Below are 54,592 nucleotides of genomic sequence, written 5' to 3'. Positions count from 1 at the left end.
CATCGGCGTCCTGTTCGGATGGCTCTTCGTGCGCCGGCAGCTGCGGATGGCGCAGCCGATGCTCGACATGTCGCTGTTCGCGCGGGCCGGGTTCAGCGGCTCGATGCTCGTGAACCTCTTCAGCGTCATCGCGATGGTGGGCTTCCTCTACTTCGTGTCGCAGCACCTGCAGATGATCGTCGGCCTGAGCCCGATGATCGCGGGCCTCGCGCTCCTGCCCGGCGCCCTCACCTCGATCGCCGGCGGCTTCATCGTCACGCCGATCGCGCGGCGTGTGCGCGCGTCGATCGTCATCCCGTCGGCGCTCCTGCTCTCGCTCGTGGCGTACCTCATCGTGGCGCTCGTCGGCGCACACGACGTCGGGATGCTCGTGCTCGGGTTCGCGCTCCTCGGCGCGGGGATCGGCGCGGCCGAGACCGTGTCGGGGGAGCTCATCCTCGCGAACGCTCCCGCGGAGAAGGCGGGCGCCGCGAGCGCCGTCTCGGAGACCGCGTACGAGCTCGGCGCCGTGCTCGGCACATCCATCCTCGGCGGCATCCTCACGTGGTGGTACCGCGCGACGCTCGTCGTGCCGGACGGGATCCCCGCGGAGCTCGCGCTGCATGCCGAGGAGACGCTCGCCGGAGCGATGAACGCCGCGGACTCGGTCGGGGGAGCGGCGGGAGAGGCGCTCCGGTCCGCGGCGGCGACCGCGTTCGACGGCGGCGTGACGATCACGTCGCTCATCGGCGCGGGGCTCGTCGTGCTCGCGATGGCGATCGCGGCGACTACCCTGGGAGGACGCCGGGAGCACGCGTCGCACTGACCGGAGCCCCGGCGGATGCCGAGACATCCGAAGGAGAGCAATGCCCCGCGTCGTGAAACTGGCCGTCATCCCCGGTGACGGGATCGGCCCCGAGGTCATCGCCGAGGCCGAGAAGGTGCTCGACGCCGTCACCGCGGGCGGCGACGTCGTCTTCGAGAAGACCCGCTTCTCGCTCGGAGCGGGCCGCTACCTCGAGACCGGCGACACGCTCACCGACGACGACCTCGACGCCATCAAGGCGCACGACGCGATCCTCCTCGGCGCGGTGGGCGGCACGCCCGGCGACCCGCGGCTCGCGGGCGCGAACATCGAGCGCGGGCTGCTCCTGAAGCTCCGCTTCGCGCTGGACCACTACGTGAACCTCCGCCCGTCCAAGCTCTACCCCGGGCAGGACGGCCCGCTCGCCGAGCCCGGCGACATCGACTTCGTCGTCGTGCGCGAGGGCACAGAGGGTCCGTACGTCGGCAACGGCGGCTCGATCCGCCAGGGGACCCCGCACGAGGTCGCGAACGAGACGAGCGTGAACACCGCGTTCGGCGTCGAGCGCGTCGTGCGCTACGCGTTCGCGCTCGCCGAGCGCCGCAGCCGTCGCCTCACGCTCGTGCACAAGACGAACGTGCTCGTCAACGCGGGCCGCCTGTGGCAGCGCATCGTCGACGAGGTCGCGCGGGAGCACCCGGACGTGGCCGTAGACTATCTGCACGTCGACGCCGCGACGATCTTCCTGGTCACGAACCCGGGTCGCTTCGACGTCATCGTCACCGACAACCTCTTCGGCGACATCCTCACAGACCTGGCCGGCGCCGTCACCGGTGGCATCGGACTCGCAGCCTCGGGCAACATCAACCCCGACGGCGACTTCCCCTCGATGTTCGAGCCCGTGCACGGCTCGGCCCCCGACATCGCGGGCACCCAGCAGGCCGACCCCACAGCGGCGATCGGCTCCATCGCCCTCCTGCTCGACCACCTCGGCCTGCAGGACGCGGCCGATCGCGTGTCGCGCGCGATCGAGGACGACATCGCCGCCCGCACGGGCGAGAAGCGCTCGACCGCCGAGATCGGCGACGCGATCGCGTCTCGCCTGAAGGCCTGACACCCACCGACGCGCAGACAGGAATCCGCACATGACGACCACCGACACCACGCTCCCGTCTCTCGACTTCGCGGTCACGAAGAACCTCGCCGCCGTCTCGCCCGCCCAGCGCGCCGAGCTGCTCGAGAACCCGGGCTTCGGCACGATCTTCACCGACCACATGGTCGACATCTGCTGGTCGGTCAAGGGCGGCTGGCACCGTCCGCGCGTGCAGCCCTTCGGTCCGATCAGCCTGTCGCCCGCCGCCGCCGTGCTCCACTACGCGCAGGAGATCTTCGAGGGCCTCAAGGCCTACCGCCACGCCGACGGCGGGATCTACACGTTCCGGCCCGATCAGAACGCGCGCCGCATGCAGCGCAGCGCGCGCCGCCTCGCGATGCCCGAGCTTCCGGAGGAGTACTTCCTCCAGTCTCTGCGCGAGCTCATCGCGGTCGACGGCGCCTGGGTGCCCGAGAAGGCCGACCAGACGCTCTACCTGCGCCCGTTCATGTTCGCGAAGGAGGCGTTCCTCGGCGTCCGCCCCGCGCACAAGTACACGTACTGCCTCATCGCGAGCCCCGCCGGCTCGTACTTCACGGGCGGTGTGAAGCCGGTCAGCATCTGGCTGAGCGAGAACTACGCGCGCGCCGCGAAGGGCGGCACGGGCGCCGCGAAGACCGGCGGCAACTACGCCTCGAGCCTCCTTCCTCAGGCCGAGGCGTACGAGAAGGGGTGCGACCAGGTGGTCTTCCTCGACGCCGACGGGAACGTCGAGGAGCTCGGCGGCATGAACATCGTCTTCGTGAAGAAGGACGGCACGCTCGTCACGCCGGCGTCGGACAGCATCCTCGACGGCATCACCCGCAACTCGCTCCTCGAGCTCGCGGCCGATCGCGGCCTCGCGGTCGAGCGCCGCGCGGTCTCGCTCGCGGAGTGGCGCGACGGCGTCGCGTCGGGCGACATCACCGAGGTGTTCGCGTGCGGCACGGCAGCGGTGGTCACGCCGATCGGCGCGCTCAAGGGCGAGGGCTTCGAGGACGCCCAGCCGCTCGGCGAGCTCGGCCTCTCGCTGCGCGAGGAGCTCACCGACATCCAGTACGGGCGCCGCGAGGACACGAAGGGGTGGCTGTACCGCCTCGACGCCTGAGCGCCCGCTCGCCGCGACGCCCGCCCGGGATGCCCGGGCGGGCGTCGCGCATCACCGTCCGTTCACCTGCGGACGGCACCCTGTCGGGATGATGCGCCGCGCCGGGTTCCGTCGAGACATCCAGGGGCTCAGGGCCATCGCCGTGCTGGCCGTCGTGGCGCAGCACGCGGGCGCGACCTGGGCGCCGGGCGGGTTCATCGGCGTCGACGTGTTCTTCGTCGTGTCGGGCTTCCTCATCACCGGCCTCCTCGTGCGCGAGCTGGCGGAGACCGGCCGCATCGACCTGCCGGCGTTCACGGCGCGCCGGGCGCGCCGCATCCTCCCCGCGGCGCTCGTCGTGGTCGTGCTCACGGTCGTCGGCGCGTACGGGATCGTCTCGCCCCTCCGGCGGGAGACGCTCCTCGCCGACGCGGTCGCCTCGGCCCTGTTCGTGCCGAACTACGCGTTCGCCGTGCGCGACGCGGACTACTTCGACGACGAGACGCCGTCGCTCTTCCAGCACTACTGGTCGCTCGGCGTCGAGGAGCAGTGGTATCTCGTCTGCCCGGCTCTGCTGCTCGCCGCGTGGGCCGTCGGCCGCCGAATCGGGGGCCGACGCGGTGCGCGCGGGGCGGTCGCCGTCGCGCTCGCGATCGTCCTCGCGGGATCCCTCGCCGCGGTCGTCGCCCTCACGCCCGTGTCGCAGCCGTGGGCGTTCTTCGCGCTCTGGACGCGCATGTGGGAGTTCGCCGTCGGCGCGCTCATCGCGCTCGTGCCCGCCGCCGCTGTCGCGCGCATCCCCGGACTCGCGCGCGCCGCGATCGGCTGGGCGGGCCTCGCCGGCATCGTCGCCGCGATCGCGCTCATCGGCGAGTCCTCCGCGTTCCCGGGCGTGCTCGTGCTGCTGCCTGTCCTCTCGACCGGCGCGGTCATCCTCGCGGGGATCGGGCAGGACGCGCCCCCGCCGTGGACCGCGGGTGCCGTGATCGGCAACCGGCCGTTCGTCTTCGTCGGCGAGATCTCGTTCTCGCTCTATCTCGTGCACTGGCCGCTGATCGTGGCCGGCGCGCTGCTGGCCCCCGGCCTTCCCTGGCTTCCCGCGGCGCTCGGCGTCGCGAGCATCCCCGTCGCGTGGGCCCTGTTCCGGCTCGTGGAGCAGCCGACGCGCCGCGCGCGGGTGCTCGTCGATGCACGGCCGCGCCGGACGCTCCTCTCGGCGGCGGGCGCGACGGCGGCCGTCGCGCTGGCCGCAGGGACCGCGCTGGCCGTGGCGCCCGAGCCCGCGCTCGCGACGCAGACGCGGGTCGCCCACGCCGAGCCGGCCGTCCCTCCGGAGGTCACGCCCGTCGTCCCGGCCAACCTCGAGCCGGGGCTCGCGGACGCTCCCGACGACGAGTCGGAGGTGTACGACGACGGATGCAACCTCGGCTATCAGGAGGAGCGCCCGCGCCCGTGCTCCTTCGGCGAAGGGGACGAGCGGATGGTCCTCTGGGGCGACTCGCACGCCGCGCACTGGGTCCCGGGGGTGCTCCGCGCCGCGGAGGAGCGGGGGATGGCGCTCACGACGCACACCAAGAGCCGCTGCTCGTCGGCGCTGGCGCGCCACGTGCTCGACGGCAGCGCGTTCGGTGCATGCGACCGCTGGCGCAGCGCGGTGCTCGACGAGCTCAGGGAGGACCCGCCGGAGGTCCTCGTGCTCGCCAACTACGCCGACGAGGAGGTGCCGGACGGCGTCGACGCGGGGCAGGCGTGGCGAGACGGGCTCCGCGAGGTCGTGGACGCGCTGCCCGAGACGCGCGTGCTCCTCCTCGCCGACACGCCGGATCTCGGCACGAGCCCGCTCGACTGCCTCGCGATGAACCTCGAGCACGCGGCCGTGTGCGCGGTTCCCGAGTCGGAGGCCGTCCGCGGGGCAGGTCGCGACGCGGTGAGGGAGGTCGCCCGCGAGACGCGCGCGGAGGAGATCGACCTCCTGCCGTACTTCTGCGCGCCCATCGACGGCGCCCCCTCCGAGGAGCCCTCCTGCGCGCCCATCCTCGGCGGGCTGCTCGTCTACCGCGACTCGCACCACCTCACCGCGACCTTCGCGGGGGCGATGGGCGGCGCCCTGGCCGAGGCGATCGACTCCGCGGTGGACGGTCGTGGATAGGCTGGCAGGGTGAAGATCGCGCGGTTCAGCCACAACGACGCCATCACCTACGGGATCGTCGACGGGTCGGAGCTCGTCGTGCTCGCGGGAGACCCGCTGTTCGCGGGGTTCGAGACCACGGGAGCGCGCGTTCCGGTCACGGACGTCGCGCTGCTCGCGCCGGTTATCCCGCGCTCGAAGGTCGTCGCGGTCGGGCGCAACTACCGCGATCACGCCGCGGAGCTCGGCAACGACGTCCCCGCCGAGCCGCTGCTGTTCCTCAAGCCGAACACCTCGGTGATCGGGCCCGGCGACGCGATCGTCCGGCCGCCGCAGAGCTCCGACACGCAGTACGAGGGCGAGCTCGCGATCGTGATCGGGCGCATCGCGAAGAACGTGCGAGCGGAGGACGCCCTCGATGTCGTGTTCGGATACACCATCGCGAACGACGTCACGGCGCGCGACCTGCAGCGCAGCGACGGGCAGTGGGCGCGCGCCAAGGGCTTCGACACGTTCTGCCCGATCGGGCCCGCGATCGAGACCGAGTTCGACCTCGCGCAGGGCTCCCTCACGACCCGCCTCAACGGCGAGGTCGTGCAGGAGGCCCCGCTGTCGGACATGATCTTCGACGTGCCGACGATCATCGCGCACGTGTCGGCGGCGTTCACGCTCCTCCCGGGCGACGTCATCCTCACCGGCACGCCGGCGGGAGTCGGCCCCTTCCAGGCCGGCGACACGGTCGAGGTCGAGATCCCGGGCATCGGGCTGCTGCGCAACACCGTGCGCGACGCGTGACATGACCGCCGTCACGGCTCCCGAGGAGGTCGCGCGGATCCAGGGCCGCGTCGTCCGCGTGCTGGCGCTCGGCCAGGTCCTCGGCGGCGTCGCCTTCGGCGCCACCGTCTCGCTCGGGGCCCTCCTCGCCGCCGACATCTCCGGTCAGGAGTCCCTGTCGGGGTTCGCGACCGCGTCCGTCACCCTCGGGGCCGCGCTCTGCGCCATCCCGCTCGCTCGACTCGCCGCCGCGCGCGGCCGCCGCACGGCGCTGACCCTGGGCAACCTCTTCGCCCTCGTCGGCATCGCGATCGTCGTGACGGCGGCGGCCCTGCGCGTCTTCCCGCTCCTCCTCGCGGGGGTCGTGCTCATCGGCGCGGGCAACGCGGGCAATCTGCAGTCGCGGTTCGCGGCGACCGACCTCGCCGCGGGCGAGCGCCGTGGACGCGACCTCGGCACGGTCGTCTGGGCGACGACGGTCGGCGGCGTGCTCGGGCCGCTGCTGCTGACGCCGGGAGAGGCGCTCGGCCGGCTCGTCGGCATGCCGCCGCTCACCGGCGCGTACCTCTTCTCCATCGTCGCGCAGGCGGCCGCGCTCATCCTCTACCTCGTCGCGCTGCGCCCCGATCCGCTTCTGCTCGCCCAGCGGATCTCGCGCGACGCCGCGGGAGGCGCGGCGCCGCCGTTCGACGCGGACCGCCCCCTCGCGGCGCGCTATGCGATGTTCGCCGTGGCCGCGTCGCATGTCGTCATGGCGTCGGTCATGGCGATGACGCCCGTGCACCTCAAGCATCTCGCGCACGCCGGGCATGGCGGGGTCGCGGGCGCGAACGAGGCCGTGACCCTCCTCGTCGGCACGACGATCGCGCTCCACGTCCTCGGCATGTACGGGCTGTCGCCCGTGTTCGGCTGGCTGGCCGACCGCTGGGGCCGCGTCGCCGTCGTCCTGCTGGGGCAGGGGGTCCTCGCGTGCGCGCTGCTGCTGGCGACCTTCGGGTCCGACGTGCAGGGCATCGTGATCGTCGCGCTGTTCCTGCTCGGGCTCGGCTGGAGCGCGGCCACGGTGGCGGGCGCGGCGCTCCTCACCGAGAGCACGCCGGTCGACCTCCGCCCGCGGCGGCAGGGGATCGGCGACACGCTGATGACCTCGTCCGCGGCGGTCGGCGCCGTTCTCGCGGGCGTCGTCCTCGGGCAGTGGGGCTACGGGGCGCTCGCGCTCGTCGCCCTCGTGCTCGTCGCGCTCACGACCGTGCTGTCGCCCCTCGCGCGGCGCTGAGCGCTGACGGGCCACCGGGCGCCGCGAACTAGACTGGACGGGATGTCTGCTCCCGATCCCCGCACCACGACCGCCACCGGCGCCGACGTGCGCGTGCGCTTCTGCCCGTCGCCCACCGGCCTCCCTCACGTCGGCCTCGTCCGCACGGCCCTGTTCAACTGGGCCTACGCCCGTCACCACGGCGGCAAGCTCGTCTTCCGCATCGAGGACACCGACGCGGCCCGCGACAGCGAGGAGAGCTACCAGCAGCTCCTCGACGCGCTGCGCTGGCTGCGCATCGACTGGGACGAGGGCGTCGAGACCGGCGGGCCGCACGCGCCGTACCGGCAGTCGCAGCGGCATGACATCTACCGCGAGGTGCTCGACAAGCTCATCGCCGCGGGGCTCGTCTACGAGAGCTTCTCGACCGCCGAGGAGATCGACGCCCGCAACGAGGCTGCCGGCCGCGCCAAGCAGCTCGGCTACGACAACCACGACCGCGACCTCACGGACGAGCAGAAGGCCGCCTTCCGCGCCGAGGGGCGCCAGCCCGCGCTGCGGCTGCGCGTTCCCGACGAGGACCTCACGTACGTCGACCTCATCCGCGGCGAGGTGACCTTCCCGGCCGGCTCGTTCCCCGACTTCGTCATCGTGCGCCCGAACGGCGTCCCGCTGTACACGTTCGTGAACCCCGTCGACGACGCGCTGATGGGGATCACCCACGTGCTGCGCGGCGAGGACCTCATGCCGTCGACGGCCCGTCAGCTCTCGCTCTACCGCGCGCTCATCGACGCGGGCGTCACGACCTTCATCCCGCGCTTCGGGCACATGCCGCTCGTCCTGGGCGACGGCACGAAGAAGCTCTCGAAGCGCGACCCCCGCGCCGACCTGTTCCTGCAGCGCGAGAAGGGCATGATCCCGGAGGGGCTGCTCAACTACCTCGCGCTGCTCGGCTGGTCCATCGGCCCCGACCGCGACGTGTTCTCGCTCGAGGAGTTCGTCGCCGCGTTCGACATCGAGGACGTCAACCCGAACCCCGCGCGCTTCGACCAGAAGAAGGCCGAGTCGATCAACGGCGACCACATCCGGATGCTCGCGCCCGACGACTTCGCCGAGCGGATCGTGCCGTATCTCGCGCAGGCGGGCCTCGTCGACGCGACCCCGACCGACGACCAGCGCGCGCTGCTCGCGAAGGCCGCACCGCTCATCCAGGAGCGCCTTCCGCTTCTGGGCGACGCCCCCGGCCTCCTCGGCTTCCTCTTCTCGGACGAGGTCGCGTACGACGACGATGCGCTCGCGGGGCTTCCCGAGAACGCGGGCGTCGTGCTCACGGCGTGCGTCGGGGCCCTCGAGGTCGTGCCGGAGGCGGAGTTCACGGCGCAGGGCATCCAGGACGCGCTGAGCGGCGCGCTCGTCGAGAATCTCGGACTCAAGCCGCGCGTGGCGTACGGCCCGCCGCGCGTCGCGATCACCGGGCGCCGGGTCTCGCCGCCGCTGTTCGAGTCGATGGAGCTGCTCGGCAAGGCCGAGTCGATCCGGCGCCTGAGCGCCCTCGTCCAGAAGCTCGGCTGAGCGGACGCGCGCCGCGTCACCCGGTGACGCGGCGCGCGAAGGCGAGCGCGGGGGACAGGACGAGGTCGGGGTCGTCGAGCCCCTGCCACAGGTGGCCCGCCCCCGGCACGAGCTGCAGCGTCGCGTCGGCGCCCGCGGCCACGAGCGCGGCGTGCAGCGCCTCGCTCTGCGCGGCGGGCACCGCCGTGTCGGCGAGTCCGTGCGCGATGTGGAACGGCGGCGCGCCGGCCGCGACCTGACGCGCCGGGCTCGCGGCACGCGCGCGCTCGGGGAGGTCGGCCACGGCGCCGCCCAGCAGCGCCTCCTCGCGCGTGGGGCGCTCATCCGACGCCGCAGGTGCGGGGAAGGAGAAGAGGTCGCTCGGGCCGTACCAGTCCACGACCCCGCGCACCGCGCCATCCGAGAGCCCCGCGAGCGCCGCGAGGTGCGCGCCCGCCGACTCGCCCCACAGGACGATGCGCGTCGCGTCGACCGCGAGCGCGCCCTGGTGCTCGCGAAGCCACGCGAGCGCTGCCGCGACGTCGTCGAGCGGCGCGGGGAACACCGCCTCGCCGCTCAGACGGTAGTCGACCGAGGCGACGGCGAACCCCTCGGCGACGAGTCGAGGGAATCCGTGCTCGGGGGCCAACGTCGGGCACATGACCCGGCGGCTCCCGACGCGCCAGCCGCCGCCGTGCACGAACACGATCAGCGGGGCGCCGTCGGCCTCCGGCCGATGCAGGTCGAGGGAGAGCGGCCGGAATCCGGGGCGCGTCGCGTAGACGACGTCGCGCAGCGTCCGCTCAGTCGAAGAGCTCATAGCCCTCGACGAAGTTGACGTCGTGCTCGGCGCCCGCGGCCGCCATCCGCTCGAACGGCGGGATGTGGAAGCGGTCGGGCTCGGGGATCCCGGGGATGTCGGTGGGGGCGCCGACCGCGCGGAAGAAGTCGGTGAAGGGCGCGCTCGTGACGCCGAAGATCCTGCCCGTGCGCTCGATGCGATACGAGTGGACCGTGCCCTTCGGAACGAACCCGAAGCCGCCCGCCTCGAGGATGCGGGTCTCGCGGAAGCCGTTGCGGTCATCCATCCAGAGGCGGATGGCGCCCTCGAGCACGAAGAAGGTCTCGTGCGTGAGCGCGTGGTAGTGCGCGGGCACCGGACGACCGGGCCGTCCCTCCGTCACGAACGCGTCGAACTGCCCCTCGTTCTGCGTTCCCGTTGTGAGGAGCGTGAAGAGCTGGTCGAACATGACGAGCTTGTCGCCCTGCACCTCGTCGAGGAAGTACGGGGCGGGCGCGCCGGGCAGGGCGCTCGGGATGGCGGGGGCGGTGTCGGACACGGACGACCTCCTTGTCGAGGGGGAAGGAACGGGTTCAGCCTCGCGCGGAGCCCGGGCGTGCGTCCACGTGGAAGAGGCGCACGCGCATTAGCCGCGGGCTAACATCGACCCATGAACGTGTCGGCGACGCAGCTGCGCTACTTCGTGACGGTCGCCGAGCACCTGCACTTCGGCCGTGCCGCGGCGGCCCTCCACATCTCGGGCCCCACGCTCAGTCAGCAGATCGCGCGCCTCGAGTCCGTGGTCGGCGCGCGGCTGTTCGACCGGACGCCGCGGTCCGTCGCGCTGACCGAGCGCGGTCGGGCGTTCCTCCCGCTCGCGGTGGAGGCGGATCGCGCGCATCGGGCGGTGGAGGCGTGGGCGTCGGAGTCGGCAGGGGGCGGCACGCTGCGCGTCGGCGTCGTCGCGGCCGGCGCGGGCCCGATCGTGAGCCGTGCGCTCGCCGAGCTCGTGGCAGCGGACGCCGACCTCGACGTCGAGCTCGTGCGTCTGGGCTTCTTCGCGGGGGCGCAGGCCCTGCGCGACGGCGTCGTCGACGTCGTGATCGCTCCACCGTCCGGCGCGAGGGAAGACGGGGTCTCGTCCGAGCAGATCGCGACCGAGCCGCGCGTGCTCGTGCTGCGCGACGACCATCCGCTCGCGGCACGCGACAGCGTGCGCATCGCGGAGACCGACGACCTCCCGTTCGTCGTGGTCGGAGCGGCAGAGGGGCCGGTGCGCTCGTGGTGGCTGGTCGACCCGCGGCCGAGCGGCGTGCGCCCGCGCGTCACCGCTGTCGCCGACGACGTCGAGGGTCTGCTGGAGCTCTGCGCCGCGGGGATCGGCGTGAACATCGCGGCGGCGTCCGTCGCGACGCACTATCGGCGCCCGGGGATCGTGTGCGTGCCGATCGTCGACATCGATCCCGTGCCCATCCTCGCGAGCCGGCGGGCCACCTGCGTCTCGGCCTCGGTCGACGCGTTCCTCGAGGTCGCGCGCCGCGTCGCGTGAGCGACACGCCATGGGGAGCGCCCCGGTTTGGACGCCCTCGCCGGTTCGGGTAGAGTAGACCCTCGGTACGGCCCAGGCCGGAAACCTCTTGGGGTATGGTGTAATTGGCAACACGGCTGATTCTGGTTCAGTTGTTCTTGGTTCGAGTCCAGGTACCCCAGCTCTGAAGAACCCCCGCTCCGGCGGGGGTTTTCTCGTACGCGGCGGTGTCGATCTGAGCCGCAGGCCGCGCAGGAACTCACTCCCTCGCGCCCCGCTCAGACCACGGGGAAGCCGTCCGGCTCTCCCACGCATCCGCCGAGCCAGGACGACATCGCGTAGTCGCATCCGACGTCGGTCGCGGTCACAGGCGTCCAGACCGTGTAGACGAGATAGGAGCTTGCGGTCAGCGGCTCGTCGACGTCGACGGTGGTGTGCGCCGTGCGCGGCCCGCCAGGAGCGGCGAGCATGCAGCGATCCGGCTCATCCTCGGGCGGTGTGCCGTCTGGGTCAATCCACCACAAGTCCGGGGTGTACGCGTCGGGGCCCACGGCACCGGCGTCAGGGGTGAGGACGTCGAAGATGAGCTCGCTGCACGTCGGGTCGCCCGCGGTGTGGCCTCCGAGCCATGCGGCGACGGATGCGCCGTCTGTGAGCTCATCCGGCACAGGGTAGAGCTCGATGCTCCGCAGCGAGCATTGCTGCGAATAGAACATCACGATGTCCTGTTCGCCGTCGCCGTCGCTGTATTGCGGTGCGAGCGAGCAGGACACCTCGGTCCAGGAGCGCACGGGAGCGCCGAGCTGTTCGAGCGGGGCACGGAACTCTTCCCGCTTCGCGAGCAGCGTGTCGCGCTCGGCGGGAAGGCTGTCGACGAGCTGGTGGGCATTATTCGTGTGGATGATCCGCAGAATCGGCCCCGGAGCGAAGGCGACGAGCCCGACGAGGATCAGGACGAGGAGGGTTCCCGTGAGCCGGCGACGCCGCGGCGACCACGGCTCCGTCTCCGGCGTGTCTGGTTCCGTCGGCTCCTCCATGCCCTTCACGATATCGAGGCGCTCAGCCGGCGGGCTCGGACGTGTCTCGCAACCGAGTGTCCATGCGCGGAGTTCGGCGGGCTACGGCAGACGCAGGTCGAGGACGACTTCGAAGGGCGGTCTCGCGCCGACCGCGGACCGCATGACCTCGCGATGCTCCGCATCGATGGCGTGCTCGGACCGCTCGGCGACCGCCTTGGCGCGGTCGGCGTCCTCGCTTTCCATCGCAAAGACGAGAATTGGCCCATCTGAGGTGTCCAGTATCACGGCCTTCTCATGGGTGATGCCTTCGGCAGCGAGGGTCGCCAGCGCTTCTGCGCGACGGGGACCGTCGACCTCTCGGAGCCAGTCCGCGAGACGCTCCCGCTGACCGGGCTCGATCTGGCGGATCACGAGGGAGATCATCTGTGCATCGTACGGTGGAGCGATGAGCACCGTGATCGAGGTCGAGGGAGAGACGTTCCGGGTCGACACGCGAGAGCAGCCGGGCGGACTGCGCTGCGTCGATTTCACCTGGCTCACTGGCCCCGCCGACGGCACCTACGGCTTCACGGTCTCCGGATTGCCGCTGGATCGGATCGAGGAGGAGGCCGCCCTCTTCGTGCGCGCGTTCTTCGCGGAAGACGGCATCGGACCCGCCGACTTCCCGGACTTCGTCGCCGGTCGTGCCTAGACTCCGTGCATGCCGATGTCGGACTACGTCGCGTCCATCCGCTCCCGCATCGGGACCGACCTCCTGCTGCTTCCCGGCGTCACGGCGGTGATCCGCGACGATGACCGCTTCCTGCTGGCACGGCATCGTCACTCGGGGCTCTGGAGCCTGATCGGAGGCGGTGTCGAGCCGGGGGAGGAGCCGGCCACGGCGCTGCTGCGCGAGGTCCTCGAGGAGACCGGTGCGCGAGTCCGCGTCCGCGGCATCGTCGGCGTCTACGGCGGCGAGCCCATGATGGTCACCTATCCGAACGGCGACCAGGTCGGCTATGTGACGACCGCGTTCGACTGCGAGCTGCTCTCCGACGCGACCCCCGACCTCGAGGAGCTCCTCGACCTGGGCTGGTTCCCGCGGGACGCGATCCCATCGCTCCCGCGTCGCGACTGGATCGACCGCGTCATCGCGGACGCGCCCGGCGGCTCCTCTTCCTCCTGAGGCCGTCTCCGCCCGGTCAGGCGCCGAGCCGGTCGTCGAGCTGCGGCACGGGGCCCGTGCGCGGTTCCGCCAGGATCTCCGCCGTCGCGACGGGCAGTGCGCTGACCCGTGCGGACGCACCCGGCGCCCCGCGCCTGCGGGCACGGCGTTCGCGGGCCTCGGGTGAGAACAGCAGCGCGATGAACCCCGAAAGGGCCAGCGCGAGCAGACTGAGCGTCATCGCGCCGGCCTGTCCCGGGGCGAGCCGCCCCATCGCGCCGAGGAACGCGATCGAGATGAGCCCGGCGGCGAGCGTGCCGACGACGATCAGCGCCCACCCCTCCGGTTTCATGCCTCCATTCTGTGGCTGCCCGGGCACAACAGCCCGCATTGAACCCGGGTCGCGCGGGACGGTGCGTCAGGCGCCGTCGCGCGCGACGATGTGCGCGTCGGCTCCCGGGAAGACGAGCCCCTCGTGCCCGTCCTTCCAGCGCACGAGGAACGGCGGGCCGCCGTCCGGTCCGCGCACCTCCAGGACCTCCGCCTCGCGGCGCGGCTCGCTGTCTGTGTGGCCCTCCACGACGAGGCGATCGCCGGGCTTCACCTGCATCGTCCTCACCTCCGGTTCCGCCGAAGCCGATGTGTCTTCCAGCGTGCTCCGCCGAGGCGTTCGCGGCAAGAGGGGGCACGTTGCGGGAATACCCCCGGGGGGTATACGGTTGGCGTAGGTGACACCCTTCCGAACCTGACGAGAGGACCGAAGATGACGGAGATCGAATACCGGGTGACGGGCATGACCTGCGGGCACTGCGAGATGTCGGTGCGCGAGGAGGTCGGCGAGGTGCCGGGCGTCGAGGGCATCGACGTGAGCGCGCAGACGGGCCGCCTCGTCGTGAGCGGCACGGCCGAGATCGACGACGCGAAGATCCTCGCGGCCGTCGAGGAGGCCGGCTACTCGGCGGAGCGCGTCTGATGAACGCGGGGGCGCGGCTCGCCCTGTACGGCGCCGGACTGGTGGCGGCGTTCGGCGCGGCCTTCGGGGTCGCGGCGGCCGTCGCCCCCGACGCGGTCGTCACCGCATGGAACGAGGAGGACAAGGTGGATGGTCACGGAGGCGGTCACACGACCGCGCCGACGGATGGCACGGCATCGGATGGCGCGCAGAGCGAGAGCGCGCACGGCGCGCCTGGCGATGGCGCGCACGGCGCGCACGCCCCGCAGGGCGTCACGCTCAGCGCCGACGGCTACACGCTCACCGCGGTCGCCGCTCCGAGCGGGGCGGGGGAGCAGGGGGAGCTGAGCTTCCAGATCCTCGACAGCGCGGGTGAGCCGCTCACGTCGTACGCGATCGAGCACGAGAAGGAGCTGCACCTCATCGTGGTGCGCTCCGATGGCGCGCACTTCCGCCACGTCCATCCCGAGCTCGACGCGCACACCGGAGCCTGGAGCATCCCGTGGTCGTGGGAGGCCGCCGGCACGTACCGCGTGTACGCCGACTTCACACCGGCAGGCGACGGCGCGCAGGGGCTCACCCTCGCGCGCTCGGTCGAGGTCGCGGGCGACTACACCCCCGTCAGCGCCGAGCCGTCGCGCGTGGACGAGGTGGGCGGGTACACCGTCGAGCTCGCGGGCGACCTCGCTCCCGGTGCTGCGCAGGAGCTCACGCTCTCGATCACCCGCGACGGCGAGCCGGTCACCGCGCTCGAGCCGTACCTCGGGGCATTCGGGCACCTCGTCGCGCTGCGTCAGGGCGACCTCGCGTATCTCCATGTGCATCCCGAGGGGGCGGAGCCCGGCGCGGACGACCTCGGCGGCCCGGAGATCGCGTTCGCGGCGGAGGCGCCGACCGCCGGGCGCTACCTGCTCTACCTGGACTTCCAGGTCGACGGGCAGGTCCACACCGCGGAGTTCGTGCTCGACGCCGGCGAGGCCGCACCCGGGCACGGGCATGCGCATTCGGGAGGCCACTGATGAGCACGTCCGTCGGGGGAGCCGACATCGAGCTCGAGATCGGAGGCATGACCTGCGCGTCGTGCGCGAACCGGATCGAGCGGAAGCTCAACAAGCTCGAGGGCGTGTCGGCGACCGTGAACTACGCGACCGAGAAGGCCCGCGTCACCGTGCCCGAGGGGTACGACCCGGCGCTGCTCGTCGCCGAGGTGGAGAAGACCGGGTACACGGCCGCCCTTCCGAAGCCGCCCGTCGACGAGCCGTCGGATGACGGCGAGCCGGATGATCCGGAGCTGCGCTCGCTGCGGCAGCGGCTGATCGGGTCGGTCGTGCTCACGCTCCCCGTCATCGCGATGTCGATGATCCCCGCGCTGCAGTTCCCGTACTGGCAGTGGGCGTCGCTCGCCCTCGCCGCACCCGTCATCGTGTGGGCGGCGTGGCCGTTCCACCGCGCCGCGTGGCTCAACCTGCGGCACGGGGCGGCGACCATGGACACGCTCATCTCGATGGGCACCTCGGCGGCGTTCCTGTGGTCGCTCTACGCGCTCTTCCTGGGCACAGCGGGCGAGCCGGGCATGACGCATGCCTTCGAGCTCTCCATCGCGCCCTCGGACGGCGCGGCGAACATCTACCTCGAGGTCGGCGCGGGCGTGACGATGTTCATCCTCGCGGGCCGCTACTTCGAGAAGCGCTCGAAGCGCCAGGCCGGCGCCGCTCTGCGGGCGCTCCTCGAGCTCGGCGCCAAGGAGGTCTCGGTGCTGCGCGGCGGCGTCGAGACCCGGATCCCCGCGTCGCAGCTCGCCGTCGGCGACGAGTTCGTCGTCCGCCCGGGGGAGAAGATCGCGACCGACGGCGTCGTGGTCTCCGGCACCTCGGCGGTCGACGCCTCGATGCTCACGGGCGAGTCCGTGCCGGTCGAGGTCGGCGAGGGCGACGCGGTGACGGGCGCGACGGTCAACGAGGGCGGGCGGCTCGTCGTGCGCGCGACGCGCGTCGGGGCCGACACGCAGCTCGCCCAGATGGCGCGGATGGTCGAGGACGCCCAGAGCGGGAAGGCCGAGGTGCAGCGGCTCGCGGACCGCATCTCGGGGGTCTTCGTGCCGATCGTCATCGCGATCGCGGTGGTCGCGCTCGGCGCGTGGCTCGGCGCGGGCTTCCCGGCGTCGGCGGCCTTCACGGCAGCCGTGGCGGTCCTCGTGATCGCCTGCCCGTGCGCGCTGGGACTCGCCACGCCGACGGCGCTTCTCGTCGGAACCGGCCGCGGAGCGCAGATGGGCATCCTCATCAAGGGGCCCGAGGTGCTCGAGTCGACGCGCCGGGTCGACACGGTCGTGCTCGACAAGACGGGCACGGTGACCAGCGGACGCATGACGCTCGTCGACGTCGTGACCGAGCCGGGTGTCGAGCGGGCCGATGTGCTGCGGCTCGCGGGCGCGCTCGAGAGCGCGTCCGAGCACCCGATCGCCCAGGCGATCGCGCGCGCGGCGACGGCGGAGCTCGGCGCGCTGCCCGTCGTGGAGGGGTTCCAGAACCTCGAGGGAAGGGGCGTCCAAGGCGTCGTCGACGGCGCGGCCGTCGTCGTCGGCCGGGCGTCTCTCCTGTCCGACTGGGCTCTGCACCTCTCCGCCGACGTCGCGGAGGCGCAGCGGCGCGAGGAGGCGGACGGCCGCACCGTCGTCGCGGTCGGATGGGACGGACGCGCACGAGGGCTCCTCGTCGTGGCCGACACCGTCAAGCCGACCAGCGCCCAGGCGGTCGCCGAGCTGAAGGAGCTGGGTCTCACCCCCGTCCTGCTGACCGGCGACAACCGCGCGGTGGCCGAGCGGATCGCCGCCGAGGTCGGCATCGAGGTCGTCCACGCCGAGGTCCTGCCGCAGGACAAGGTCGAGGTCGTCGCGCGACTGCAGCGCGAGGGCCGCGTCGTCGCGATGGTGGGCGACGGCGTGAACGACGCCCCCGCGCTCGCTCAGGCCGATCTCGGGCTCGCGATGGGCACGGGAACCGACGTGGCCATCGAGGCGTCCGACATCACGCTCGTCCGGGGCGACCTGCGAGCCGCCGTCGACGCCATCCGCCTCTCCCGGCGCACGCTCTCGACGATCAAGTCCAACCTGTTCTGGGCGTTCGCGTACAACGTCGCGGCCATCCCGATCGCCGCGCTCGGCATGCTGAACCCCATGCTCGCGGGCGCCGCGATGGCCTTCTCGAGCGTGTTCGTCGTCGGCAACAGCCTGCGCCTGCGCGGCTTCCGCGGCGTCGCGCAGCGGTGACGCGGCGCCGCCCGACGGGGAGGGCCATCCCCGTCGGGTAGCGTTGCGTTGCCCGTCTCGTGCTCGGACCCGTGGGAGAACACATGTCTGTCGGCCTGCTCGCCGTCGTGGACGACATCCTGACCGCCGCTCTGAAGGCCTCGTCGAAGGCCGCCGGCGTGGTCATCGACGATGCCGCCGTGACCCCGCAGTACGTGCAGGGCATCACGCCCGCGCGCGAGCTGCCGGTCGTGGGCCGCATCGCGCTCGGCTCGCTCGCGAACAAGTTCCTCATCATCATCCCCGTGGCGATGCTGCTCACGACCTTCGCGCCGTGGGTGCTCCCGTTCCTGCTCATCCTGGGCGGTTCGTACCTCTGCTTCGAGGGCGCCGAGAAGGTGCTCGAGTGGTTCGGATTCGGGCACGGCCATGCGGAGGAGGGCGCACGCGACGAGAAGCGCCTCGTGTGGGGCGCGATCCGCACCGACCTCATCCTCTCGACCGAGATCATGCTCATCTCGCTCGCGAGCCTCGATGCGGGAATGGGGTTCTGGCAGACACTCGCGGTGCTCGCCGTGATCGCGCTGCTCATGACGCTGCTCGTCTACGGGGCGGTCGCGCTGCTCGTGAAGATCGACGACATCGGGATGCGGATGGCCGAGAGCCCGGTCGGCAGCGTGCGGCTCACGGGCGCCCGCATCGTGACGTCCATGCCCGCCGTGTTCCGCGTCATCAGCGTGATCGGCACCGTCGCGATGCTGTGGGTCGGCGGACACCTCGTGATCGTGAACCTCGGCGAGGTCGGCCTGCACGTCTTCGCGGATGCGCTCCATGCGGTCGAGCACGCGCTCGAGCCGCTCGGCGGCGTGGTGGTCTGGGTCGTCGACACGGCGATCTCCGCGGTGTTCGGCTTCATCGAGGGGCTCGTCATCGTGGGGGCCGTGCTCCTCATCGCGCGCCTGTTCGGCCGCCGTCCGACGTTCGACGAGGCGCACTCCACCTCGTCGCACTGAGCGCGGCCGCCCGAGGGCTGCGCTCGGGCCGATTTTGCATTGAGAATGATTATCACTAACGTTAGCGTCCATGATGACGCTCGGCGCCGACCGCAGGCGCACTCCGGCGTACGCGCCGCATGACGCCGGCGCGCGCGCACGGCTCGCGCGCCGCACGACGCTCCTCTGTCTCGCGCTCGGCGCTGCCGCCGTCGCCCTGGTCATCGTCTCCGGTTCCGTCGGGTCCGTTCCGGTGACTGTCGCAGAAGCCGCGAAGATCGTCCTCGGTCACGTGCTGCCCGGTATGCCGTGGATGACGGATGGCACGCTCACCCCGTTGCAGGACCAGGCGGTGTGGCAGTTCCGACTGCCGCGCGCGCTCCTCTCGGCGCTCGCCGGCGGCGGCCTCGCGCTCGCAGGGGCGCTCATGCAGGTGACCGTGCGGAATCCGCTGGCGGAGCCCTACATCCTCGGCGTGTCCTCCGGAGCCAGCGTGGGCGCGGTGCTCGTGATCGTCACGGGCTCGGCGGCGCTGGGGGGAGTGTCCATGAACGCTGCGGCCTTCGTCGGCGCGCTCGACGCATGCGTGTGCGTGTGGGCGCTCGCCCGGAGGGACGGCATGCTGTCGCCCACCCGCATGATCCTCGCCGGAGTGGCGCTCGGCACCCTGCTCAGCGCGGTGACGAGCTACCTCACCATCTCCACAGACGCGCAGAACGTCGTCAGCGTGCTCTTCTTCCTCCTCGGCAGTGTGTCCGCGGCGACGATGTCCAGCCTCACCGCCCCCGCGCTGGCGCTTCTCGTCGCAGTGTTCGCGTCGTTCTTCCTCGCTCGCTCGCTCAACGCGCTCATGACCGGCGACGAGTCGGCGACCGCGCTCGGCGTGGACGTCGCGCGGCTCCGCGGTCTCCTCCTCCTCATCGCCTCTCTGCTGACGGGCGTCGTCGTGTCGGTCGCCGGAGGCATCGGGTTCGTGGGCCTCGTCGTCCCCCATCTGGTGCGGATCGCTGTGGGCGCGGATCACCGCAGGGTGCTTCCGGTGACGGTCCTCGGGGGCGCCGTGTTCCTCATGGGCGCCGATCTGCTCGCACGCACCGTCGCTGCGCCGATCGAGATCCCTCTCGGGATCCTCACCGCATTCGTCGGGGCGCCCTTCTTCCTCTGGCTCATGCGCCGCGGTGGCGCCGATCGAGCGGGCTTCGCGCGGTGAGAGTGGTCTTCGAACGTGTCACCGTCGCCCTGGGTGGACGGGAGGTCGTGCACGCCGCATCGTTCACTGCCGAGGAGGGCGAGGTCGTGGGGCTCCTCGGGCCCAACGGAAGCGGCAAGTCGTCGCTGCTGCGGACGCTCTACCGGGCCGTGCGACCCGTGAGCGGGAGCGTGCGCATCGGAGATCGCGATGTGCGGGCTCTGCACGGTCGCGAGGCCGCGAGGGCGGTGGCCGTCATGCTGCAGGACCCGGCGACGGACTTCGATCTCACGGTGGAGGAGACCGTCCTGCTCGGCCGTGCTCCACACCGCGCGTCATTCGGACGGGACAGCGCCGCGGATCTGCAAATCGCAGAGGATGCGATGCGCAGGACCGAGACCGAGCGCCTGCGCGATCGGATGGTCGCCACGCTCTCAGGCGGCCAGCGGCAGCGCGTCATGCTCGCCCGCGCGCTCGCGCAGCAGAGCCCGGTCCTCGTTCTCGACGAGCCGAGCAATCACCTCGATATCGCCCACCAGCACGAGCTCATGGGCACGGCGCGCGAGCTCGGTCAGACGGTTCTCGCCGCGCTGCACGACCTCAACCTCGCGGCGCAGTACTGCGACCGCGTCGTCCTGCTCGATCAGGGCCGGGTTGTCGCGTCGGGAACGCCGGTCGACGTGCTCGAGCCGGCGGTCATCCGCTCCGTCATCGGCGTCGAGGCACGTGTCCTCGGCGAGCCGTCCGCTCCCGTCTTCGCCTTCCGGCGTCTCGCCCGTGCGGACGCCTCATCCTCCCTTCCCGCCGATCCAGAGAGCACGCTCATCGCATGACCGTCAGACTCCGCCCCGCTTATGCCCTTCTCGTCGCCAGCACCGTCGTCCTCGCCGGGTGCGGGACATCCGTCGCGGTCGACGCGGACCCCGAGGATGCCGTCGGGGAGGTGAGGATCGAGAACTGCGGCCGGGAGATGGTCGTCGAGCAGGCTCCGGAGGCGGTGGTGGGCATGCACCCCGCCCAGACCGAGCTGCTCCTTCGACTCGGTCTGGCCGATCGCCTCGTCGGCCAGGCCCAGGCAGCAGCGCAGGCGCTTCCGGCGGACATCGCGGATCTCGCCGCGGACGTTCCCGCGATCGGGGACGTGATGCCCCCGAGCCGGGAGGACCTCCTCTCCGTGCAGCCGGACTTCGTCTACGCGCCGACGACCTACGAGTTCACCGCCGAACAGGGCTTCGCGAGCATCGAGCAGCTCGAGCAGGCGGGGGCCGACGTGTATGTCGCGGCGGGAGGCTGCCCTGAGCGGCGAATGACCGGCGAGGTCGCCGACCTGCTGATCGATCTCGAGAACCTCGGGAAGATCTTCGGCGTCGAGGAGCAAGCCGCGGCACTCATCCGAAGCAGCGAGCGCGACCTCGAGGAGGTCGCAGCGGCCGTCGCCGACGTCGACCGCCTGAGGGTCGCCCAGGTGTTCGTCGACGGCACGACCCTTCAGGGCATCGGTGCCGGCGTCGAGTACGACATCCTCCAGCGCGCGGGTGCGCAGAGCGTCTTCACGCCCGAACAGCCGGCGTTCTCCGACTTCTTCGCCGCCGCCATCACCCCGGAGGCGCTCGCCGCGGAAGCACCCGACGCCCTGGTGTTCTCCGTCTTCGACGAGGCGCACGAGGTCGCGACGCGCGAGTACCTGTCCGAGACCTTCCCTGAGATGCCCGCGGTCGCCGAGGGGCGCCTGATCGCCGTGTCGAGCGCCGATGTCTTCCCCGGCACCCTCGGGAACGTCGCGCTCGTGCGTGAGATCGCCGAGCAGCTCTACCCCGAAGCCTTCTGAGCCGATGATCCATCGGCGGCTTCTCGAGCTCGCCGGCGCGGTCTCGGGTGCGATCGCGGGCCTGGCCGCGCTCGGCCTTCTCCTCTCCGGGCTCCATATCGCCTTCGCGATGGCGATCGCTGCGGCCGTGGCCGCGATCGTGTCGGGCGGGCCAGGCGTGGTGGGCTCGGTCGCTGTGCTCGGGGCGGTCGCTGCGGCGCGCGCGCTCGTGGTCTGGGTGAGGGACACGACGGCAGCTCGCCTCGGCGCCTCGGTCCGGGTCAGACTGCGTGCGCGTCTTCTCACTCGTGCCGTCGGGATCTCCGCGACGGACCGGGACTCTGGTCGGATCGCCGCGATCGCGATCGACGGCGTCGATGGGCTCGAGGCCTACTTCACGCGCTACCTCCCTCAGCTGCTGGTCGTGCTCGTGGTACCGGCGACGGTCGTGGCGCTGACGATCGGACGTGCTCCGACCGCGGGCGTCGCTCTCGGCATCGCCGCGGCGGTTGCGGTTATCGCGCCGCGCGCATGGGATGCCCGCCTGCTGCGCACGGGACGGGAGCGCTGGGAGCGGTTCACCCGTCTTTCGTCGGACTTCGTCGAGAGCCTCGAGCACATCCCGCTCCTGAGGATCTTCGGCGCGACGGCGCGCACGGCGGACCGGCTCTCGGCTGAGGGCGATGCTCTGAGGCGCGACACGATGGGTCAGCTGCGACTGTCGCTGGTCGAGACGGCCGTCAGCGCGCTCGCGATGCACCTCGGAGCGGCGGCAGCCGTGATCTCCGCGACCCTGGCGGTGTCCAGCGGAGACGGCGATGGCGCAGCCGCGGTCGCGGTCCTGCTGCTGGCGCGGGAGTGCTTCCGTCCTGTCCAGGATCTCGGGGCGTGCTGGCACGCCGGGTATCTGGGCCTGAACGCGGTCGACGGCCTCGATGCGCTGCAGCGGTCCTCCTCGACAGCGCCCCGCATGGGGATACGGCCCCGGCCGGCGCCGACCGGGCTCCTCGAGTTCGACGGCGTGTCCTTCACCTCTCCGGCGACCGGTCGCGGCGTCCGCGATGTCCGTCTCCGCGTCGAAGCGGCGGAGACGCTGGCCGTGATCGGCCCGTCCGGCGCCGGCAAGAGCACGCTCGCTCGGCTCGTGGAGCGCGACATCGACTCCGATGCCGGCATCATCAGGATCGGCGGCGTCGATATCCGGGACTTCGACCGCGTCGCACTCAGCGCGAGCGTCGCCGTCGTGCCGCAGGACCCCGTGCTCTTCGCATGGTCGGTGCGGGACAATCTGCGGCTCTGCCGGCCGTCGGCCGCCGACGCCGAGGTGGAGCAGGCCGCGCGGGTCGCCGATGTGCACGACGTGATCGCCGGACTGCCGGAGGGCTACGACACCGTCCTCTCCGAGAACGGCGGACAGCTGTCGGGCGGCCAGCGGCAGCGGCTCGCGATCGCGCGTGCGCTCCTGTCGCCGGCGCCCGTGCTCATCCTCGACGAGGCGACCTCGGCGCTCGACGCGGAGTCGGAGCGGCGGATCGTCGACGCCGTGGCGACCGCGGCAGCGGGTTGGCGCACGGTGGTCGTCATCACCCACCGGGCGAGCACGGGAGCACGTGCAGACCACTGGGTCGCCATCGAGGACGGGCGCGTCGCCGCCCGCGGCCGCGGTCCCGTGCCGGCCTCGCGCGGAGCAGTGCTCCGATGAGGCCGCTGCTGCGCCTTCTCCCGGTGGTGGCTGTTCGGCGAGGGCGATTCGTCGAGGCGATCCTGTGGAGCGTCGTCTGTCAAGCGGCGGTGCTCGGGATCGCGATCCTTCTCGCACGCATGGCCGGGCTCGCGGCGGTCGGTTCGCCGCTGTCGTCGTCTGCCCCCGTGATCGCCGTGCTGCTGGCGGTGCTGGCGGCGGCCGCGGCCTGGCGCGAATCCTGGGTGTCTCACGATCTCGCGTACCGCGTGATCGGGGAGCTCCGCTCCCGCGTCTTCGGGGCGCTCCGTCGCGCCCTGCCGTCCCGCAGCCGCCCGCGTCGCACGGGCGACCTCGCGACCACGGTGGTCGCGGACATCGAGACGCTCGAGTGGCTCTTCGCGCACACGATCGCACAGGCGCTCGGGGCCGTCCTCGTGCTCTCGACTGCCGTTGCCGTCTCGATCACGGTGAGCCCTCAGCTCTTGCTGGCCTGGACGCCGCCGCTCCTCATCGGCGTCGTCGTGCCGATGGCGACCCGCCGCCGGGCCGGGCAGGACGGTGCCGCTCTGGCCGCAGATGCGGGTGCACTGCGCGCCGAGCTCGTAGACACGCTCCGAGGCCTGCGCGAACTCGCAGGGGCCGCGGCACTCGAGCGTCAGCTCGATCGTCTCGCGGAGCGGACGCTCCGGCACACCCGCACGCAGGTTCGCGAGGCGTCTCGCATCGGGGCGGAGCGCGCGATCTCGGACCTCGCCATCGCCATCGCCGTCGTCGCTGCGGTGCTCGTCGTGGTCGCCGACACGGGAATCCCGCGCGCGGACATCCCGCTCGCGATCACGCTCGCCGCGGCGGGCGTCGCACCGGCCGCGCAGATAGCTGACCTCCTGCGCGGGGCGGGGACCTTGACCGCCGCAGCGGCGCGCATCGACTCCCTGCTCGCGGAACCGCCTGCGGTGACCGACGAGCTCTCGTCGACGCCGAGGCTCCGAGACGCGAGAGGACTGTGCTTCGACGGCGTCGGCTTCGCGTATCGTGCCGGAGCTCCGGTCCTGCACGACCTCCACCTTCACGTCCGACCCGGCGAGATCGTCGCGCTGACCGGAGCATCCGGCTCAGGCAAGTCGACGGCGGCGGCGCTCGCCTCGCGGCAGTGGGATCCGGACGCGGGAGCGGTGCGGATCGACGGCGTGGACCTGCGCGCTCTGACGGACGACGCACTTCGCGCGCGGATCGCCGTGGTCCCGCAGGGGTCGCCGCTTCTGCGCGGAACGGTTCGCTCGAATATCCTCCTCGGCGATCCTCAAGCGCCCGAGGAGCGGATCACGGAGGCCGCGCGCTCGGCGGGGCTCCTCGATGTGCGGTCGGGGCTGCCGCGCGGCCTCGACACCGACGTCGGCGAGCACGGGGCCGGTCTCTCCGGCGGTCAGCGCGCCCGTGTCGCCATCGCTCGCGCGCTCCTGCGGGGCCCTCGCGTCCTCGTTCTCGACGAGGCGACGGCCTCGCTTGACGCCGAGGCCGACGCGGCGATCATGGAGCTCCTGGCCCGTCAGAGCGAACGCGCGGTTCTTCTCATCTCGCATCGGCCGGCGACGATCGCCGCAGCGCATCGCGTCGTCGCACTGAGCGCGGCCGCTAGGCCCCCTCTCGGAGGGTGACGCAGCAGCGGCCGTCCTCCGGCTCGAGGGCGACCGCGGGCGAGTGCGGCGCGAGCGCGTCGCCCACTCCGTCGATGAGCGCGCAGTTCATGCCGCACACCAGGTCGCGGTGATCCTGGGCGAGTCGATGGAACGGGCAGTTCCGCAGCACCGTGGTGGGCCCGTCGCGCTCGGGCTCGTATCCCTCGCCGCGCAGGATGTCCTCGGCCGCCTCCCGCGCGGCGGACGCGGAGACGGGCGGCTCGGCGCCCCGCGCCGCGGCGATCGCGCGGCCCCTGGCTCGCGCGACGTCGGCGACCGCCTCCGACACAGGGATGCCGTCGGCCGCGCTGCGCGTGATCGCGCGGGCGAGCAGATCACCAGCGACGTCGTAGCCACGCGGCGGCACCGAGACGGCGATCTCGCTCTCGGCAGGGCGGTACCGCTTGGCGGGTCGCCCCGCGCCCGGGCCGGTGCGCCCGGGCGGGCGGGCGTAGTCGACTGTCACGAGGCCGTCCTGCTCGAGGCGGTCGAGGTGGAACTTCGCCTGGTGATGCGGGATGTCGAGCGCGCTCGCCGCCTCGTCACGCGTGACCGCGTGGCGCTGGCGGCTGAGGAACGCGTAGATGGCGCGGCGGAGCGGATCGGCGAGCCCGCGGATCCGGCGGGCCTCGGAATCGGCATCGGTCATCTCGTCCGCCTTCTTTCGGAGAATCCTCTTGACGAAAGACTACCCCCGTTCTAACGTTCGGAGTAACTTCCGATAGAAAGGACGACGCTCATGTCGACACTCCGCAGTTCCCGAGCAGAGACGCTCACCGGGGTCGGCGATCTCCGCTCACCGACGCACCAGGCGTTCCTGCTGCTCCGCACCGTGTTCACCGTCGCGCCGATCCTCTTCGGGCTCGACAAGTTCACGAATCTCCTCGTCGACTGGACGATCTATCTCGCGCCCTGGATCGACGCGATCCTCCCCGGCGACGACGTGTTCGCCATGCGCGTCGTCGGGGTCGTCGAGATCGCCGCCGGCGTGCTCGTCGCGATTCTCCCGCGCTGGGGCGCGTGGGTCGTGGCGGCGTGGCTGCTCGGGATCATCGTGAATCTGCTGACCCTGCCCGGCTACTTCGACGTGGCGCTGCGTGACTTCGGCCTCCTCGTCGGCGCGGTCGCGCTCGCGCGGCTCGCCGAGGGAGAGCGCAGGGCCCGCGGCGGGCGCTGAGCCGGATGTCAGCGCCAGGCGGGTGCGGCCGCGCCGTACCCGCCGACGTCGCGCTCGATCGAGCGGCGGTCGAGGAGGACCGGGGGAGGGGGCAGGAAGAGCGTGCCGTGCGGGGAGCTGACGTTCACCATCGTCGTCCCCATCGACACCTCGTCGTCGGCCTCGGGCGGCGGCGCAGACGCGAGGAGCGCCCGCGCCGCGCCGAGGAGGCTCGCCCGCACGAGACCGCCGCGCCCCGAGGCGAGGAGCTCGAGCACGCGCGCGGCCAGCACGTATCCGGTCGCGAAGTCGAGCGCCTGCACGGGCAGCGCGCCCGGTCGTCCGTCGGCGTCGGCGCACCGGTCTGCGATCCCCGTCGCCGCCTGGACGACCGAGTCGAATCCCGCACGGGCACCCCAGGGGCCGTCCTCGCCCCACGCCGAGAGGGTCGCGACGATGAGGCCCGGATGATCGGCCGCGAGGGCGGTCGGCGTCAGTCCGAAGCGGTCGAGGGAACCGGGGCGGTAGCCCAGCACGACGACGTCGGCGTCGGCGACGAGAGCCCGCGCGTCGGCGGCGCGGCTCGCGAGATCGAGCTCGATCGAGCGCTTGCCCATCCCGGTCAGGAGGTGCTGCTCGAGGATCTCCGGTCGGCCGGGCGGATCGACCCGCAGCACGTCGGCGCCGAGGCAGGCGAGGAGCTGCGTGCACGTCGGTCCCGCGAGCACCCGGGTGAGATCGAGGACCCGCACGCCCGCGAGCGGGGCGCTGTCGGATGGCCCGATGCGGCTCTCCCCGTCCGGGACGACCTCGCTCCAGGCCGCGTCATGCGTCACGCGTCCGTGCGGATGGTCCTTCCACTCATCGGACGTGCGCACGCGGGCCGCGATGCCGCCCGCCGCGACGACCGCGTCCTCGAGCTCCTGCGCGGGCATGCCGGCAGCGCGCGCGTCGAGGTCGCGCCGCGTCTCGACCCCCAGCGCGCGGCGGATGGCGTCGGCATGGTGCGGGTAGTTGCCGTGCAGACGTGCGAATCCGTCGTCGCAGGCGACGAAGCCCGAGAGCTCAGCCCACGGCGACACGCTCCGGCCGTCGACGCGGGCGTGCTCGACCGTCTCGAACGCCGATCGGATGAGCTCGGAGGAGGTGTCCACCGAGACGGACAGTCCGCGGGTGCGCGCGACAGCACGCGCGCCATCCGCGGCCGCGGAGACCGCCGTGATCGCGAGGCCCTCGACGTCGAGCGGGCCCTGCCACCAGCGGCGGATGCCGATGCTCACGCGGGCGCCCCGGGCCGCGCGATGGTCAGAGCGGCGGTGTCCGTGAACTCCCGCTCGATGTCTGCGTTCGCGCGGTACGTCGCGAGGCTGACGAGCACGGCGATGATGAGGGCGCCGATGAAGCCCGGGAGCAGCTCGTACACCCCGGTGCCGAGCAGCGGCCATGTGAAGACGATGACGGAGCCGGAGACCATGCCGGCGAGGGCGCCCCACGCCGTGAGGCGCTTCCAGAACAGGCTGAGGAGGATGAGCGGCCCGAAGGACGCACCGAACCCGGCCCAGGCGAACGCCACGAGCCCGAGGATCGTGTCGTTGGGGCTGATGGCGAGGAGTGCCGCGACGATCGCGACGGCGAGGACGCACGAGCGCCCCAGGATCACCAGCGTGCGGTCACGCGGCGGAGCCTTTCGCACGACCTTGTAGAGGTCCTCGACGAGTGCCGAGGAGCACACGATGAGCTGGCTCGAGATCGTGCTCATGATGGCCGCGAGGACGGCGGCGAGCACGAAGCCGGCGATAAGCGGGTGCAGCAGGATCTGCGACATCCGCAGCACGACCGTCTCCGGGTTCGCGAGCTCCTCGACGCCGGGCTGGTCGAAGTAGGCGATGCCCGCGAGGCCCGCGATGACCGCGCCGCCCATCGAGATCACCATCCAGCCGATCCCGATGCGCCGGGCGGGCTTCGCCCCCGCCGGCGACGGCAGCGCCATGAAGCGCACGATGATGTGCGGCTGCCCGAAGTAGCCCAGGCCCCACGCGAGGGCCGACACGATCGCGAGCACCGTGGCGCCGGACAGCGCCTCGCCGCCCGTGAACGAGAGGGCGTCGGGCGACGCCGAGGCGATCGCCTCGCCGACGGCGCCCAGCCCGCCGACGTTCGCGATGGCGACGACCGGCACGAGGACGAGTGCGACCATCATGAGCAGGCCCTGGGCGACGTCGGTGAGAGAAGCGCCGAGGAAGCCGCCGAACAGGGTGTAGGCGAGCGTGACGCCCGTGACGAGGAGCATGCCCACGAGGTAGTCGCCGTCGAACGAGCTCTCGAAGAACACGCCGCCGGCGACCATCCCCGATGAGATGTAGAGCGTGAAGAAGACGAGGATGATGAGGGCCGAGACGATCCGGAGCAGCCGCGACCGGTCCTTCAGCCGATTCTCGAAGAAGCTCGGCACGGTGATCGAGTTGTTGCTGACCTCGGTGTACGCGCGCAGCCGGGGCGCGACGATGAGCCAGTTCAGGTAGGCGCCGATCGTGAGCCCGATCGCGATCCAGGCCTCGATGAGGCCGGTCGCGTAGATCGCGCCCGGGAGTCCCATCACGAGCCATCCCGACATGTCCGACGCGCCCGCCGAGAGAGCGGCGACCCAGGGCGGCAGGTTGCGCCCCGCGAGCATGTAGTCCTCGTGGTCCTTCGTGCGGCGGGCGGCGAAGAAGCCGATCGCGAGCATGCCCGCGAAGTAGATGCCGAGCGCGATGTAGAGGTAGACCTGGTCGGACATCGTCGTTCCCGCCTTTTCCTGTCGAGCCGCCCCGCCCGCGCGGGCCTGTCGTGCACAGCACGGTACTCTCCGGCCGCGCGTCGCGGGGAAGGCGCTCCGCCGTGGTCAGCCGGCGCGCGAGAACTCGGAGGCCCGGCGCACCTGATCGGGCGTGGGCGTGATGCCCGTGTACCGGGCGAACTGACGGGCGGCCTGCAGGGCGATGACCTCGGCGCCCGTGATGAGCCGCTTGCCGGCCTCGCGTCCCGCCCGCACGAGCGGCGTCTCCGAGGGGAAGGCGACGACGTCGAAGACGACGTCGGCGGCCTCCACGTGCGCGGGCGAGAAGGCCAGCGCGTCGGCGTCGGGGCCGTCCATGCCGAGCGGCGTCACGTTGACGATCACGCCCTCGCCCGGCTCGGGGTCAGTCGGCGTCCACCGGTACCCGTAGGCGTCGGCGAGGGCCGGTCCGGCCTGCGCGTTCCGCGCGACCACGGTCAGGCTGTCGAACCCCGCGCCCCGGAACGCCGCGACCACGGCCTTGGCCATCCCACCCGAACCCCGCACGACCACCGGCAGTGCGGGGTCCACGTCATGCGCCGCGAGCAGCTCGGCGACGGCCTCGTAGTCGGTGTTCGAGGCGATGAGGCGGCCGCCGTCGTTGACGATCGTGTTCACCGAGGCGATCGCCTCGGCCGAGGGCTCGATCTCGTCGACGAGCGGGATGACGGCCTCCTTGAACGGCATCGACACCGAGCAGCCGCGGATGCCGAGGGCCCGCACGCCGCGGATGGCGCCCTCGATGTCGTCGGTCGTGAACGCCTTGTACACGAAGTTCAGGCCCAGCTCCTCGTAGAGGTAGTTGTGGAACCGCGTGCCGATGTTCGAGGGTCGGCCCGAGAGCGAGATGCAGACCGACATGTCCTTGTTGAGGATGGGCATGACGCCATTCTGCCCGGGCCGACCCTCGGCCCCCGATCAGCCGACGTCGATCGCGTCGCCCGCGTCGAGGTCGTGGAAGACGCCGCCGCCCTGCTCGGTGGCCCAGCGCAGGCGCCCGCGGTGCATCGAGAGGCCCTGTGCGGACAGCGGCACGTCGTGGGTGCCGAACGCCGCGCGCGGCGCGACCGCGAGGACGAAGTCCATCGCCTCGCCGATCTTGAGCCAGGGTGCGCCGATCGGGGCGGCGAGCAGTGGCACCTCGCGCCCGGGGAGCGCGTATGAGTCACCGGGGTAGTAGAGGAGGTCGTCGACGAAGACGCCGATGTTCTCGACGAGCGGGATCGAGGAGTGGATCTCGTTGTGCACGCCGCCGTGGAACGAGAGGCGGAAGGGGCCGGCGGTCGCGCTGTCGCCCGATGCGACGACGACCGCGTCGCCGTCGAGCTGCGCGGCGACGGCGCGCGTCGTGAAGACGGGAGCCGACGGGTGGCGCGCGCGGAGCGCCGCGAGGTGCTCGGGGGTCCAGTGATCCGGGTGCTCGTGGGTGATGACGATGCCCGCCAGATCGGAGATGTCCGGCAGGGCGGCGGTGAACGATCCCGGGTCGACGACGAGCGTCGCCCCGTCCTTCTCGATGCGGAGGGCGGAATGTTCGTGCTTCGTGACGCGCATGAGGATCAGTCAACCACCGGGAACGCGAAGAAGCCCGGATCCTCGGATCCGGGCTTCTTCTCTACGGTGACCCCAGCGGGATTCGAACCCGCGTTACCGCCGTGAGAGGGCGGCGTACTAGGCCGCTATACGATGGGGCCGTAGTCTGTGTTCAGTTCTTCGTGTTCTTCCCGTTCCCGGGCACCAGAAGAGTATGACACGGAGAGACAGGGGCGGGCAAATCGAGGCCCCCTCCTGCGGTCGCCCGCGCGTGTCTGGCCGATCAGCGCCGGTTTTCCGGAACGGCCTCTCCGCGTGCGCGCCGCCGCCTGCGCAGGCGGACCACGAGCCAGCACGCTCCCGCGACGATCGCGACCGCGCCCAGCCACGGGAGGAGGAAGCCGAGCGCGACGACTGCGCCGCTCACGGCCGCCACGAGGCCGTTCCAGCCGGCGACGAGTCCGTCCTGGAAGCCGGCCGGGTCGGGCGCCGTCACGGGGGGCTCCGTGGTGAGCGTGATCGTGAGGCTCGACATCGCGACCTGGCCCTCGAGGAGCGCGAGCTCCTGCTGGTAGGACTCGAGCTGCGCCTGGCGCTCCGAGAGCGACTGCTCCGCCTCGAGCAGCTCCGAGACAGACCCCGCCTGCGCCATGAGCTCGGTGAGCCGGTCGACCGACGCCTGCGCCGCCGCGATGCGCGCACGCAGATCCACCGCCTGCGTCGTGACGTCCTGCGCCGAGAGCTCCGTGTCGTGGACCTCGCCGACATCGCCGAGCGCGTCGACGACGGCGTCGAGGTCGTCGGCCGGCACGCGCACCGTCACCCAGCTCGCCCCGGGGAGCGCGGCGTCCTCCGCGGTCGCCTCGGTCACGCGGAGCCCCTCGATGTGCCCTCCGTGCCGCTCGACGAGAGCGCGGATGTCGTCGATCGCGTCATCGACGTCGTCGACCTCGACCGAGGCGGATCCCGTGCGGATCACCTCCCTGTCGGCTGCGGCGTCGTCGCCCTCGACCGGCGCCGTGACGCTCTCGCCCTGCAGGGGAGCGGACTCGCCGCCCTCGCTCGAGCTCGCCGAGCCGTCGTAGGCGGCTTCCGAGCCGCGCGGCTGATCGAACCAGGACACGGCGGCCGGGGCGATCGCGAGCGCGACGACGAGCACCGCGGCTCCCGAGACGATCCCCGGCCACATCCAACGCCGTCGCGGTGCCGGACGCAGCGCGCGATCGCGGTCCCGCTCCTCGTCGATCGCCGCGAACACCCGCTCCTCGATGCGGTCGATGACCTCGGCAGGCACCTCGGGCAGCACGGCGTACTCCCTCTCGTCCATCACGACTCCTCTCCGACGACGGCACGCAGGCGCGTGCGGATGCGGGAGAGACGATTGCGGACGACCCCGTGGCCGACGCCGAGCTCCTCGGCGGCCGCGGCATAGGCGTACCCGTCGACCGCGCACAGCCGGAAGATCCGCTGGTCCAGGGGGCTCAGCGTGCCGACCTCCTCGACGATGCGCTCGGCGAGCCGCGCGTCGAGCACCTGCTGCTCGACGCTCACGAGGCTCGGAAGCGCCTCGTCGACCTCGTCGGCGGCAGCGCGCCGTCGCGCGCGGATCCGGTTCGCGGCCTGGAGGCGGCAGATCGCGGCGAGCCACGGCAGCAGCGATTCGCCGACGAGCTCGAGCCCCGCGATCTTCCGCCACGCCGTGACGAACGTCTCCTGCGTGACGTCCTCCGCGTCGGCATCGGATCCGACGAGGCGGTGCGCGATCCAGTACACAGGTCGGGCATGCCGACGGTAGAGCGCGCGGAACGCGACCTCGTCGCCCGCCCTCGCGGCGGCGACGAGCTCGGCGTCGCGCTGTGCGTCGTCCATCGCGCCTCCCGATGCGGATACGTCGTCTCTCATCGATCAGGTGTCCGGCGAGAGCGCGTTCGTCTCACATGCAACCATCCGCCCTGGCCGCTTGGGTATCCTGATGGTCGAAGGGGAGTATCCCGTCAACGCCTGCTCGTCATCACGGACCTCGACGGAGGGGTCCCGGTCAGGCACCGTGCGCAGCACGGGGGAGAGACTTTCGCATACCGTCGTCCCCTCCGAAAGGCCCTGAGCTTGGACATCCCTGTCTGGTTCCAGGTCGGATCCCTCGTGATCCTGACCCTCATCCTCATCGCCGACCTCCTCATCATCCTCAAGCGGCCGCACATCCCGTCGACGCGCGAGTCGACGCTGTGGGTCGTGTTCTACGTCACTCTCGCGCTCATCTTCGCCGGCGCCCTCTGGTTCCTCGGCGACGCGCAGCACGCGGGCGAGTTCGTGGCGGGCTGGCTGACGGAGTACAGCCTGTCGATCGACAACCTGTTCGTCTTCGTGCTGATCATGACGCAGTTCTCGGTGCCCCGCCGCTACCAGCAGGAGGTGCTGATGGTGGGCATCATCATCGCGCTCGTGCTGCGCGCCGCGTTCATCCTGCTCGGCGCCGCCCTCATCGAGAACCTCAGCTGGATCTTCTACATCTTCGGCGCGTTCCTGATCTTCACCGCCGTGCGCCAGGCGCTGCCGGAGAAGCACGAGGCCGACGAGCAGACCGAGAGCTTCATCGTCCGGACCCTCCGCCGATTCGTCGACATCAGCGACGAGTACGATGGCGCGAAGCTCCGCACCGTCGTGAACGGCAAGAAGATGCTCACCCCGATGATCATCGTGTTCGTCTCGATCGGCGTGACCGACCTCATGTTCGCGATCGACTCGATCCCCGCGATCTACGGCATCACGCAGGAGCCGTTCCTCGTCTTCGCGGCGAACATCTTCGCGCTCATGGGCCTGCGGCAGCTGTACTTCCTCCTCGGCGACCTGCTCGAGAAGCTCAAGTACCTGCACTACGGCGTCGCGTTCATCCTCGCGTTCATCGGCGTCAAGCTCATCCTGCACGCGCTGCACGTCAACGAGCTGCCGTTCATCAACGGCGGCCACCACATCGACTGGGTGCCCGAGATCAACAACTGGATGTCGCTCGGCGTCATCGTCGGCTCGATGGCCGTGGCCACCATCGCGAGCCTCATCTCGTCCTCGCGCGAGGCGCGCCGCGAGAAGGCCGTCACGGAGCCCGGACGCTGACCGGCTGAGCACTCTGACGACGCGGCGCGTCGATCTGCCCACAGGGCGGGTCGGCGCGCCGCGTCGCACTGTGCAGATCTCGCAGATCGACAGGGGTCGGTGAGCACCCTGCTATCCTGAAGGGGTGCGGTGCGCCCGACTTCTCCTTATGCGCCGCGACGGGATCACGCTCTAGGCCTCTCCCCGTCGCGGAGTCCGTCGTAGGCCGACACCGACGACCGCTAGGAGCAGGAAGAGCATGAGCACCAACGACATCCGGGTTCCGGATCGCCCCCGCACGCTGGCCGAGAAGGTCTGGGATGACCACCTCGTCGTGAAGGGCGAGGACGGCCAGCCCGACCTCATCTACATCGATCTCCACCTCGTCCACGAGGTGACGAGCCCGCAGGCGTTCGACGGCCTGCGCGCCGAGGGACGCGGGCTCCGCCGGCTGGATCTGACGATCGCCACGGAGGACCACAACACCCCGACGATCGACATCGACAAGCCGATCGCCGACCTCACGAGCCGCACGCAGATCGAGACGCTGCGTCGCAACGCCGAGGAGTTCGGCGTGCGCCTGCACTCGCTGGGCGACGCCGAGCAGGGCATCGTGCACGTCGTCGGCCCGCAGCTCGGGCTCACGATGCCGGGCATCACGGTCGTGTGCGGCGACAGCCACACGTCGACGCACGGCGCGTTCGGCGCGATGGCGTTCGGCATCGGCACGAGCGAGGTCGAGCACGTGATGGCCACGCAGACCCTCCCGCTCAAGCCCTTCAAGACGATGGCGATCACGGTCGAGGGCGAGCTGAAGCCGGGCGTCACGGCGAAGGACATCATCCTGGCGGTGATCGCGAAGATCGGCACGGGCGGCGGCCAGGGCTACGTGCTCGAGTACCGCGGCAGCGCCATCCGCTCCCTCTCGATGGAGGGGCGCATGACCATCTGCAACATGTCCATCGAGGCCGGGGCGCGCGCCGGCATGGTCGCGCCGGACGAGACGACGTTCGCCTACCTCGAGGGCCGCCCGCACGCACCCCGAGGCAAGGACTGGGACGACGCGGTCGCGTACTGGAAGACGCTGCCCACCGACGAGGGCGCGGTGTTCGACGCCGAGGTCTTCATCGACGCGAACGAGCTCGAGCCGTTCGTCACGTGGGGCACGAACCCCGGTCAGGGCGTCTCGCTGAGCGACGTCGTGCCGGCCGCCGACGACTTCGAGGACCCGAACGAGCGCGCAGCCGCCGAGCGCGCGCTCGAGTACATGGACCTCGTCCCGGGGACCCCGCTCAAGGAGATCCCGGTCGACGCGGTCTTCATGGGCTCGTGCACGAACAGCCGCATCGAGGACCTGCGCGCCTTCGCGTCGATCATCGAGGGCCGCAAGAAGGCCGACGGCGTGCGCGTCATGGTCGTGCCGGGCTCGGCGCGCGTGCGGCTCCAGGCCGAGGCCGAGGGCATCGACCGGATCGTCAAGGAGTTCGGCGGCGAGTGGCGCTTCGCCGGCTGCTCGATGTGCCTGGGCATGAACCCCGACCAGCTCGCGCCGGGCGAGCGCTGCGCGTCCACCTCGAACCGCAACTTCGAGGGGCGCCAGGGCAAGGGCGGGCGCACGCACCTCGTGTCGCCGCTCGTCGCCGCGGCGACGGCCGTGCGCGGCACGCTGTCGAGCCCGTCCGACCTCGCATCCGCCGACCAGCCGGCCCTGTCGGGCGCGGGAGCGTAAGGAGACCGTCATGGAGAAGTTCACCACCCACACCGGGATCGCCGCTCCGCTGAAGCGCTCGAACGTCGACACCGATCAGATCATCCCCGCGGTGTTCCTCAAGCGCGTGACGAAGACGGGCTTCGACGACGCGCTCTTCCACGGCTGGCGCCAGGACCCCGAGTTCGTCCTGAACCAGGAGCCCTACCAGGGCGCATCCATCCTCGTGGCGGGGCCCGACTTCGGCACCGGATCGAGCCGCGAGCACGCCGTCTGGGCGCTGCGCGACTTCGGGTTCAAGGTCGTGCTGAGCCCGCGCTTCGCCGACATCTTCCGCGGCAACTCGGGCAAGCAGGGCCTGCTGACGGGCATCATCTCTGAGGCCGACCTCGAGCGCTTCTGGGCGGCCATCGAGGCGCAGCCCGGCGTGCGGATGACGGTCGACCTCGTCGAGCGAACCGCCGTACTCGGCGACTTCACGGCCGGGTTCGAGATCGACGATTACACTAGGTGGCGGCTCCTCGAGGGGCTCGATGACATCGGGCTCACCCTCCGCAACGAAGACAAGATCGCGGAGTTCGAGGCCCGCCGCGAGGCGTGGCGGCCACGGACGATCCCCGTTCCGTGAGCCCGGGGCTCGGGGCCCCGTCAGCACGGCGGACAACCCGCCAGAACGGTAGTGAGGCCACCAGCACATGACACTCCTGGGCGACACGAAGGTCGCGGGCGCTTCGGCATCCCGCAGCGGCGAAGTGATCGAGATCCGCGGCGGACGTCCGCTGCGCGGGCAGGTCGACGTGCGAGGCGCGAAGAACCTCGCCACCAAGGCCATGGTCGCGTCCCTCCTCGGTGAGACCCCGAGCACCCTGCGCGACGTGCCCGACATCCGCGACGTCGAGGTCGTCCGCTCGCTTCTCGAGGTGCACGGCGTGGCCGTCTCCGAGGGAGAGGAGCCGGGTTCGCTCATCCTCGACCCGAGCGCCGCGAAGTCGGCGAACTTCGAGGAGATCGACGCGCACGCGGGCTCGTCGCGCATCCCCATCCTCTTCTGCGGCCCGCTCCTGCACCTCCTCGGACAGGCGTTCATCCCCGACCTCGGCGGCTGCCGCATCGGCGACCGCCCCATCGACTTCCACCTCGACGCCCTGCGCGCCTTCGGAGCGATCGTCGACAAGCAGCCCAGCGGCATCCGCCTGTCCGCGCCCGAGGGCCTCCACGGCGCCGACATCGAGCTGCCGTACCCGAGCGTGGGCGCGACGGAGCAGGTGCTCCTCACGGCCGTGCGCGCGAACGGCGTCACCGAGCTGCGCAACGCGGCGATCGAGCCCGAGATCATGGACCTGATCGGCGTCCTCCAGAAGATGGGCGCGATCATCTCCTACGAGCCCAACCGCGTCATCTTCATCGAGGGCGTGCAGGAGCTCCGCGGCTACGACCACCGCTCGCTGTTCGACCGCAACGAGGCCGCGTCGTGGGCCTCGGCGGCGCTGGCCACCGACGGCGACATCTTCGTCAAGGGCGCGCGCCAGTACGAGATGCTCACGTTCCTCAACGTCTACCGCAAGGTCGGCGGCGACTTCGACATCACCGACGAGGGCATCCGCTTCCGCCGCGGCGAGGCCCCGCTCAAGCCGGTCATCGTCGAGACCGACGTGCACCCCGGCTTCATGACCGACTGGCAGCAGCCGCTCATCGTCGCGCTCACCCAGGCGCACGGCACGTCCGTCGTGCACGAGACCGTCTACGAGAACCGCTTCGGGTTCATCGAGGCGCTCAACCAGATGGGCGCGGACATCGTCGTGCACCCGCGCGGGCTCGACGGCCCCTACCGTCGCGTGCCGCGTCGCGCGCTCGAGCAGGCCGCGGTCATCACAGGGCCGACGCCGCTGCGCGGCGCCGACATCGTCGTCCCCGACCTCCGGGGCGGATACAGCCACGTCATCGCCGCTCTCACGGCGGAGGGCACGTCGCGCGTGTCGGGCGTCGGCATCATCCGCCGCGGATACGAGAAGTTCTTCGAGAAGCTGACCGCTCTCGGCGCCGACTTCGACGTCGTGGGGTGACGGTGGGCGCTCCCGCCTCACCTGAGAAGAGCCGCCCGAGCATCTTCTGGCCGCTCGCGGCGATCGTCATCCCGCTCGTCGGGCTGCTCGCGCGGATCGAGCTCCGCGGCTCGGAGAACCTGCCCCGTCGCGGTGCGTTCGTCCTCGCGCCGAATCACCACAGCGAGATCGACCCGCTCATCGTCGCGATCGCGACGTGGCGGGCCGGGCGCGCGCCCCGGTTCCTCGCGAAGGAGAGCCTGTTCCGCATCCCCGTCGTCGGATGGGTGCTGAAGGCCTCCGGGATGGTCCCGGTCGCGCGATCCCGCGGCGCGGCCGCGCAGGCGCTCGCGCAGGCGAAGGAGCTCGCCTCGAGCGAGCGCGGCGTGATCGTCTACCCCGAGGGCACCCTCACGCGCGACCCCGGGCTGTGGCCGATGCGCGGCAAGTCGGGCGCGATCCGCCTCGCCCTCGCCGGCGACATCCCGCTCATCCCGCTCGCGCAGTGGGGCACGCAGGCGGTCATGCCGCGCTACGGCAAGCTGTCGCTGCTCCCGCTGCGCAAGCCGATCACCGTCCTCATCGGCGAGCCCCTCGACGTGTCCGACCTGCGCGGGCGGACCGACCAGGCCGCCATCCAGGAGGGCACGGAGCGCCTCATGGCCGCGATCACCGCACTGCTCGAGGAGCTGCGCGGCGAGAAGGCCCCGCCCGAGCGGTGGGACCCGACGCAGCACGGCCAGGCCGAGACGGGCAAGCTGTGATCCCCGAGCGCGTCGTCGTCCTCGGCGCGGGCAGCTGGGGCACGACGTTCGGCAAGATCCTCGCCGACGGCGGCGCCCAGGTCACGATGTGGGCCCGTCGCGCCGAGCTCGCGCACGAGATCGACCAGGCCAAGCGCAACTCGCAGTACCTGTCCGGGATCAACCTGCCCCGGTCCATCCGTGCCACCCACGTCCTCCAGAAGGCCGTCGAGGGCGCAGAGCAGATCTACCTCTCGGTGCCGAGCAAGTCGGCCCGCGACACCCTCAAGCAGCTGCGCCCGCTCATCGGCTCGTCCGACGTGCCGGTCGTGAGCCTCATGAAGGGCGTCGAGAAGAAGTCGGGTCTGCGGATGAGCCAGGTCATCGAGCAGGCGCTCGGCTGCGACCCCGCGCGCATCGCCGTCGCGAGCGGCCCGAACCTCGCGCTCGAGATCGCGCGCGAGCAGCCGACCGCGGCGGTCATCTCGTCGTCGAGCCAGGAGACCGCCGACCGGATCGCGCGCACGGCGCGCAACCGGTACTTCCGCAGCTTCGTCAACACCGACGTCATCGGCACCGAGTTCGGCGGCGTGCTGAAGAACCTCATCGCCGTCGCGATCGGCATCGTCGACGGCGTCGGATACGGCGAGAACACGAAGGCGTCGATCATCACGCGCGGCCTCGTCGAGATGACCGACTTCGCGGTGGCGTACGGCGCGCAGGCCGAGACGATGCAGGGCCTCGCGGGGCTCGGCGACCTCATAGCGACGTGCCAGTCGCCCCTCAGCCGGAACAACACGGCAGGACGTCTGCTCGGGCAGGGCTACACGCTGCAGGACGTCGTGAAGCAGATGGAGCAGACCGCCGAGGGCCTCGGCTCGGTCGCCCCCATCCTCAAGCTCGCGAAGGCGAAGGGCGTCGAGATGCCCATCGTCGAGCAGGTGCGGATGGTGCTCGACGGCACGCTCGATCCGCGCGACATCGCGCCGCACCTCACCACAGACGACGACACCCCCCAGGGCGAGAGGACGACGAATGACGACGGCGACAGTGGCGGTGCTCTTCGGCGGGCGCTCCAGCGAGCACTCCATCTCCTCCGCGACGGCGGGCGGGGTGCTGGGAGCGATCGACCGTGACCGCTACCGCGTGATCCCGATCGGCATCACCCGCGACGGCGTCTTCGTGCTCGAGGACGACGACCCCGGCAAGTTCCGGCTCGACGCCGAGAGGCTGCCGGAGGTCGTCGACAACGGCACGCGGGTGATCTGGCCCGCAGGCGGCGGCGACCGCGTGCTGCGCGTGCGCGACGCGGATGGCCTCGAGCGTGAGCTCGGCGCGGTCGACGCGGTGCTGCCCATCCTGCACGGCCTGCACGGCGAGGACGGCACCATCCAGGGCTTCCTCGACATCCTCGAGCTCCCGTATGCGGGCGGCGGCGTGCTCGACTCCGCCCTGTGCATGGACAAGCACTTCATGAAGATCGCGCTGCAGGCGGCGGGCGTGCCCGTCGCGCCGTGGACGACCGTCCGGCGGTCGCGCTGGAGCACGGCGCCCGACGCCGTCCGCGCCGAGGCCGACGCGCTCGGGTACCCGCTGTTCGTGAAGCCAGCGCGCGCGGGCTCGAGCGTGGGCGTCTCGAAGGCGCACGACGCGTCGGAGCTCGACGAGGCCATGCGCATCGCCTTCGCGGAGGACGACAAGGTGCTCGTCGAGAAGGGCATCGGGGGGCGCGAGATCGAGGTCGCGATGCTCGAGGGCCGCGACGGGGGAGAGGCGCGCGCGTCGCTCCCCGGCGAGATCGTGCTCACGACGCGCGACTTCTACGACTTCGAGGGGAAGTACCTCGGCGGCGAGGGCGTCGACGTCGTGTGCCCTGCCGATCTGTCGGAGGACGAGATCGAGGCGATCCGCGCGGTCGGCATCCGGGCCTTCGAGGCCGTCGACGGACGCGGGCTCGCTCGCGTCGACGTGTTCCTCACGCCCGAGGGCGAGATCGTCGTCAACGAGCTCAACACGATGCCGGGCTTCACGCCGATCTCGATGTTCCCGAAGTGCTGGATCGCGTCCGGGATGACGTACTCCGAGCTCATCACGGAGCTCGTCGAGCTGGGCCGCGCCCGCGCGGCCTGAGCCGGGTCAGTCCTCCGGCTGCGTGCCGGTCGTCGGCGCGTCCTCGCCCTCCGGCGCGGCGTCGGGGTCGGTGCACTGGGCCGCGCGCGGCAGCGTGGAGACCGCGCTGCCGAGCGCGCTGCCCGCGAGCACCGCGTCGGCCGACACGACGGTCGTGTCGACGTAGACCTGCACGGCCGGCTCGCGGCCGTACGTCGTCATGCGCAGATTGGGCCGCTCGCTCTCGTCGACGATCCAGTCGACGCCGTCGATCGTCACGCACTGCTGGGTGGTGGGGGCGGGAGCGTCGTATCCGCACGAGAGGATGACCGCGGTCGGCTCGCCCCACGCCGCGGTCGCCTGAGCGTCGGTCCAGCGGCGCTCGAGGCCCGAGACCGAGTCGGGCATGCGCACGGAGACCTCGGCGCACAGCGGGTCGTTCGCGCGCGGAGCCGCCTCGAGGTGAACGGTCGGCGCGCACCCCGTGAGCGCGACGACGGCGGCGAGGCACGAGACGGCGGCGAGGCGGCGGTTCACCCCACCAGCCTACGTTCGGGCGTCCTGGGCGTTCGCCTACGCTGGAGGGATGCATGAGGATCCCACGGTCGGCGAGCTGAGCGAGGGCGAGATCCTCCGACGGATCCTGGCGCGCACGGGCCGCGCGGGCGCGGGCCTCGTCGGGCCCGGCGACGACGCCGCGGTCGTCGCCGCGCCGTCCGGGTCGGTCGTGGCGACGACCGACACGCTCATCCACGGACCGGACTTCCGGCTGGCGTGGTCGAGCGGCTACGACCTCGGCTGGAAGTCGGCCGCCGTCAATCTCGCCGATGTCGCGGCCATGGGGGCGCGGCCGACGGCGCTCCTCGTCGCGCTCGCGATGCCCAACGACACCCGCGCGTCGTTCGTGGAGGCTCTCGCCGACGGCCTCCGCGACGCGTGCGACGCCCTCGCGCCCGGCTGCGCCGTCGTGGGCGGCGACCTCACCGCGAGCGACGTGCTCACGATCGCCGTGACCGCCCTCGGAGACCTCGAGGGACGCGCCCCCGTGCTGCGCTCGGGCGCCCGCGCGGGCGACGTCGTCGCGATCGCGGGGGAGCTCGGCCGAGCCGCGCGGGGCCTGCAGGTGCTCTTCGCGCGCTTCCGCGACGCCGATGGCGCACCCCTGCCCGTCGACCCCGCCCTGCTGCGGGACGGCGACACGGGCGTCCTCGAGGCGCAGCTGCGGCCCGCTCCGCCGATCGGCCTCGGGCCGTTCGCCGCGCGCGCCGGCGCGACCGCCATGATGGACGTCTCGGATGGCCTCGCGCTCGACGCGCGGCGGATGGCCGACGCCTCGGCGGTCACGATCGCGATCGACAGCGCCGACCTCGGGGACGATCCGCGGATCGCGCTCGAGGGCGGGGAGGACCACGCGCTGCTGGCGACCTTCCCGGCCGGCGCCCTGCCCCCCGGATTCCGCCCGATCGGACGCGTCATCCCGCGCGACGAGGCATCGGTCCACGTGGACGGCGTGCCGTACCTCGGCGCGGGCGGCTGGGATCCGTACCGCGATTGGGATGCGGCCGCGGGCTGACGACGCTCAGGCGCTGAGCGGCTCGCCCCACCACAGGGTCGTGTCGCCGTACGCCTTCTCGCGCCACGCGGAGAGGCCGGCGGCGGCCCAGTCGGGGGAACCGGAGCGCGTCGCGCGCTCGACGATCACGAGCGCGCCCGGCGCGAGCAGCGGCGCGAGCAGCGCGAGGTCGTCGTCGAGGTCGCGCGGCGGCAGGTCGTAGGGCGGGTCGAGGAACGCGATGTCGATGCCGGGCGCCGTGCCGCGGAGGAAGGCGCGCACCGCGATGGGGTGGACGCGCACGCGGGGCGCGCTCGAGCCCATCGCGCGCCGCACGACCTCGACGTTCCGCTTCACGATCTCGGCCGCCGGCCGGGACCGCTCGACGAGGTCGACCGACGCGGCGCCGCGGCTCGCGCACTCGAGACCGAGCGCTCCCGATCCCGCGTACAGATCGACGACCGCGGCGCCCTCGATGAGGCCGGTGTCCTCGAGCGCGCCGAACAGCGACTCGCGCACGCGGTCGCTCGTGGGGCGGGTGCCCGAGCGCGGCACGTCGAGCCGGGCGCCGCCCGCGCGGCCCGCGATGATCCTCGTCACCCTGCCACGATATCCTCGGCGGGCGCGGCGTCCGCGTCCGGGGCCCCTTCTAGACTCGACGCATGCCGCTCTCGCTCGACTCCTCGCTCACGGAGGCCGTCGGCGCGAAGTCCGCCGGCCTGCTCTCGCGGGCGTTCGGGATGGCGACCGTGGGCGACCTGCTCGCGCACTACCCGCGCCGCTACATGAGCAGGGGCGAGCTCACCCCCATCCGCGACCTCCCGCTCGGTGAGACGGTCACGATCGTCGCCGAGGTGCGGCGCGTGCAGTCGCGCCCCATGCGCAGCCGCGGCGGGCGCCTCCTCGAGGTGATCATCGGCGACGGCCAGGGTGAGATGTCGCTCACGTTCTTCAATCAGGACTGGCGCGAGCGCGAGCTCCGGCCGGGTCGTCGCGGCGTCTTCTCGGGCAAGGTGGGCGAGTACCGTCGCGAGCGTCAGTTCTCGCATCCCGCGTACGAGCTCTTCGACGACGAGGGCGATGCCGATGCGCGCGCGCAGGAGTTCGCCGGCCGGCTCATCCCCGTGTATCCCGCGACCTCCGCGCTCACGAGCTGGGCCATCCAGAAGCTCGTGGAGCAGTGCCTGACCCGCCTCGGCGACGTGCCCGAGCCGCTCCCCGACGACCTGCGGGAGCGGGAGGGGCTCATGGGCGCGCGCGACGCGCTCGACGGCGTGCACCGACCCGCGAACGAGGGGCACGCCTACAGCGCGCGCAAGGCGCTGCGGTGGCACGAGGCGCTCGTGCTCCAGACGGCACTCGCTCAGCAGCGCCGTGACGTCAGGGCTCTCGCAGCCACGCGCCGCGAGGCGCAGCCGGGCGGCCTGCTCGAGCGCTTCGACGCGGCGCTGCCGTTCGCGCTGACCGACGACCAGCGCGAGACCGGCGAGCGGATCGCGGCCGACCTCGTCGCCGGATGGCCGATGAACCGGCTCGTGCAGGGCGAGGTGGGGTCGGGCAAGACGCTCGTCGCGCTGCGCGCCATGCTGCAGGTGGCCGAGTCCGGCGGCCAGGCGGCGCTGATCGCGCCGACCGAGGTGCTCGCCGGCCAGCATCTGCGCTCCATCACGCGCATGCTCGGGCCGCAGCTGGCTCCCGAGGTCATGCCCACGCTCCTCACCGGCCAGATGCCGGCGGCGGCGCGACGGAAGGCCGCGCTCCGCGTGGCGTCGGGTCAGTCGCGCATCGTCGTCGGCACGCACGCCCTGCTCAGCGAGGGCACGACGTTCGCCGACCTCGGGCTCGTCGTCGTCGACGAGCAGCACCGGTTCGGCGTCGAGCAGCGGGAGACCCTGCGCGCGAAGGGAACGAGTCCGCACGCCCTCGTCCTCACCGCCACGCCCATCCCGCGCACCGTCGCGATGACGGTCTTCGGCGACCTCGACGTGTCGACCATCCGCACGATGCCCGCGGGCCGCGCCGGCATCGAGACCTTCGTCGCTCCGGTCGCCGAGCGCCCGCGCTGGTTCGACCGGGTCTGGGAGCGCGTCGCCGAGGAGGTCGAGAAGGGGCACCAGGTCTTCGTCGTGTGCCCCGCGATCGACGTCGCGGCGAAGGGCAAGGCCGCCGCCGAGGACGACGCCCCGGAGGCCACCGCGGAGGAGGGCGGCTCCGGCCCGCGCTGGGGCGTCGCGCAGGTCGCCGAGATGCTCGGGCGGCACCCCGCGGTCGGGCGGCTCAGGCTCGCGACCCTGCACGGCCGCATGCCGGGCGAGGAGAAGGACCGCATCATGCAGGAGTTCGCGGCCGCCCGCGTCGACGTGCTCATCGCGACGACCGTGATCGAGGTCGGCGTCGACGTCCCGAACGCGTCGACCATGGTCATCCTCGATGCCGACCGCTTCGGCGTCTCCCAGCTCCACCAGCTGCGCGGACGCGTCGGACGCGGGGGAGTGCCCGGACTCTGCCTGCTCGTGACGGAGGCGACAGAGGGAACGCCGGCGCGCGAGCGCGTCGAGGCGGTCGCGGCGACGCTCGACGGGTTCGCGCTCGCGGAGGTCGATCTCGAGCTGCGCGGCGAGGGCGACGTGCTCGGAGAGGCGCAGTCGGGCGTGCGCTCATCGCTTCGGCTGCTCCGCGTGGTCAAGGACCAGGCGCTCATCGCCCTGGCGCGGGAGGAAGCCGACCGCGTCCTCGCGGCGGACCCCGACCTCGCCCGGCATCCCGGACTCGCCGACGCCCTGGCGCGCCGGGTCACGCAGGAGGAGCGCGCGGCCCTGAGCAAGAGCTGAGCATGCGCCCCGCGCGGCGTGTCGCGGGCGCGGCGCTGCCCGGGCGCGGATGGGGCTCCTGGCTAGGCTGGATCGCATGAGCAACCGGATCGCCGTCGTCCCGGGGTCCTTCGACCCGCCCACCCTCGGTCACCTGGACGTCATCCGGCGTGCCGCCTCGCTCTACGACGAGCTCCACGTGCTGGTCGTGCACAACCCCGACAAGGAGGGGATGCTGCCGATCGCGCTGCGGCTGCAGCTTCTCGAGCAGTCGGTCGAGGAGGCGCAGATCCCCGGCAAGGTCATCGTCGGATCGTGGAGCGTGGGCCTGCTCGTCGACTACGCGCAGGAGGTGGGCGCCGGCGTGCTCGTGAAGGGCATCCGCTCGCAGGGCGACGTCGCGTACGAGACGCCCATGGCGGTCGTCAACAACCACCTCGCCGGCGTCGAGACGGTGTTCCTCCTCGCCGATCCCGCCCACTCGGTCGTGTCGAGCTCGCTCGTGCGCCAGGTGGCCGGCCTGGGCGGGGACGTCTCGCCCTACGTGCCGGCGGCGGTCGCCCGCTACCTCCGCAGCGCGACCTCGAAGGACTTCTGACCGCGCGTCCCTGCGCGCGCCACGGCCCTCGTCGTCCCGGGCGCGACTACGATTGATCCCCGTGAGAACGCGTAAAACCGGGCCCTTCGTGCTGCCCGTCCGCGACATCGTCCGCAAGCCGGGCGAGATGCGCGAGCACACGCTGACCATCCCCGCACCCGAGCAGTGGGGCGAGGGGATCGTCTCGATCCCGGAGGGGAAGGAGCTCGAGCTCGACGTCCGTCTCGAATCCGTGCACGAGGGCATCCTCGTGTCGGGGGAGCTCGACACGGAGTTCGAGGGGGTGTGCGGTCGATGCCTTCGCGACATCGCCGAACCGCTCGAAGTCGAGTTCCAGGAGCTTTTCGAGTATCCTGGTGAGGAAACTGCTGACTTCGAGGTTCAAGACGACCACGTGGATCTTGAAACTCTGGTCAGGGATGCGGTCGTCTTGTCGCTTCCGTTTCAGCCGGTGTGTCAGCCGGATTGCCCCGGCCTCGACCCGGTCACGGGCGAGCGGCTGACGCAGAGCCCCGGCACCGCGCAGCAGGCGCCTGTCGATCCTCGGTGGGCCGCGCTCCGAGAACTCACAGACCAGAATGGATCGGCGGACTCCGCCGCCCCGAGCACAGAAGAGAGCTAGTCATGGCAGGTAACCCCCCGAAGCGGAAGGTCTCCCGTTCGAACACCCGCTCGCGTCGCGCGCAGTGGAAGGCGGAGGCTCCGGCCCTCGTCAAGACGGTGGAGAACGGCAAGGTCGTCTACAGCCGCCCGCACCAGGCCAAGGTCGTCACCGACTCGCAGGGCACCGAGCTGTTCCTCGAGTACAAGGGCCGCAAGGTCGCCGACGCCTGAGTGGCGGATACGACTCCGTGGCGCGCATGCGGCCACTCTCCGAGAAGCTCGGCGTCGAGATCGACGCCGAGCTTCTCGCTTTGGCCATGACACACCGCTCGTACGCGTACGAGCACGGCGGCATCCCGCATAACGAGCGACTCGAGTTCCTCGGCGACTCGGTGCTCGGGCTGGCCGTCACCACCATGCTGTATCGCCGGTTCCCCGACCTCGACGAGGGCGCGCTCGCGAAGCGCCGCGCCAGCGTCGTCTCGACCGTCGCCCTCGCGGAGGTCGCACGCGGCATCGGCCTCGGCGAGCACCTCCGTCTCGGCCGCGGCGAGGAGCAGACGGGCGGCCGCGACAAGGACTCGATCCTCGCCGATGCGACCGAAGCCGTGTTCGGCGCCGCGTACCTGTCGGCGGGGCCCGAGGAGGCGTCGGCCCTCGTGCTGCGCCTCATCGAGCCGCTCCTGGAGAACCCCGAGCGCTACGGCGCGGCGATCGACCCGAAGACGAGCCTTCAGGAGCTCGCCGCGCGCCTCGGCCTGGGAGCGCCGTCGTACTCGGTCGCTTCTCGCGGCCCCGACCACGACCGTCGCTTCACTGCCACGGTCGAGGTCGGCGATCACGCCTCGACCGGCGAGGGCACGAGCAAGAAGCAGGCCGAGATGGCCGCGGCTCTCACGGCCTGGCACGCGCTCAGCGCGCGGACCGTCGGTGCCTGAGCTCCCCGAGGTCGAGGTCGTGCGAGCGGGCCTCGAGCCCGCCGTGGTGGGATCGACCATCGCGGGAGTCGAGGTGCTCGACGGCCGTGCGCTCACCCGGCACGTGGGCTCCCACGACGACTTCACCGCGCGCCTGAGCGGACGCGCCGTGACGGCCGCCGTGCGTCGCGGCAAGTTCCTCTGGCTTCTGCTCGAGTCGGCGGCGATCGAGCCGGCGGAGGCGCTCATCGGGCACCTCGGCATGAGCGGGCAGCTGCTCCTGCGCGCACCCGGCGCTCCGCGCGAGCGCCACGAGCGCGTGCGGCTCGCGATCGACCATCCGGCTCACGGCGAGCTCGCCGTCGTGTTCGCGGATCAGCGGACGTTCGGATCGCTCGCCGTCGACGCGCTCGTGCCGACGGCGGATGGCGCGCCGGGCGGATGGGGGAGCGATGCGCCCCTCGTGGCATCGCAGGCCGCGCACATCGCGCGCGATCCGCTGGATCCCGCGTTCGACGACGCCGCGTTCGCGCGAGGGCTCGCCCGCCGCAGGTCGGCGATCAAGCGCGTGCTGCTCGATCAGACGGTCGTGAGCGGCATCGGCAACATCTACGCGGACGAGGCGCTCTGGGCCGCGCGCATCCATCCGGAGACGCCCGCGTCGGCGCTCTCGACGCGGGCCGTCCGCACGCTGCTCGCCGAGATCCGCGCGGTGCTGCAGAAGGCCCTCGCGGAGGGCGGCACGAGCTTCGACGCGCAGTACGTGAACGTCAACGGGCAGGCCGGGTACTTTTCTCGCAGTCTTCAGGTATATGGCCGCGAAGGCGAGCTCTGCGGACGTTGCGAGAAGCCGATCAGACGCGTTTCATTCATGAATCGATCTTCACATTTTTGCCCGGTTTGCCAGCGAAAACGGTGATCTGAGCAGTCTTGGACACGTGAACGTGAACGGGAAGTCACACGATGCGGCGGATGTCCACGGGCTCGACCCTACGGCGCGCCGACGGACCGTACGGTCGCCAGGAGGCACGTGTAATCGTCTCAGGCGGACGCTATGTCTGTCCCGGCCGCCCGTACTTTTGCCTGTTCTTCGAGCGGAAACAGTGATGCAACCAGTGTTGGACACGTGAACGTCAACGGGAGATGATGCCGTCGAGGGACGCGATCCGGTAAACGGCGCCTCAGGGCTACGGCTCCACTATCGGGTCGTTGCCGGTGCTCAATCAGGTCGACGGTGCGCTCGGTTACGGCAACTGGCGCTCGTTCCCGGTGCCGATCTCGTTGCGGCTCGACGATTCGTTCGACGTCACCCGCACACCACAGCTCGCTGACGACCGCCCATTCGCGTTCGTGTGCGCAACCTCGGGCTACCCGTGGCGGCTGCGGTCCTCGTGTTCTTCGAGCCCGAGACCCGCACGACTGCGCCCGTCATCGCTGTGCGGGCGCTCGACGCGGACGAGATACCGCCAGTCGTCGGAGGCGCGGTGTACGAGCCGCGGGGATGTTGAGCGTCGCCGATTGGTGGGGCGACTCGATCCGGCGGGAACGTCGACCCTTTCAGCTCCGGGAACGGCATCGGGGCCGAGGACCCGTTCGTATTCCATTGATCGACTCTACGCACGTCCCAACTCTGGCGGCCGCTAAATGCCCTCGGCGAGGGGAGCGCTGATTACGCTGACGGAGTCAGGATCTAGTCCGAGGAGGTGCGAACGCTGTGCCGTGGAGAGGTCAGTCATCTCCGAATTCGAAGCGAAGATGACGCAGCAGGTGACCTCGGTGTCTTTCGACGAGCGCCAGAGGACGCCAAGCACGGGCCCGGTTGGATCGTCGAGTTCATACCGGAAGAACTCGGAGATGATCTGCGTCGGGATGTAGTCGAGATCGAGGCGGTCGGTCGGGTCGGCGACGCGGCGAACATCTTCAATGAAGTCGTGCATGAACCGTATCGCCGGTCGACGGTGCCGGTCCTCAACGTCGAACAGCGACGGAACGCGAGGAGCGTTGGTCAGGTCAACAACAGTAATGTCGCGAAGCAACTCGAACTGACCGATGGTCCCGACGTGCCTAGGATCTGCGTAGCTTGCGACCTCGCGCTGGGCGCCCAGCGCGGTAGACGCCCCATAGAACGCACCGATTCCCTTGCCGCTCATTCGATTGTCGCGGGCAACGCTGTCGGGCGGCGTACCTAGGTCTCCAGCTGTCTCATAGGTTTCGTTCGCGTCGTGCGGTCGCAGTCTCCACCATTTCGTCCCGGCGGGTAGCGTTCGCACTTGACCGGCCTCGCTCACCGCGTTGAGCACGGCAGCCGGCACGTCGTTGATCGTGATCTCGCCAGCGCCCTGGCTCGCCGTGGGGCCCTGAAGTAGAAACGAGTATCGCCGCCGATGCTTTACGTGGTCACGGAACTCTGACCACCCGTATCGAAGAGCGTCTGCTGGCGCGACGGCGTAGGGGTCGCGCTGGACCCATTCAGATTGTCCAATCGCGGTGGCGAGGTCACTAATGAGTTCCCCGTCTTCGGTGACCTCGTGTGTTTCGAGGAGATCGTAGGTGTCATCGAGTGCCATCTGGAAGCCGCCGTCGGCGGACGACCAGAGGACCTGTTCCACGGGGTCTTCATATTCGGTCCGAAAGCCGTCGACGATCAGGTCGAGGATGACTGAGACGGGCGCGCTCGCGTCGGGCGGGGTGGGACGCGAGTCGCAGTAGTCGCAGACTGCAGAGCAGTCGTCGGCTCGAATACCCTTGACGAGCGCGTAGTCCGTGACGCATCGAGTGCAGACAACCTTGTCCACATCGTTCCACCCGCGCGCCTCGATCTCTTCGAGCCATCGCTTCATTTGGCCCACCGGACCACCATCCCGTGCATTAGACGCATGGGAGTCACCCTAGTGGCCGTATCAAGGCGCCTTTTCGACGCGCGCCAAGCGCGACCTTACCAAGAGTTCAGGAGAGCACTCAGTCGAGTCGAATGTCAGAGCCCCTGGCTAACGTGAACAGTAGGAATTGATGGGGGTAGTCGATGGATGCGACTCCGATTGCAGTCTCGCGACTCGGCAAGAACGACTCGCGCGAAGCGCAGAACACACGTGCGGTGAAGTGGCTTCTTGCGCAGCCGGGCGGATCTGTGGTGATCGTGACGCCGCGGCGGGCTGTTGAGAGCGAGAGCCTGAAGCGGCTGATTGCGCAGCCGAACGTGCATCACCACGCCTGGCGCGGATTTCACGGAGGAGACTTCGACGGTCAGCGAGTGCTCTACGCCTGGCCTGATCGTCAGCATCTGAACGACCTGTGGAACGCCGATGCCGACGCGATCGTCGTCATCGAATGGGGCGTCGAGGAGACAGCCGAGTGGATCGAGGACGTGAAACCGATCCAGCTGCTCCCAGGCGAGACGATCGCCCCGTCGCCGCGCTCGGAGATCGCTCTCGAGCCGTTGCCGAATGGCGTTGACCGCATCCTCGAGTACGTCGCCGACATGGCCGCCGGATACTCGTCGGGCCTGAAGTGGAACGAAGAGGACAAGCTCAAGGCCGACATGATGAACCGGCCCGAGCGCTGGGCCTCGATTACCGTCGACCAGGTGCGAGCCAAGTGCCGGGCACTCGGAATGCGCGGAGACGACGTCGACACCATCGCAGGGTTCCTGCAACGCCGGAAGGAAGGCCGACGGTTCAATGTGCGGTCGTCCTATCGCACGTTCCACTTCAACTGATTCGAGCGGACGGCCGCGGACGTCGACGCTACTCTGCGGACGAATCGTCAGCCAACCACGATTCGTCGAAGTCGTGAAAGATGTCGTCCGCAGACAAGGTGTCGTTGACCGGGTCGGGGAGGACCTCAGGAACGAACGCCCTGTCGTCGGGGTGGTGGTAGATCCGCTCTCGTGCCCCGAATGCGGTTGAGAGATTGATCGCGCGCTCGTCGCGGGTCGACCCGGTCCGAACGAGGTCGAATGCGCCGGCAGCTACCTCGTCGACGTGGCGGCCCGCGTTGATGAACGGTTCGGGAGACGACATCACGAGCGCGGTACGCCGACTGAGCGGGAACGTGAACCCGCGTGCGGTCATCAGTCCCATGCGCATGTGGGGTGGCATTGAGGGATCGGGGACCAGCGAGACGGGGGAATCCGACGTGATGAGGCCACGGCGGGCGAATCGAACGAGTGCCCAGGGCCGTCCCGTGATGTAGCGGATGAGGCGGGGCAGCAGGTATCCGATCTGACCGGCGTGGCTGGCAGGGGATACCGTCGCATCGATCGCACCTGCTGCCTGCAGCTCTTCGAGTTGGCGCGCAGCGTCTTCCGAGCTGAGTTGCTCCCCTTTCTCCGCCGCGAGTGTCTGGAGCCATTCGGGACGCGCCGTGTCGACGAGGAGGCGTGCGACTGCAATGGCGGTGTTCCGCATCTGCTGGCGTTGCGTCGGCTCTCGGAGCATCTGCAGAGTGATGAGGGTGGCGAGTGTCTCCCGGTCGTCAACGTGCAGCGGCCAGACTCCGTCGTCGACCACCTTGCGGAGCACAGTCGCGGCTTCTGCTTCCACGCGGCCCATCGCCCGTTCGAACACATCCGATCCATCTGGGTGGCCGGCGACGGTGTAGAAGTTGTTCTGCACGGTCGCGTCCGACACGTTCTGCAGGAACCGGGGGTCGCCGGGGAGTTGGACGACACCGATCTGGCGCTGTCGGGCGAAGCCATCCAGATAGAACCGTGGAACCACATGGTGCCTGGTCGAGGGCTTTCGGCCGGCATTCGAAGTCTGCTGTGTCATCCGTGATCAGCACTCATGAATGCTTCTCAAGCAGAACGCGCAATCGGGTGGCGCCCTTGTCGGAAACCCCTTGCGACATGACGTATGCGGCCGCTTCGTCGGGGGTGAGCCGACCGGCCTCGATGTGTGTGGCGAGGCGGCTTCGTGCATGCGCCTTCTCGTGTGAGCCGCTCCAGCCGTTGTTGCCGCCGAAGAAGACCGCTCGGTCGAGATCAGCGACGACATCGGCGGGCAGACTGATAGCGCTGGTAGAACCATCAAGCAGGTTGAGCGCGCCGGCGCCCGCGGCCCATTCGGAGAGGGGGAAGCTGACGCTCTCGACGACCGCGAGCGAGTAGCCATGCGCCAAGTCGAGCGCGAACCGAAGCGATCTCGCATCTGGCACGTAGGCGAGGGCGGGCCCCGGTGCAAACCGCTGCTTTCCCTGCGGCGTGGCTTGACCGCCGCGACGGGCGATGTCGCCGAGGCATCGTATGCCGACCGCGTTCTGGAACGTGTTCGTGACGAGCAGCGGCGGCACATCCTCGATTTCACTTCGGGCCCAAATCCATTCGGCGGCCAATTCGGCTGCCTCTTCCCAAGGGCGTTTGGGGTCATCGTCGGGCACCCAGGCGGCGGCCTGCAAGAAGGTCGTCGGATGTAGCTCAGGCACGAACGCCTCCAATGCGAAGAGAGTGATGGCCACGTTGATCCTGCCACGGGGCACCGACACGCCATCCGATCACCGCCGCGTCGTGCCGGTCTGCGTCAGTTGAAGATGGTCGAATAGAAGGATGACGGGAAAAGTTCGGCGAGTCATTCTTCGGCAACTCGCTGCCGGTGACAGCAGTCGATTTGGACGTCCGTACTTGCCGTCAGCTGTACGAAGAGAAGCCGGCTGCAGCGAGACCGAAGTGTGGGAAGCGCTGTGGTCGCTCGTCGCCGACGGACTGGTGTACCTCGACACCGCCGGTCAAAGCTCGGGAACCGACAACTGGCAATGGCGGCTCTCCGCAGACGGACGAAGGATTGCGGAGGGCGGCACCTGGGAACCACGTGATCCGGATGGATACCTCGATCGGGTTCGGCGGGAGATTCCCGACCTTGATGAGCTCGTCGAGCTCTATCTGACGGAGGCGCTGCAATCGTTCAACGCCCGTTGCTATCTGGCCACATCGGTCATGCTCGGTGTCGCCGCCGAGCGCGCATTCCTCGTCATGGCGACGGCATTCGCTGCATCCACGATCTCGGGTGCGCCGGCCATGGCGAAGGAACTGGATCGCCCGAGAAGCAACTACTTCGCACTGTGGACCGAATTCCGTAAGCGCGTCGAACCCGCACGCGGCAGCCTGCCTGACGGCCTAGCTGATCCGCTCACACTGGATGCCATCGCCGACCTGATCAGACTCACCCGCAACGAAGTGGGGCATCCGACGGGGAGGAAGATCGATGAGGACACCGCGCGCGTGCACCTGACGATCGCCCCGATGTACCTCCGCAAGATGCAGTCGCTGACGCACTTCTTCACCGTCTCGACGACGGCGGTGCACGCATGAGCCAACTACCGATCGCCGTTCACGTGGGCTCTGAACCGCCATCCATGTGGGACGAGATCGAGGCTCGCCAACGAGCGGCCGGAGACGACGCCGGAGCGTGGCTCCGGGACAAGCGACGCCCCACGATCGCGCGCAACGACGTCGATTGGACGTCATCCAGAATCGAACCGCGCTGGGTGGGCTTCGACACCGCTGACTGCGTTGCGGCGCTGCAACCGAGCATCTACCACAACCAGGGGGCGGACGAGTTCGACCGATTCCGCGAAGGAGCTGCCAGCCGCGGTGAGCTCGCAATCGTCATCAGCCCCATCGGATCGACCGGGGAGACGGACTACCCCCGCAACCTCTTCTCCTCGCACGATGACTCGCTCTCACTCGGACGCGTCGAATCCAACATCAGCAGCCGCCCCCTCGGTCTTGGCGCAAAGGTCCGCGCGGCGGCCGACCTCGACGACATCGATCACCTGCTCGCGTTGCGCATGCTCAGCCTCAAGCCGGCGCCGAAGTGGCGCGCGCTCGAACTCGAAGGGCAAACCTGGGAACAACACGACGGACGTGTGTCCTTCCCACCACAAGGCGAGCTTGCGTCGATCGTCGAAACCGAGCTCGGCGAGCCCGTCGTCGCCGTCTGGACCTCCCCTGACAGTGTCGAGCGCCGCTACATCGTGCCCGTGGAGACACCGTGGGCACCGCTCCTGAACTGGCTCGTCGAACAGGCCCTCCCTGAACTCGTCCCCGGCACGATGCTGCGCGCACGGCGGAATCTCGGTGCAGACCCCGCCTTGATGACGACCCGAGAGCAGCAGGCACGGGCTGCGCTTGCTCAACTCGATGCCGAGTACCGTGCGAGCAGGACACGGCTTGTCGAAGAGCTCGAGACAGCCGAAGCCGCGGCGATCAGCGTCCGCGACGGCCTGCTGTATGGGAGCGGACAGCGACTTGCAGACACGGCACGTATCGTCCTCGAAGCAGCCGACATCACGGTCACCGATGTTGACGAGCTCCTTGGCGATACGAAGAACGCCGACCTGTTGTGCAGCTTCCAAGGGTGCGCTCGCCTGGTCGAGGTCAAATCATCCGCGGGGAGCGCACCAGAGCGCGCCTACGAGGATCTGATGCGTCACCTCCGCGAATGGCCGCACCTCCCGGGATCGACTCCCGTCGATGGGGGTGCACTGATCATCAACCACCAGCACCGCCTCATCCCTCAGGAACGTCAAGCACGCCCGTATACACGCCCCGAGTTCGTCGCCGCACAATCTGAACCCGTGATCACTGCGCTCGAACTTTTCAATGCGTGGCGTTCGGAGGACTGGGCCACCGTACGCCGTCTCGTCTTTGGGGAGGCTCACTCCGCACGAGCGCTCGAAGCCGACGCCGCCTCAGATGGTCTTGCGCTCGACATTCCCCGGAATCACGGTCGAGAGTAAGAGAAGGGCGAAGTTGGACAGAAATGCCTTCATCAGCGTGGACTACTGACGAAGTTTGGCTACTTCGCGCACAGCCTCAACGCCTACGGGCGGCATGGCCAGCCCTGCCCGCGCTGCGGCGGAGCGATCCGCCGTGAGGCATTCATGAACCGCTCGAGTCACTACTGCCCGAGGTGCCAGCGGCCGCGCTGAGCAGTGAAGGACATCGCTGAACACCTCGCAGAATTAAGCAAATTCGCTTAATTGTGGCTCTGGTTCAGTGATATGCTTCACGGATGGCGGTGGCAGTGATCGCGGACATCATCTCCTCGCGCGCATCGACGTCGAGAGACGCCGTGCAGCGCGAGATCGAGAACGCGGCCGTCGAGGTGGATCGAACATACCCCTGGGCCCTGCAGAAGTGGTACCCGACCGTGGGAGACGAGTTCCAGGCCGCCTTCCGCACGATC

The 54,592-nt window shown here is 70.8% G+C and carries 56 protein-coding genes, 2 tRNA genes and 1 pseudogene (2 of these 59 only partly in view); 40 read left to right on the top strand and 19 right to left on the bottom strand.

The features are described from left to right. The 7 genes from ACOWU6_RS11095 to gltX all read left to right on the top strand — a co-directional run. A protein-coding gene (locus tag ACOWU6_RS11095; protein WP_421075715.1) for an MFS transporter crosses the window boundary here: on the top strand, positions 1-805 show its 3' portion. The gene continues 725 nt to the left of window position 1, outside the view; the window shows 805 of its 1,530 coding nt (coding positions 726-1,530); its start codon lies off the left edge, out of view; it ends in the stop codon at positions 803-805. Between the two features lie 40 nt (positions 806-845). Beyond that, on the top strand, positions 846-1,898 hold the full coding sequence (locus tag ACOWU6_RS11090) for a 3-isopropylmalate dehydrogenase (protein ID WP_271171647.1): 1,053 nt from the start codon (positions 846-848) through the stop codon (positions 1,896-1,898). A 31-nt stretch (positions 1,899-1,929) separates the two neighbouring features. Continuing rightward, complete coding sequence (locus ACOWU6_RS11085; protein ID WP_271171648.1) at positions 1,930-3,024, top strand: branched-chain amino acid aminotransferase; 1,095 nt, start codon at positions 1,930-1,932, stop codon at positions 3,022-3,024. A gap of 88 nt (positions 3,025-3,112) precedes the next feature. Continuing rightward, positions 3,113-5,152 (top strand): acyltransferase family protein, encoded by a 2,040-nt coding sequence (locus ACOWU6_RS11080; protein ID WP_421075714.1) that lies wholly within the window; start codon positions 3,113-3,115, stop codon positions 5,150-5,152. A 9-nt stretch (positions 5,153-5,161) separates the two neighbouring features. Further along, entirely contained in the window at positions 5,162-5,926 is a 765-nt protein-coding gene (locus ACOWU6_RS11075) for a fumarylacetoacetate hydrolase family protein (protein WP_271171650.1), read from the top strand. A 1-nt stretch (position 5,927) separates the two neighbouring features. Further along, complete coding sequence (locus ACOWU6_RS11070) at positions 5,928-7,181, top strand: MFS transporter (protein WP_421075713.1); 1,254 nt, start codon at positions 5,928-5,930, stop codon at positions 7,179-7,181. Between the two features lie 42 nt (positions 7,182-7,223). Further along, positions 7,224-8,732: a glutamate--tRNA ligase gene (gene gltX / locus ACOWU6_RS11065; RefSeq protein ID WP_421075712.1), complete on the top strand. Its 1,509-nt coding sequence runs from the start codon at positions 7,224-7,226 to the stop codon at positions 8,730-8,732. Positions 8,733-8,748: 16 nt separating this feature from the next. On the opposite strand, the gene ACOWU6_RS11060 is transcribed toward gltX, so the two are convergent. Further along, the gene (locus tag ACOWU6_RS11060) at positions 8,749-9,531 is read right to left on the bottom strand and encodes an alpha/beta hydrolase fold domain-containing protein (protein WP_421075711.1); all 783 of its coding nucleotides are present in this window, start codon (positions 9,529-9,531) and stop codon (positions 8,749-8,751) included. Continuing rightward, entirely contained in the window at positions 9,515-10,051 is a 537-nt protein-coding gene (locus ACOWU6_RS11055) for a quercetin 2,3-dioxygenase (RefSeq protein WP_282977545.1), read from the bottom strand. The genes ACOWU6_RS11060 and ACOWU6_RS11055 overlap by 17 nt, the downstream gene beginning before the upstream one ends. A 111-nt stretch (positions 10,052-10,162) precedes the next feature. Here ACOWU6_RS11055 and ACOWU6_RS11050 point away from each other — a divergent pair, with 111 nt between their 5' ends. Both ACOWU6_RS11050 and ACOWU6_RS11045 read left to right on the top strand, forming a co-directional pair. Continuing rightward, complete coding sequence (locus ACOWU6_RS11050; protein WP_421075710.1) at positions 10,163-11,041, top strand: LysR family transcriptional regulator; 879 nt, start codon at positions 10,163-10,165, stop codon at positions 11,039-11,041. An 89-nt stretch (positions 11,042-11,130) separates the two neighbouring features. Continuing rightward, positions 11,131-11,202, top strand: a tRNA-Gln gene (locus ACOWU6_RS11045). A gap of 96 nt (positions 11,203-11,298) precedes the next feature. Here the strand turns inward: ACOWU6_RS11045 and ACOWU6_RS11040 are convergent. Together ACOWU6_RS11040 and ACOWU6_RS11035 are read right to left on the bottom strand one after the other, a co-directional pair. Continuing rightward, on the bottom strand, positions 11,299-12,057 hold the full coding sequence (locus ACOWU6_RS11040) for a hypothetical protein (RefSeq protein ID WP_421075709.1): 759 nt from the start codon (positions 12,055-12,057) through the stop codon (positions 11,299-11,301). Between the two features lie 81 nt (positions 12,058-12,138). Continuing rightward, entirely contained in the window at positions 12,139-12,462 is a 324-nt protein-coding gene (locus ACOWU6_RS11035) for a DUF6176 family protein (protein ID WP_421075708.1), read from the bottom strand. Positions 12,463-12,484: 22 nt separating this feature from the next. Between ACOWU6_RS11035 and ACOWU6_RS11030 the strand changes: the two genes are divergently transcribed. Further along, the gene (locus ACOWU6_RS11030; RefSeq protein ID WP_421075707.1) at positions 12,485-12,730 is read left to right on the top strand and encodes a hypothetical protein; all 246 of its coding nucleotides are present in this window, start codon (positions 12,485-12,487) and stop codon (positions 12,728-12,730) included. Positions 12,731-12,739: 9 nt separating this feature from the next. After that, positions 12,740-13,204 (top strand): NUDIX domain-containing protein, encoded by a 465-nt coding sequence (locus tag ACOWU6_RS11025; protein WP_421075706.1) that lies wholly within the window; start codon positions 12,740-12,742, stop codon positions 13,202-13,204. A 16-nt stretch (positions 13,205-13,220) separates the two neighbouring features. Here ACOWU6_RS11025 and ACOWU6_RS11020 read toward each other — a convergent pair whose 3' ends face one another. Next, positions 13,221-13,535 carry a hypothetical protein gene (locus ACOWU6_RS11020; RefSeq protein ID WP_421075705.1) on the bottom strand — a complete coding sequence of 105 codons (315 nt, stop codon included), beginning with the start codon at positions 13,533-13,535 and terminating at the stop codon, positions 13,221-13,223. Between the two features lie 66 nt (positions 13,536-13,601). Beyond that, positions 13,602-13,793 (bottom strand): DUF1918 domain-containing protein, encoded by a 192-nt coding sequence (locus ACOWU6_RS11015; protein ID WP_271171661.1) that lies wholly within the window; start codon positions 13,791-13,793, stop codon positions 13,602-13,604. A gap of 153 nt (positions 13,794-13,946) precedes the next feature. On the opposite strand from ACOWU6_RS11015, the gene ACOWU6_RS11010 reads away from it, so the two are divergent. The 9 genes from ACOWU6_RS11010 to ACOWU6_RS10970 all read left to right on the top strand — a co-directional run bounded on the left by ACOWU6_RS11010 (position 13,947) and on the right by ACOWU6_RS10970 (position 24,709). Continuing rightward, complete coding sequence (locus ACOWU6_RS11010) at positions 13,947-14,156, top strand: heavy-metal-associated domain-containing protein (protein WP_271171662.1); 210 nt, start codon at positions 13,947-13,949, stop codon at positions 14,154-14,156. Further along, positions 14,156-15,154, top strand: a complete 999-nt coding sequence (locus ACOWU6_RS11005) for a heavy-metal-associated domain-containing protein (protein WP_421075704.1) — start codon at positions 14,156-14,158, stop codon at positions 15,152-15,154. Before ACOWU6_RS11010 ends, ACOWU6_RS11005 begins: the two co-directional genes overlap by 1 nt. Next, entirely contained in the window at positions 15,154-17,403 is a 2,250-nt protein-coding gene (locus ACOWU6_RS11000; RefSeq protein WP_421075703.1) for a heavy metal translocating P-type ATPase, read from the top strand. Before ACOWU6_RS11005 ends, ACOWU6_RS11000 begins: the two co-directional genes overlap by 1 nt. Positions 17,404-17,486: 83 nt before the next feature. Continuing rightward, positions 17,487-18,395 carry a DUF808 domain-containing protein gene (locus ACOWU6_RS10995; protein WP_421075702.1) on the top strand — a complete coding sequence of 303 codons (909 nt, stop codon included), beginning with the start codon at positions 17,487-17,489 and terminating at the stop codon, positions 18,393-18,395. 70 nt (positions 18,396-18,465) lie between these two features. Further along, positions 18,466-19,584 (top strand): FecCD family ABC transporter permease, encoded by a 1,119-nt coding sequence (locus ACOWU6_RS10990; protein ID WP_421075701.1) that lies wholly within the window; start codon positions 18,466-18,468, stop codon positions 19,582-19,584. Positions 19,585-19,631: 47 nt separating this feature from the next. Then, positions 19,632-20,396, top strand: a complete 765-nt coding sequence (locus ACOWU6_RS10985) for an ABC transporter ATP-binding protein (RefSeq protein ID WP_421075700.1) — start codon at positions 19,632-19,634, stop codon at positions 20,394-20,396. Next, a complete protein-coding gene (locus ACOWU6_RS10980; RefSeq protein ID WP_421075699.1) occupies positions 20,393-21,391 on the top strand; it encodes an ABC transporter substrate-binding protein in 999 nt (332 codons plus the stop codon). The genes ACOWU6_RS10985 and ACOWU6_RS10980 overlap by 4 nt, the downstream gene beginning before the upstream one ends. 4 nt (positions 21,392-21,395) lie before the next feature. Then, positions 21,396-23,072 (top strand): ABC transporter ATP-binding protein/permease, encoded by a 1,677-nt coding sequence (locus ACOWU6_RS10975; RefSeq protein ID WP_421075698.1) that lies wholly within the window; start codon positions 21,396-21,398, stop codon positions 23,070-23,072. Continuing rightward, positions 23,069-24,709, top strand: coding sequence for an ABC transporter ATP-binding protein (locus ACOWU6_RS10970; RefSeq protein WP_421075697.1), 1,641 nt, complete (start codon positions 23,069-23,071; stop codon positions 24,707-24,709). The genes ACOWU6_RS10975 and ACOWU6_RS10970 overlap by 4 nt, the downstream gene beginning before the upstream one ends. Here the strand turns inward: ACOWU6_RS10970 and ACOWU6_RS10965 are convergent. Beyond that, a complete protein-coding gene (locus ACOWU6_RS10965; protein WP_421075696.1) occupies positions 24,687-25,379 on the bottom strand; it encodes a helix-turn-helix transcriptional regulator in 693 nt (230 codons plus the stop codon). The two genes, ACOWU6_RS10970 and ACOWU6_RS10965, sit on opposite strands and share 23 nt — an antisense overlap. 90 nt (positions 25,380-25,469) lie before the next feature. Between ACOWU6_RS10965 and ACOWU6_RS10960 the strand changes: the two genes are divergently transcribed. After that, the gene (locus ACOWU6_RS10960) at positions 25,470-25,907 is read left to right on the top strand and encodes a hypothetical protein (protein WP_421075695.1); all 438 of its coding nucleotides are present in this window, start codon (positions 25,470-25,472) and stop codon (positions 25,905-25,907) included. Positions 25,908-25,915: 8 nt separating this feature from the next. Here ACOWU6_RS10960 and ACOWU6_RS10955 read toward each other — a convergent pair whose 3' ends face one another. From ACOWU6_RS10955 to ACOWU6_RS10925, 7 genes are all read right to left on the bottom strand, one after another. Beyond that, positions 25,916-27,166 (bottom strand): CoA transferase, encoded by a 1,251-nt coding sequence (locus ACOWU6_RS10955; RefSeq protein WP_421075694.1) that lies wholly within the window; start codon positions 27,164-27,166, stop codon positions 25,916-25,918. Beyond that, positions 27,163-28,665, bottom strand: coding sequence for a sodium/proline symporter PutP (gene putP, locus ACOWU6_RS10950; protein ID WP_421075693.1), 1,503 nt, complete (start codon positions 28,663-28,665; stop codon positions 27,163-27,165). The genes ACOWU6_RS10955 and putP overlap by 4 nt, the downstream gene beginning before the upstream one ends. A gap of 105 nt (positions 28,666-28,770) precedes the next feature. Beyond that, complete coding sequence (locus ACOWU6_RS10945) at positions 28,771-29,586, bottom strand: shikimate 5-dehydrogenase (RefSeq protein ID WP_421075692.1); 816 nt, start codon at positions 29,584-29,586, stop codon at positions 28,771-28,773. Between the two features lie 36 nt (positions 29,587-29,622). Next, entirely contained in the window at positions 29,623-30,258 is a 636-nt protein-coding gene (locus ACOWU6_RS10940) for an MBL fold metallo-hydrolase (protein ID WP_421075691.1), read from the bottom strand. 67 nt (positions 30,259-30,325) lie between these two features. Then, positions 30,326-30,398 (bottom strand) — tRNA-Glu (locus tag ACOWU6_RS10935). Between the two features lie 122 nt (positions 30,399-30,520). Continuing rightward, the gene (locus ACOWU6_RS10930; protein ID WP_421075690.1) at positions 30,521-31,564 is read right to left on the bottom strand and encodes a DUF4349 domain-containing protein; all 1,044 of its coding nucleotides are present in this window, start codon (positions 31,562-31,564) and stop codon (positions 30,521-30,523) included. Further along, positions 31,564-32,106, bottom strand: a complete 543-nt coding sequence (locus tag ACOWU6_RS10925) for an RNA polymerase sigma factor (protein WP_271171673.1) — start codon at positions 32,104-32,106, stop codon at positions 31,564-31,566. The genes ACOWU6_RS10930 and ACOWU6_RS10925 overlap by 1 nt, the downstream gene beginning before the upstream one ends. 237 nt (positions 32,107-32,343) lie before the next feature. Between ACOWU6_RS10925 and ACOWU6_RS10920 the strand changes: the two genes are divergently transcribed. The 7 genes from ACOWU6_RS10920 (at position 32,344) to ACOWU6_RS10890 (ending at position 39,950) form a co-directional block, all read left to right on the top strand. Continuing rightward, a complete protein-coding gene (locus ACOWU6_RS10920; protein WP_282977565.1) occupies positions 32,344-33,348 on the top strand; it encodes a TerC family protein in 1,005 nt (334 codons plus the stop codon). A gap of 238 nt (positions 33,349-33,586) precedes the next feature. After that, positions 33,587-35,056 carry a 3-isopropylmalate dehydratase large subunit gene (gene leuC, locus ACOWU6_RS10915; protein WP_271171675.1) on the top strand — a complete coding sequence of 490 codons (1,470 nt, stop codon included), beginning with the start codon at positions 33,587-33,589 and terminating at the stop codon, positions 35,054-35,056. Between the two features lie 10 nt (positions 35,057-35,066). Continuing rightward, entirely contained in the window at positions 35,067-35,663 is a 597-nt protein-coding gene (gene leuD, locus ACOWU6_RS10910) for a 3-isopropylmalate dehydratase small subunit (protein WP_271171676.1), read from the top strand. 67 nt (positions 35,664-35,730) lie between these two features. Further along, positions 35,731-37,098 carry a UDP-N-acetylglucosamine 1-carboxyvinyltransferase gene (murA, locus tag ACOWU6_RS10905; protein WP_282977567.1) on the top strand — a complete coding sequence of 456 codons (1,368 nt, stop codon included), beginning with the start codon at positions 35,731-35,733 and terminating at the stop codon, positions 37,096-37,098. Further along, positions 37,095-37,841, top strand: a complete 747-nt coding sequence (locus tag ACOWU6_RS10900) for a lysophospholipid acyltransferase family protein (protein ID WP_271171678.1) — start codon at positions 37,095-37,097, stop codon at positions 37,839-37,841. Before murA ends, ACOWU6_RS10900 begins: the two co-directional genes overlap by 4 nt. Further along, entirely contained in the window at positions 37,841-38,956 is a 1,116-nt protein-coding gene (locus tag ACOWU6_RS10895; protein ID WP_374727769.1) for an NAD(P)H-dependent glycerol-3-phosphate dehydrogenase, read from the top strand. Before ACOWU6_RS10900 ends, ACOWU6_RS10895 begins: the two co-directional genes overlap by 1 nt. After that, entirely contained in the window at positions 38,856-39,950 is a 1,095-nt protein-coding gene (locus tag ACOWU6_RS10890; RefSeq protein ID WP_324011475.1) for a D-alanine--D-alanine ligase family protein, read from the top strand. The genes ACOWU6_RS10895 and ACOWU6_RS10890 overlap by 101 nt, the downstream gene beginning before the upstream one ends. A 6-nt stretch (positions 39,951-39,956) precedes the next feature. On the opposite strand, the gene ACOWU6_RS10885 is transcribed toward ACOWU6_RS10890, so the two are convergent. Then, on the bottom strand, positions 39,957-40,466 hold the full coding sequence (locus ACOWU6_RS10885) for a DUF3515 family protein (protein WP_421075689.1): 510 nt from the start codon (positions 40,464-40,466) through the stop codon (positions 39,957-39,959). A gap of 49 nt (positions 40,467-40,515) precedes the next feature. On the opposite strand from ACOWU6_RS10885, the gene thiL reads away from it, so the two are divergent. Next, on the top strand, positions 40,516-41,502 hold the full coding sequence (gene thiL / locus ACOWU6_RS10880) for a thiamine-phosphate kinase (protein WP_421075688.1): 987 nt from the start codon (positions 40,516-40,518) through the stop codon (positions 41,500-41,502). Between the two features lie 6 nt (positions 41,503-41,508). Here the strand turns inward: thiL and ACOWU6_RS10875 are convergent, their stop codons facing one another. Beyond that, complete coding sequence (locus tag ACOWU6_RS10875) at positions 41,509-42,081, bottom strand: RsmD family RNA methyltransferase (protein ID WP_421075687.1); 573 nt, start codon at positions 42,079-42,081, stop codon at positions 41,509-41,511. A gap of 62 nt (positions 42,082-42,143) precedes the next feature. On the opposite strand from ACOWU6_RS10875, the gene ACOWU6_RS10870 reads away from it, so the two are divergent. From ACOWU6_RS10870 to mutM, 6 genes are all read left to right on the top strand, one after another. After that, positions 42,144-44,312, top strand: a complete 2,169-nt coding sequence (locus ACOWU6_RS10870; RefSeq protein ID WP_421075686.1) for an ATP-dependent DNA helicase RecG — start codon at positions 42,144-42,146, stop codon at positions 44,310-44,312. 76 nt (positions 44,313-44,388) lie between these two features. Continuing rightward, on the top strand, positions 44,389-44,889 hold the full coding sequence (gene coaD / locus ACOWU6_RS10865; RefSeq protein WP_271171685.1) for a pantetheine-phosphate adenylyltransferase: 501 nt from the start codon (positions 44,389-44,391) through the stop codon (positions 44,887-44,889). A gap of 127 nt (positions 44,890-45,016) precedes the next feature. Continuing rightward, on the top strand, positions 45,017-45,511 hold the full coding sequence (locus ACOWU6_RS10860; protein WP_271172174.1) for a YceD family protein: 495 nt from the start codon (positions 45,017-45,019) through the stop codon (positions 45,509-45,511). Between the two features lie 2 nt (positions 45,512-45,513). Further along, positions 45,514-45,723, top strand: a complete 210-nt coding sequence (gene rpmF / locus ACOWU6_RS10855) for a 50S ribosomal protein L32 (protein WP_172989695.1) — start codon at positions 45,514-45,516, stop codon at positions 45,721-45,723. Between the two features lie 26 nt (positions 45,724-45,749). Beyond that, positions 45,750-46,430, top strand: coding sequence for a ribonuclease III (rnc, locus tag ACOWU6_RS10850; protein WP_282977575.1), 681 nt, complete (start codon positions 45,750-45,752; stop codon positions 46,428-46,430). Then, positions 46,423-47,328, top strand: coding sequence for a bifunctional DNA-formamidopyrimidine glycosylase/DNA-(apurinic or apyrimidinic site) lyase (gene mutM, locus ACOWU6_RS10845; protein ID WP_421075685.1), 906 nt, complete (start codon positions 46,423-46,425; stop codon positions 47,326-47,328). The genes rnc and mutM overlap by 8 nt, the downstream gene beginning before the upstream one ends. A gap of 721 nt (positions 47,329-48,049) precedes the next feature. On the opposite strand, the gene ACOWU6_RS10840 is transcribed toward mutM, so the two are convergent. Beyond that, positions 48,050-49,249 carry a HEPN-associated N-terminal domain-containing protein gene (locus tag ACOWU6_RS10840; protein WP_421075684.1) on the bottom strand — a complete coding sequence of 400 codons (1,200 nt, stop codon included), beginning with the start codon at positions 49,247-49,249 and terminating at the stop codon, positions 48,050-48,052. A gap of 182 nt (positions 49,250-49,431) precedes the next feature. Between ACOWU6_RS10840 and ACOWU6_RS10835 the strand changes: the two genes are divergently transcribed. Next, a complete protein-coding gene (locus tag ACOWU6_RS10835; protein ID WP_421075683.1) occupies positions 49,432-50,124 on the top strand; it encodes a hypothetical protein in 693 nt (230 codons plus the stop codon). Positions 50,125-50,152: 28 nt separating this feature from the next. Here ACOWU6_RS10835 and ACOWU6_RS10830 read toward each other — a convergent pair whose 3' ends face one another. Beyond that, the gene (locus tag ACOWU6_RS10830) at positions 50,153-51,178 is read right to left on the bottom strand and encodes a DUF4238 domain-containing protein (RefSeq protein ID WP_421075682.1); all 1,026 of its coding nucleotides are present in this window, start codon (positions 51,176-51,178) and stop codon (positions 50,153-50,155) included. Positions 51,179-51,191: 13 nt separating this feature from the next. After that, on the bottom strand, positions 51,192-51,863 hold the full coding sequence (locus ACOWU6_RS10825) for a hypothetical protein (RefSeq protein WP_421075681.1): 672 nt from the start codon (positions 51,861-51,863) through the stop codon (positions 51,192-51,194). Positions 51,864-51,951: 88 nt separating this feature from the next. Between ACOWU6_RS10825 and ACOWU6_RS10820 the strand changes: the two genes are divergently transcribed. The 4 genes and pseudogenes from ACOWU6_RS10820 to ACOWU6_RS10805 form a co-directional block, all read left to right on the top strand. Beyond that, complete coding sequence (locus tag ACOWU6_RS10820) at positions 51,952-52,713, top strand: hypothetical protein (RefSeq protein WP_421075680.1); 762 nt, start codon at positions 51,952-51,954, stop codon at positions 52,711-52,713. Positions 52,714-52,757: 44 nt separating this feature from the next. After that, a complete protein-coding gene (locus tag ACOWU6_RS10815) occupies positions 52,758-54,143 on the top strand; it encodes a hypothetical protein (protein WP_421075679.1) in 1,386 nt (461 codons plus the stop codon). Positions 54,144-54,200: 57 nt separating this feature from the next. Further along, a pseudogene (locus ACOWU6_RS10810) lies at positions 54,201-54,335 on the top strand (zinc finger domain-containing protein); the annotation flags it as partial. Between the two features lie 83 nt (positions 54,336-54,418). Then, positions 54,419-54,592: the 5' end (the start) of a SatD family protein gene (locus tag ACOWU6_RS10805; RefSeq protein ID WP_271171689.1), read on the top strand. Its footprint extends 489 nt past the window's final position; the window shows 174 of its 663 coding nt (coding positions 1-174); its start codon is at positions 54,419-54,421; its stop codon lies off the right edge, out of view.

The organism is Microbacterium sp. SA156, assembly GCF_049065455.1.
GTDB lineage: Bacteria > Actinomycetota > Actinomycetes > Actinomycetales > Microbacteriaceae > Microbacterium > Microbacterium barkeri.
Note: the sequence above shows the minus strand (reverse complement) of the source record. Positions and strands in the feature narration are given on the sequence as shown.

Excerpts from the sequence above, each read along its gene's own strand:
- ACOWU6_RS11090 (WP_271171647.1), top strand. The coding sequence starts at position 846 with ATGCCCCGCGTCGTGAAACTGGCCGTCATCCCCGGTGACGGGATCGGC.
- ACOWU6_RS11085 (WP_271171648.1), top strand. The coding sequence starts at position 1,930 with ATGACGACCACCGACACCACGCTCCCGTCTCTCGACTTCGCGGTCACG.
- ACOWU6_RS11080 (WP_421075714.1), top strand. The coding sequence starts at position 3,113 with ATGATGCGCCGCGCCGGGTTCCGTCGAGACATCCAGGGGCTCAGGGCC.
- ACOWU6_RS11070 (WP_421075713.1), top strand. The coding sequence starts at position 5,928 with ATGACCGCCGTCACGGCTCCCGAGGAGGTCGCGCGGATCCAGGGCCGC.
- gltX (WP_421075712.1), top strand. The coding sequence starts at position 7,224 with ATGTCTGCTCCCGATCCCCGCACCACGACCGCCACCGGCGCCGACGTG.
- ACOWU6_RS11060 (WP_421075711.1), bottom strand. The coding sequence starts at position 9,531 with ATGAGCTCTTCGACTGAGCGGACGCTGCGCGACGTCGTCTACGCGACG.
- ACOWU6_RS11050 (WP_421075710.1), top strand. The coding sequence starts at position 10,163 with ATGAACGTGTCGGCGACGCAGCTGCGCTACTTCGTGACGGTCGCCGAG.
- ACOWU6_RS11040 (WP_421075709.1), bottom strand. The coding sequence starts at position 12,057 with ATGGAGGAGCCGACGGAACCAGACACGCCGGAGACGGAGCCGTGGTCG.
- ACOWU6_RS11035 (WP_421075708.1), bottom strand. The coding sequence starts at position 12,462 with ATGATCTCCCTCGTGATCCGCCAGATCGAGCCCGGTCAGCGGGAGCGT.
- ACOWU6_RS11030 (WP_421075707.1), top strand. The coding sequence starts at position 12,485 with ATGAGCACCGTGATCGAGGTCGAGGGAGAGACGTTCCGGGTCGACACG.
- ACOWU6_RS11025 (WP_421075706.1), top strand. The coding sequence starts at position 12,740 with ATGCCGATGTCGGACTACGTCGCGTCCATCCGCTCCCGCATCGGGACC.
- ACOWU6_RS11020 (WP_421075705.1), bottom strand. The coding sequence starts at position 13,535 with ATGAAACCGGAGGGGTGGGCGCTGATCGTCGTCGGCACGCTCGCCGCC.
- ACOWU6_RS11015 (WP_271171661.1), bottom strand. The coding sequence starts at position 13,793 with ATGCAGGTGAAGCCCGGCGATCGCCTCGTCGTGGAGGGCCACACAGAC.
- ACOWU6_RS11010 (WP_271171662.1), top strand. The coding sequence starts at position 13,947 with ATGACGGAGATCGAATACCGGGTGACGGGCATGACCTGCGGGCACTGC.
- ACOWU6_RS11005 (WP_421075704.1), top strand. The coding sequence starts at position 14,156 with ATGAACGCGGGGGCGCGGCTCGCCCTGTACGGCGCCGGACTGGTGGCG.
- ACOWU6_RS11000 (WP_421075703.1), top strand. The coding sequence starts at position 15,154 with ATGAGCACGTCCGTCGGGGGAGCCGACATCGAGCTCGAGATCGGAGGC.
- ACOWU6_RS10995 (WP_421075702.1), top strand. The coding sequence starts at position 17,487 with ATGTCTGTCGGCCTGCTCGCCGTCGTGGACGACATCCTGACCGCCGCT.
- ACOWU6_RS10990 (WP_421075701.1), top strand. The coding sequence starts at position 18,466 with ATGATGACGCTCGGCGCCGACCGCAGGCGCACTCCGGCGTACGCGCCG.
- ACOWU6_RS10980 (WP_421075699.1), top strand. The coding sequence starts at position 20,393 with ATGACCGTCAGACTCCGCCCCGCTTATGCCCTTCTCGTCGCCAGCACC.
- ACOWU6_RS10975 (WP_421075698.1), top strand. The coding sequence starts at position 21,396 with ATGATCCATCGGCGGCTTCTCGAGCTCGCCGGCGCGGTCTCGGGTGCG.
- ACOWU6_RS10970 (WP_421075697.1), top strand. The coding sequence starts at position 23,069 with ATGAGGCCGCTGCTGCGCCTTCTCCCGGTGGTGGCTGTTCGGCGAGGG.
- ACOWU6_RS10965 (WP_421075696.1), bottom strand. The coding sequence starts at position 25,379 with ATGACCGATGCCGATTCCGAGGCCCGCCGGATCCGCGGGCTCGCCGAT.
- ACOWU6_RS10960 (WP_421075695.1), top strand. The coding sequence starts at position 25,470 with ATGTCGACACTCCGCAGTTCCCGAGCAGAGACGCTCACCGGGGTCGGC.
- putP (WP_421075693.1), bottom strand. The coding sequence starts at position 28,665 with ATGTCCGACCAGGTCTACCTCTACATCGCGCTCGGCATCTACTTCGCG.
- ACOWU6_RS10945 (WP_421075692.1), bottom strand. The coding sequence starts at position 29,586 with ATGCCCATCCTCAACAAGGACATGTCGGTCTGCATCTCGCTCTCGGGC.
- ACOWU6_RS10940 (WP_421075691.1), bottom strand. The coding sequence starts at position 30,258 with ATGCGCGTCACGAAGCACGAACATTCCGCCCTCCGCATCGAGAAGGAC.
- ACOWU6_RS10930 (WP_421075690.1), bottom strand. The coding sequence starts at position 31,564 with ATGGACGAGAGGGAGTACGCCGTGCTGCCCGAGGTGCCTGCCGAGGTC.
- ACOWU6_RS10925 (WP_271171673.1), bottom strand. The coding sequence starts at position 32,106 with ATGGACGACGCACAGCGCGACGCCGAGCTCGTCGCCGCCGCGAGGGCG.
- leuC (WP_271171675.1), top strand. The coding sequence starts at position 33,587 with ATGAGCACCAACGACATCCGGGTTCCGGATCGCCCCCGCACGCTGGCC.
- leuD (WP_271171676.1), top strand. The coding sequence starts at position 35,067 with ATGGAGAAGTTCACCACCCACACCGGGATCGCCGCTCCGCTGAAGCGC.
- murA (WP_282977567.1), top strand. The coding sequence starts at position 35,731 with ATGACACTCCTGGGCGACACGAAGGTCGCGGGCGCTTCGGCATCCCGC.
- ACOWU6_RS10890 (WP_324011475.1), top strand. The coding sequence starts at position 38,856 with ATGACGACGGCGACAGTGGCGGTGCTCTTCGGCGGGCGCTCCAGCGAG.
- thiL (WP_421075688.1), top strand. The coding sequence starts at position 40,516 with ATGCATGAGGATCCCACGGTCGGCGAGCTGAGCGAGGGCGAGATCCTC.
- ACOWU6_RS10870 (WP_421075686.1), top strand. The coding sequence starts at position 42,144 with ATGCCGCTCTCGCTCGACTCCTCGCTCACGGAGGCCGTCGGCGCGAAG.
- coaD (WP_271171685.1), top strand. The coding sequence starts at position 44,389 with ATGAGCAACCGGATCGCCGTCGTCCCGGGGTCCTTCGACCCGCCCACC.
- ACOWU6_RS10860 (WP_271172174.1), top strand. The coding sequence starts at position 45,017 with ATGCGCGAGCACACGCTGACCATCCCCGCACCCGAGCAGTGGGGCGAG.
- rpmF (WP_172989695.1), top strand. The coding sequence starts at position 45,514 with ATGGCAGGTAACCCCCCGAAGCGGAAGGTCTCCCGTTCGAACACCCGC.
- rnc (WP_282977575.1), top strand. The coding sequence starts at position 45,750 with ATGCGGCCACTCTCCGAGAAGCTCGGCGTCGAGATCGACGCCGAGCTT.
- ACOWU6_RS10840 (WP_421075684.1), bottom strand. The coding sequence starts at position 49,249 with ATGAAGCGATGGCTCGAAGAGATCGAGGCGCGCGGGTGGAACGATGTG.
- ACOWU6_RS10835 (WP_421075683.1), top strand. The coding sequence starts at position 49,432 with ATGGATGCGACTCCGATTGCAGTCTCGCGACTCGGCAAGAACGACTCG.
- ACOWU6_RS10830 (WP_421075682.1), bottom strand. The coding sequence starts at position 51,178 with ATGACACAGCAGACTTCGAATGCCGGCCGAAAGCCCTCGACCAGGCAC.
- ACOWU6_RS10820 (WP_421075680.1), top strand. The coding sequence starts at position 51,952 with ATGACGGGAAAAGTTCGGCGAGTCATTCTTCGGCAACTCGCTGCCGGT.
- ACOWU6_RS10815 (WP_421075679.1), top strand. The coding sequence starts at position 52,758 with ATGTGGGACGAGATCGAGGCTCGCCAACGAGCGGCCGGAGACGACGCC.